50 protein-coding genes and 1 other annotated feature (1 of these 51 running past the window's edge) are annotated in these 53,380 nt (G+C 36.7%); of the genes, 48 read left to right on the forward strand and 2 right to left on the reverse strand.

Annotated features, from left to right (window positions below; genetic code table 11):
• From HNR27_RS14235 to HNR27_RS14385, 31 genes are all read left to right on the forward strand, one after another.
• A protein-coding gene (locus HNR27_RS14235; RefSeq protein ID WP_429340239.1) for a UDP-N-acetylmuramoyl-L-alanyl-D-glutamate--2,6-diaminopimelate ligase crosses the window boundary here: on the forward strand, positions 1 to 137 show its 3' portion. It extends 1,339 nt beyond the left edge of the window; 137 of the gene's 1,476 nt are visible here — the last part of the coding sequence; its start codon lies off the left edge, out of view; its stop codon occupies positions 135 to 137.
• Between the two features lie 2 nt (positions 138 to 139).
• Positions 140 to 1,498, forward strand: a complete 1,359-nt coding sequence (locus tag HNR27_RS14240) for a UDP-N-acetylmuramoyl-tripeptide--D-alanyl-D-alanine ligase (protein WP_429340240.1) — start codon at positions 140 to 142, stop codon at positions 1,496 to 1,498.
• A gap of 88 nt (positions 1,499 to 1,586) precedes the next feature.
• Positions 1,587 to 2,573: a phospho-N-acetylmuramoyl-pentapeptide-transferase gene (gene mraY / locus HNR27_RS14245; RefSeq protein ID WP_373306324.1), complete on the forward strand. Its 987-nt coding sequence runs from the start codon at positions 1,587 to 1,589 to the stop codon at positions 2,571 to 2,573.
• Positions 2,570 to 3,919 (forward strand): UDP-N-acetylmuramoyl-L-alanine--D-glutamate ligase, encoded by a 1,350-nt coding sequence (murD, locus tag HNR27_RS14250; RefSeq protein WP_429340241.1) that lies wholly within the window; start codon positions 2,570 to 2,572, stop codon positions 3,917 to 3,919. The genes mraY and murD overlap by 4 nt, the downstream gene beginning before the upstream one ends.
• Before the next feature lie 71 nt (positions 3,920 to 3,990).
• The gene (spoVE, locus tag HNR27_RS14255; protein WP_429340242.1) at positions 3,991 to 5,103 is read left to right on the forward strand and encodes a stage V sporulation protein E; all 1,113 of its coding nucleotides are present in this window, start codon (positions 3,991 to 3,993) and stop codon (positions 5,101 to 5,103) included.
• A 151-nt stretch (positions 5,104 to 5,254) separates the two neighbouring features.
• Positions 5,255 to 6,043 (forward strand): cell division protein FtsQ/DivIB, encoded by a 789-nt coding sequence (locus HNR27_RS14260; RefSeq protein ID WP_429340243.1) that lies wholly within the window; start codon positions 5,255 to 5,257, stop codon positions 6,041 to 6,043.
• 210 nt (positions 6,044 to 6,253) lie between these two features.
• Complete coding sequence (gene ftsA, locus HNR27_RS14265) at positions 6,254 to 7,537, forward strand: cell division protein FtsA (protein ID WP_212919559.1); 1,284 nt, start codon at positions 6,254 to 6,256, stop codon at positions 7,535 to 7,537.
• Between the two features lie 66 nt (positions 7,538 to 7,603).
• Positions 7,604 to 8,734 carry a cell division protein FtsZ gene (ftsZ, locus tag HNR27_RS14270; protein ID WP_429340244.1) on the forward strand — a complete coding sequence of 377 codons (1,131 nt, stop codon included), beginning with the start codon at positions 7,604 to 7,606 and terminating at the stop codon, positions 8,732 to 8,734.
• A gap of 472 nt (positions 8,735 to 9,206) precedes the next feature.
• Positions 9,207 to 10,127 carry a sigma-E processing peptidase SpoIIGA gene (gene spoIIGA / locus HNR27_RS14275; protein ID WP_429340245.1) on the forward strand — a complete coding sequence of 307 codons (921 nt, stop codon included), beginning with the start codon at positions 9,207 to 9,209 and terminating at the stop codon, positions 10,125 to 10,127.
• A 35-nt stretch (positions 10,128 to 10,162) separates the two neighbouring features.
• The gene (sigE, locus tag HNR27_RS14280; RefSeq protein WP_373306330.1) at positions 10,163 to 10,867 is read left to right on the forward strand and encodes an RNA polymerase sporulation sigma factor SigE; all 705 of its coding nucleotides are present in this window, start codon (positions 10,163 to 10,165) and stop codon (positions 10,865 to 10,867) included.
• A gap of 121 nt (positions 10,868 to 10,988) precedes the next feature.
• Positions 10,989 to 11,771 carry an RNA polymerase sporulation sigma factor SigG gene (gene sigG / locus HNR27_RS14285; protein ID WP_212919563.1) on the forward strand — a complete coding sequence of 261 codons (783 nt, stop codon included), beginning with the start codon at positions 10,989 to 10,991 and terminating at the stop codon, positions 11,769 to 11,771.
• A 579-nt stretch (positions 11,772 to 12,350) separates the two neighbouring features.
• Entirely contained in the window at positions 12,351 to 12,611 is a 261-nt protein-coding gene (locus HNR27_RS14290) for a YlmC/YmxH family sporulation protein (protein ID WP_212919564.1), read from the forward strand.
• A gap of 40 nt (positions 12,612 to 12,651) precedes the next feature.
• A complete protein-coding gene (gene pgeF / locus HNR27_RS14295) occupies positions 12,652 to 13,461 on the forward strand; it encodes a peptidoglycan editing factor PgeF (protein WP_429340246.1) in 810 nt (269 codons plus the stop codon).
• Between the two features lie 26 nt (positions 13,462 to 13,487).
• Complete coding sequence (locus HNR27_RS14300) at positions 13,488 to 14,159, forward strand: YggS family pyridoxal phosphate-dependent enzyme (protein WP_429340247.1); 672 nt, start codon at positions 13,488 to 13,490, stop codon at positions 14,157 to 14,159.
• A gap of 18 nt (positions 14,160 to 14,177) precedes the next feature.
• Entirely contained in the window at positions 14,178 to 14,603 is a 426-nt protein-coding gene (locus HNR27_RS14305) for a cell division protein SepF (RefSeq protein ID WP_212919567.1), read from the forward strand.
• Positions 14,604 to 14,611: 8 nt separating this feature from the next.
• Positions 14,612 to 14,890, forward strand: a complete 279-nt coding sequence (locus tag HNR27_RS14310) for a YggT family protein (RefSeq protein ID WP_212919568.1) — start codon at positions 14,612 to 14,614, stop codon at positions 14,888 to 14,890.
• Positions 14,891 to 14,903: 13 nt separating this feature from the next.
• Complete coding sequence (locus tag HNR27_RS14315; RefSeq protein ID WP_429340248.1) at positions 14,904 to 15,683, forward strand: YlmH family RNA-binding protein; 780 nt, start codon at positions 14,904 to 14,906, stop codon at positions 15,681 to 15,683.
• Between the two features lie 163 nt (positions 15,684 to 15,846).
• Complete coding sequence (locus tag HNR27_RS14320; protein WP_212919570.1) at positions 15,847 to 16,350, forward strand: DivIVA domain-containing protein; 504 nt, start codon at positions 15,847 to 15,849, stop codon at positions 16,348 to 16,350.
• Positions 16,351 to 16,405: 55 nt separating this feature from the next.
• Positions 16,406 to 16,631, forward strand: a binding site (T-box leader).
• Positions 16,632 to 16,694: 63 nt separating this feature from the next.
• Positions 16,695 to 19,451, forward strand: a complete 2,757-nt coding sequence (gene ileS, locus HNR27_RS14325) for an isoleucine--tRNA ligase (protein WP_429340249.1) — start codon at positions 16,695 to 16,697, stop codon at positions 19,449 to 19,451.
• A gap of 160 nt (positions 19,452 to 19,611) precedes the next feature.
• Complete coding sequence (gene lspA, locus HNR27_RS14330) at positions 19,612 to 20,085, forward strand: signal peptidase II (RefSeq protein ID WP_429340250.1); 474 nt, start codon at positions 19,612 to 19,614, stop codon at positions 20,083 to 20,085.
• Positions 20,085 to 20,993 carry an RluA family pseudouridine synthase gene (locus tag HNR27_RS14335; protein WP_212919573.1) on the forward strand — a complete coding sequence of 303 codons (909 nt, stop codon included), beginning with the start codon at positions 20,085 to 20,087 and terminating at the stop codon, positions 20,991 to 20,993. The genes lspA and HNR27_RS14335 overlap by 1 nt, the downstream gene beginning before the upstream one ends.
• A gap of 189 nt (positions 20,994 to 21,182) precedes the next feature.
• Entirely contained in the window at positions 21,183 to 21,755 is a 573-nt protein-coding gene (gene pyrR / locus HNR27_RS14340; RefSeq protein ID WP_244853322.1) for a bifunctional pyr operon transcriptional regulator/uracil phosphoribosyltransferase PyrR, read from the forward strand.
• Positions 21,756 to 21,988: 233 nt separating this feature from the next.
• Complete coding sequence (locus HNR27_RS14345) at positions 21,989 to 22,909, forward strand: aspartate carbamoyltransferase catalytic subunit (RefSeq protein ID WP_212919575.1); 921 nt, start codon at positions 21,989 to 21,991, stop codon at positions 22,907 to 22,909.
• A complete protein-coding gene (locus tag HNR27_RS14350; protein WP_212919576.1) occupies positions 22,869 to 24,158 on the forward strand; it encodes a dihydroorotase in 1,290 nt (429 codons plus the stop codon). The genes HNR27_RS14345 and HNR27_RS14350 overlap by 41 nt, the downstream gene beginning before the upstream one ends.
• Positions 24,151 to 25,251 carry a carbamoyl phosphate synthase small subunit gene (locus tag HNR27_RS14355; protein WP_429340251.1) on the forward strand — a complete coding sequence of 367 codons (1,101 nt, stop codon included), beginning with the start codon at positions 24,151 to 24,153 and terminating at the stop codon, positions 25,249 to 25,251. The genes HNR27_RS14350 and HNR27_RS14355 overlap by 8 nt, the downstream gene beginning before the upstream one ends.
• Positions 25,244 to 28,444 (forward strand): carbamoyl-phosphate synthase large subunit, encoded by a 3,201-nt coding sequence (gene carB / locus HNR27_RS14360; RefSeq protein WP_429340252.1) that lies wholly within the window; start codon positions 25,244 to 25,246, stop codon positions 28,442 to 28,444. The genes HNR27_RS14355 and carB overlap by 8 nt, the downstream gene beginning before the upstream one ends.
• On the forward strand, positions 28,441 to 29,190 hold the full coding sequence (locus tag HNR27_RS14365; RefSeq protein WP_429340253.1) for a dihydroorotate dehydrogenase electron transfer subunit: 750 nt from the start codon (positions 28,441 to 28,443) through the stop codon (positions 29,188 to 29,190). The genes carB and HNR27_RS14365 overlap by 4 nt, the downstream gene beginning before the upstream one ends.
• The gene (locus HNR27_RS14370; RefSeq protein WP_429340254.1) at positions 29,187 to 30,101 is read left to right on the forward strand and encodes a dihydroorotate dehydrogenase; all 915 of its coding nucleotides are present in this window, start codon (positions 29,187 to 29,189) and stop codon (positions 30,099 to 30,101) included. Before HNR27_RS14365 ends, HNR27_RS14370 begins: the two co-directional genes overlap by 4 nt.
• A complete protein-coding gene (gene pyrF, locus HNR27_RS14375) occupies positions 30,098 to 30,799 on the forward strand; it encodes an orotidine-5'-phosphate decarboxylase (protein WP_429340255.1) in 702 nt (233 codons plus the stop codon). Before HNR27_RS14370 ends, pyrF begins: the two co-directional genes overlap by 4 nt.
• Position 30,800: 1 nt before the next feature.
• A complete protein-coding gene (gene pyrE, locus HNR27_RS14380) occupies positions 30,801 to 31,430 on the forward strand; it encodes an orotate phosphoribosyltransferase (RefSeq protein ID WP_212919581.1) in 630 nt (209 codons plus the stop codon).
• Between the two features lie 74 nt (positions 31,431 to 31,504).
• Positions 31,505 to 32,365 carry a LysR family transcriptional regulator gene (locus tag HNR27_RS14385; RefSeq protein ID WP_429340256.1) on the forward strand — a complete coding sequence of 287 codons (861 nt, stop codon included), beginning with the start codon at positions 31,505 to 31,507 and terminating at the stop codon, positions 32,363 to 32,365.
• A gap of 51 nt (positions 32,366 to 32,416) precedes the next feature.
• On the opposite strand, the gene HNR27_RS14390 is transcribed toward HNR27_RS14385, so the two are convergent.
• Positions 32,417 to 34,120 (reverse strand): Rqc2 family fibronectin-binding protein, encoded by a 1,704-nt coding sequence (locus HNR27_RS14390; protein ID WP_429340257.1) that lies wholly within the window; start codon positions 34,118 to 34,120, stop codon positions 32,417 to 32,419.
• Between the two features lie 77 nt (positions 34,121 to 34,197).
• Between HNR27_RS14390 and HNR27_RS14395 the strand changes: the two genes are divergently transcribed.
• The 15 genes from HNR27_RS14395 (at position 34,198) to spoVM (ending at position 50,388) form a co-directional block, all read left to right on the forward strand.
• The gene (locus HNR27_RS14395; RefSeq protein ID WP_429340258.1) at positions 34,198 to 36,894 is read left to right on the forward strand and encodes a calcium-translocating P-type ATPase, SERCA-type; all 2,697 of its coding nucleotides are present in this window, start codon (positions 34,198 to 34,200) and stop codon (positions 36,892 to 36,894) included.
• A 154-nt stretch (positions 36,895 to 37,048) separates the two neighbouring features.
• The gene (locus tag HNR27_RS14400; RefSeq protein WP_429340259.1) at positions 37,049 to 37,930 is read left to right on the forward strand and encodes a YicC/YloC family endoribonuclease; all 882 of its coding nucleotides are present in this window, start codon (positions 37,049 to 37,051) and stop codon (positions 37,928 to 37,930) included.
• Between the two features lie 123 nt (positions 37,931 to 38,053).
• Positions 38,054 to 38,314, forward strand: coding sequence for an extracellular matrix/biofilm regulator RemA (remA, locus tag HNR27_RS14405; RefSeq protein ID WP_212919586.1), 261 nt, complete (start codon positions 38,054 to 38,056; stop codon positions 38,312 to 38,314).
• A gap of 27 nt (positions 38,315 to 38,341) precedes the next feature.
• Complete coding sequence (gene gmk, locus HNR27_RS14410; protein ID WP_212919587.1) at positions 38,342 to 38,959, forward strand: guanylate kinase; 618 nt, start codon at positions 38,342 to 38,344, stop codon at positions 38,957 to 38,959.
• Positions 38,959 to 39,156, forward strand: coding sequence for a DNA-directed RNA polymerase subunit omega (gene rpoZ / locus HNR27_RS14415; protein ID WP_212919588.1), 198 nt, complete (start codon positions 38,959 to 38,961; stop codon positions 39,154 to 39,156). The genes gmk and rpoZ overlap by 1 nt, the downstream gene beginning before the upstream one ends.
• Positions 39,157 to 39,264: 108 nt before the next feature.
• On the forward strand, positions 39,265 to 40,470 hold the full coding sequence (gene coaBC, locus HNR27_RS14420) for a bifunctional phosphopantothenoylcysteine decarboxylase/phosphopantothenate--cysteine ligase CoaBC (protein WP_429340260.1): 1,206 nt from the start codon (positions 39,265 to 39,267) through the stop codon (positions 40,468 to 40,470).
• The gene (gene priA, locus HNR27_RS14425) at positions 40,467 to 42,875 is read left to right on the forward strand and encodes a primosomal protein N' (protein ID WP_429340261.1); all 2,409 of its coding nucleotides are present in this window, start codon (positions 40,467 to 40,469) and stop codon (positions 42,873 to 42,875) included. Before coaBC ends, priA begins: the two co-directional genes overlap by 4 nt.
• A gap of 14 nt (positions 42,876 to 42,889) precedes the next feature.
• Positions 42,890 to 43,834: a methionyl-tRNA formyltransferase gene (gene fmt, locus HNR27_RS14430; RefSeq protein WP_429340262.1), complete on the forward strand. Its 945-nt coding sequence runs from the start codon at positions 42,890 to 42,892 to the stop codon at positions 43,832 to 43,834.
• A 1-nt stretch (position 43,835) separates the two neighbouring features.
• Entirely contained in the window at positions 43,836 to 45,185 is a 1,350-nt protein-coding gene (gene rsmB, locus HNR27_RS14435; protein WP_429340263.1) for a 16S rRNA (cytosine(967)-C(5))-methyltransferase RsmB, read from the forward strand.
• Between the two features lie 103 nt (positions 45,186 to 45,288).
• Entirely contained in the window at positions 45,289 to 46,050 is a 762-nt protein-coding gene (locus HNR27_RS14440) for a Stp1/IreP family PP2C-type Ser/Thr phosphatase (protein ID WP_429340264.1), read from the forward strand.
• Entirely contained in the window at positions 46,044 to 48,062 is a 2,019-nt protein-coding gene (gene pknB / locus HNR27_RS14445; RefSeq protein WP_429340265.1) for a Stk1 family PASTA domain-containing Ser/Thr kinase, read from the forward strand. Before HNR27_RS14440 ends, pknB begins: the two co-directional genes overlap by 7 nt.
• Positions 48,063 to 48,944: a ribosome small subunit-dependent GTPase A gene (rsgA, locus tag HNR27_RS14450; RefSeq protein WP_429340266.1), complete on the forward strand. Its 882-nt coding sequence runs from the start codon at positions 48,063 to 48,065 to the stop codon at positions 48,942 to 48,944.
• A gap of 1 nt (position 48,945) precedes the next feature.
• Positions 48,946 to 49,602 (forward strand): ribulose-phosphate 3-epimerase, encoded by a 657-nt coding sequence (rpe, locus tag HNR27_RS14455; RefSeq protein ID WP_429340267.1) that lies wholly within the window; start codon positions 48,946 to 48,948, stop codon positions 49,600 to 49,602.
• Between the two features lie 10 nt (positions 49,603 to 49,612).
• Positions 49,613 to 50,257: a thiamine diphosphokinase gene (locus tag HNR27_RS14460; RefSeq protein ID WP_429340268.1), complete on the forward strand. Its 645-nt coding sequence runs from the start codon at positions 49,613 to 49,615 to the stop codon at positions 50,255 to 50,257.
• Between the two features lie 47 nt (positions 50,258 to 50,304).
• The gene (gene spoVM / locus HNR27_RS14465) at positions 50,305 to 50,388 is read left to right on the forward strand and encodes a stage V sporulation protein SpoVM (RefSeq protein ID WP_212920039.1); all 84 of its coding nucleotides are present in this window, start codon (positions 50,305 to 50,307) and stop codon (positions 50,386 to 50,388) included.
• Between the two features lie 334 nt (positions 50,389 to 50,722).
• Here spoVM and rpmB read toward each other — a convergent pair whose 3' ends face one another.
• The gene (gene rpmB, locus HNR27_RS14470; RefSeq protein ID WP_212919598.1) at positions 50,723 to 50,911 is read right to left on the reverse strand and encodes a 50S ribosomal protein L28; all 189 of its coding nucleotides are present in this window, start codon (positions 50,909 to 50,911) and stop codon (positions 50,723 to 50,725) included.
• Between the two features lie 279 nt (positions 50,912 to 51,190).
• On the opposite strand from rpmB, the gene HNR27_RS14475 reads away from it, so the two are divergent.
• Positions 51,191 to 51,553, forward strand: a complete 363-nt coding sequence (locus HNR27_RS14475; protein ID WP_212919599.1) for an Asp23/Gls24 family envelope stress response protein — start codon at positions 51,191 to 51,193, stop codon at positions 51,551 to 51,553.
• 32 nt (positions 51,554 to 51,585) lie between these two features.
• On the forward strand, positions 51,586 to 53,247 hold the full coding sequence (locus HNR27_RS14480; protein ID WP_429340269.1) for a DAK2 domain-containing protein: 1,662 nt from the start codon (positions 51,586 to 51,588) through the stop codon (positions 53,245 to 53,247).
• Positions 53,248 to 53,380: the final 133 nt, after the last annotated feature.

A 53,380-nucleotide genomic window follows, 5' to 3' on the forward strand; every position in this document is an offset into this window, starting at 1 on the left:
TCCAGCAAGCGAAAGAGGACGATGTAATTCTAATTGCTGGAAAGGGACATGAAACATATCAACTGGTTGGGCATACGAAGTATCATTTTGATGATCGAGAAGTTGCCAAAGAAGCATTGATAGCTAAGGAGACATGAAGATGTTATTTACTTTGAATTGGCTTCAGACAATTTTTCCGAATACGAATGGAGAAATTACTGGACATACAGAAATAAAACAAGTTATTACAAATAGCAGAATCGAAACAAGTGATGCATTATTTATACCAATAATAGGTGAGCATTTTGACGGACACGATTTCATTTTACAAGCCTATGAAAATGGTATTACTGCAGCATTATGGGACATGAAAAAGTCTGTACCAGATCAATTACCTAAGGATTTTCCTATTTTTTATGTTGAGGATACTACAAAAGCATTACAGCATTTGGCAAGTTGTTACCGTGATGAAGTAAATCCAATTGTTATTGGTATAACAGGATCCAATGGTAAGACAACAACGAAAGACATTGTATCTTCTATTACGAAAGAGAAATATAAAACACATTTTACAAATGGTAATTTCAATAATGAGTTTGGTGTACCTTTTACGATCCTTTCTATGGACAGAGATACGGAAGTTCTAGTATTAGAGATGGGGATGAGTAGTTTTGGTGAAATTGAATTGCTTTCCAAAATAACGAAACCAGACTATGCCATTATCACTAATATCGGGGAATCCCATATTGAACATTTAGGATCACGTGAAGGGATTGCGAAGGCGAAATTAGAGATTACTAGTGGTCTTAAACCAACTGGAAAGTTAATCATTGACGGAGATGAGGCGTTACTCTCTCATGTCCATGCCAATTCCAATGTTAAAAAGGTAGGATTTAGTGAGGATAATGAGTTTGTTATCACTAATATTCAGCTGCACCATCATCAAACTACCTTTTCAGCATCTGATGAGAATTCTTATACGGTTTCATTACTTGGTAAGCACAATGCCAAAAATGCTTCATATGGTATTGTACTAGGGAAACTATTAGACATTAGCGTAGAACAGATACAGCATGCATTATCATCCCTTACTGTAACAGGCATGCGTTTTGAAATGTTAACAGGGGAGAATGGCGTATCTATTATTAATGATGCCTATAATGCATCTCCTACTTCCATGATAGCTGCAATTCAAGTAGTAAAGGAAATGAGTGGTTTTCAACATAAAGTATTAGTGTTAGGTGATATTTATGAGTTAGGGAAAGACTCTCGCACTCTTCATAAAACTGTCGCAGAAGTAATTGATGACAGTCCTACAGCTGTATATACGGTTGGTGAGGATTCTTCAGTGATATCCGAAATAGTTCGAAAAAAATATCCTAATCTAACGGTGAAACATTTCCATCAAAAAGAGGACATTCTACCTGAGCTGAAATGTTTTTTAAGCAAGGATTCACTTATATTATTTAAAGCTTCCAGAGGAATGGAGCTAGAATCAATAATTGACAAAATAAAGTAGTGCATCAATGGGAATTACAACACGACGATCCATAGAATAGATACAGTTTTTTTTGGTTGGACGGTTGGTAATATAAGGAGGAAGAATTGTGGATATAATTGTACTAATCATAACATTAGCGATAGCGTTTTTAATTGCCGTCCTATTGTCTCCAATTTTAATTCCGTTTTTAAGGCGTTTAAAGTTTGGACAAAGCATACGGGAAGAGGGACCAAAGTCTCACATGAAGAAAAAAGGTACTCCTACAATGGGAGGTATCATGATTGTTCTAAGTATAATAGCTACATCGCTAATTATGGGTTATAAATATGGTCAAGGAGATATAGGTTATGAAATAGGGCTTCTCCTATTTGTCCTTATAGGATATGGGCTATTAGGCTTTTTAGATGATTATATAAAGGTTGCCCTGAAAAGAAATCTAGGTCTAACTTCTAGGCAAAAATTAATAGGACAACTGATAATCGCAATAATCTTTTATATTATTTTAAAGAAAAACGAGTTTCCAACCTATATACAAATACCTGGAACTGATATTCAATGGGATTTAGGAATTGGTTATGCATTATTAATTATTTTTATGCTAGTTGGAGCTTCTAATGCCGTCAATCTAACTGACGGTTTGGATGGGCTATTAGCAGGTACAGCAGCAATTGCATTTGGTGCATTTGGTATACTAGCTTGGTACATTAATTCGCAAAGTGAAGTCTCTATCTTTGCATTAGCTGTTGTTGGCGCATTATTAGGTTTTCTTGTATTTAATGCACATCCTGCTAAGGTCTTTATGGGAGATACAGGTTCTCTAGCTTTAGGTGGAGCAATTGCAGCAGTTGCTATTTTAACAAAACTTGAGATTCTATTGGTTATTATTGGTGGAGTCTTTGTTATGGAAACTCTATCGGTAATTATCCAAGTAATTTCTTTTAAAACTACCGGAAAAAGGGTATTTAAAATGAGTCCACTACATCACCACTATGAACTTGTTGGTTGGTCTGAATGGAGAGTTGTAACAACGTTCTGGTTCATGGGGCTTGTTTTTGCTGCTCTAGGTATATACATCGAGGTGTGGTTAGGTTGAACAAATTAATTGATTTTCCTTATCGTCATGTTCTTGTTTTAGGACTAGCCAAAAGTGGAACAGCAGCAGCAACTGTACTGCTTGAGAGTGGCATTAAGGTTCGAGTGAATGATTATAAGGCAAGTGCGCATGATGAAGCAGTAATCCACTTACAAGCAATGGGAGCAGAAGTAATTGTCGGGTCCCATCCACTGTCAGTACTAGAAGGTATTGATTTAGTAATTAAAAATCCAGGAATACCTTATGAAAATGTTATCTTATCTGAAGCAGAAAAAAGAGCTATTCCGATAATTACAGAAATTGAATTAGCTGGAATGTTAGCAGAAGGAACCATTATTGGAATAACTGGCTCTAATGGAAAAACAACAACAACAACATTATTATATGAGATGCTAAAAGCAAGTAACGAAAAAGTTAAAGTTGCGGGAAATATTGGAATTGTTGCAACAGACGTAGCTAGAGAATTAGCAACAGATGAAAAAATGGTACTGGAGCTTTCCTCTTTTCAGCTCTTGGGCATAAGGAAGTTCCGTCCGAAAATTGCTGTGCTTTTAAATATTTATGAAGCACATTTAGACTATCACAAAACGTTTTCGAATTATAAAGAGGCAAAGGCGAATATATTTATCAATCAAACCGAAGATGATTTTCTCGTATATAATGCTGATGATTCGAACGTACTAGAAGTCAGTAAGGATATTAAATCTGTAAAAGTGCCATTTTCCATTTCACAGAAGTTAGTTGATGGGGCATGGACGGATGAAGTATTCATTTATTTTCAAGAGGAAAAGATAATTGCTATTGAAGATCTTGTATTAGTAGGTGCACACAATCTAGAAAATATTCTAGCAGCTATAAGTGCAGCGAAGCTTGCCGGAGCAACAAATGAAGGGATCTATGAGGTGTTGACGACATTTTCTGGTGTTCACCACCGTCTTCAATATGTGGATAAGATTAATGAACGGATTTTCTATAATGATTCAAAAGCCACAAATATTCTTGCCACTCAAAAGGCCTTATCAGCTTTTCAACAGCCAATTGTTCTTTTAGCAGGTGGTCTAGATCGAGGGAATGGCTTTGATGAATTAATTCCTTACTTAAGTAATGTGAAGGCAATGGTTGTCTTTGGTCAGACAGCTGACAAGGTAAAAGCATCTGCAGAAAAAGCAGGAGTAGCCATAATAGAACATGCAAACGATATGCAAGACGCTGTGCACAAAGCCTATGCCCTTTCGGAAAAGGGTGATGTAATATTATTATCTCCAGCATGTGCTAGCTGGGATCAATATAAGACATTTGAAGAAAGAGGAGACATGTTTATACAAGCCGTGCATACAATTAAGTAGGGGCTTGTATATATAACATAAAAGAATATTTTACGCTCGCCCCTAGACAAACAAAGTTAGGGGTGTTTTTTTTGTTTGAAAAGCAATTATCGGTAAAGGACAAGCCGGATTACTTTTTATTAACCATCATTCTACTATTGCTTCTGATCGGAATAGTAATGGTATATAGCTCTTCTTATGTTTGGGCAGAATATAAATATGCAGATTCCATGTACTTTGTAAAAAGACAGCTATTATTTGCTGGTGTGGGAATAGCAGGCATGTTTTTCTTTATGACCATTCCATATAATAATTGGGCAAAGTATGCTAGAGTAATCTTGCTAGTGTGCTTTGGTCTGTTATTGCTAGTACTTATTCCAGGTGTAGGGCTTGTTCGAGGGGGAGCACAGAGCTGGATTGGAGTAGGTGCATTTAGTATACAGCCTTCTGAATTTATGAAACTGGGCTTAATTATTTTTTTATCTGTCTATTTATCTACGAATCAAAAATACATCACCTCGTTTAAAAAAGGATTTCTGCCATCATTGATCCTGGTCTTTACTGCATTTGGGTTAATTATGTTACAACCAGACCTTGGAACTGGTATGGTACTTGTATTAACCTGCATGATTATGATTTTTGTTTCTGGTGCACGGATACTTCACTTTATTGGATTAGGGCTGTTAGGTTTAGGAGGCTTCGCACTTTTAATCTTATCTGCTCCGTATCGAATCAGTAGAATTACCGCCTATCTTAATCCATGGGAAGATCCACTTGGAGATGGATTCCAAATTATTCAGTCCTTATACGCAATTGGTCCGGGGGGATTAATGGGAGTAGGTTTAGGGAATAGTTTACAAAAATATTTCTATTTGCCAGAGCCACAAACAGATTTTATCTTTGCTATTTTAGGAGAAGAATTAGGTTTTATCGGCGGCTCTATATTACTCCTATTGTTTATTCTTCTGTTCTGGAGAGGTGTTCGGGTATCTATAGAAGCACCGGATTCATTTGGGAGATTTTTAGCACTAGGAATTGTATCAATGCTAACTGTTCAAGTTATGATTAATATCAGTGTTGTTATTGGCCTCATACCTGTTACAGGAATTACACTCCCATTTCTTAGCTATGGTGGTTCTTCTTTGACACTTACTTTATGTTCTGTCGGAATATTATTAAACATTAGTAGAAATGCAAGAGTGTAATTGAAGAGCTGTTCATATTTTTATACTAATTCTTGTGTAAGTCTACTATTTGTTTTTATCTATTGTATGATATAATCAAAATAACGCAGGGGATAAACGGCATCACGTATGCCGTTTTCATGTGTTAATTTTTCAAAAAGGAAAGAATAGAATGACGAAAGAAAAAATTGTTTCGATAGAGGATCGTATTCCAAAATTGAAGCAAGCTCGTAAAAAGAAGGCTAATAGACGCCTTGTATTTTACTTAACTATTTTTTTCTTCTTAATATCTATCATTGTCTACCTACAATCTCCACTCAGCGATGTTAAAACAATAAACGTCTCAGGAAATTCATTTTTGCCTGATAAAGAAATTATTGAACAGAGTGGAATTAAAAAGGATACCAATATTTGGACAATTGATAAAGAGGATATTATACATAAATTGAGAAGAAATCCTTTGATTAATACTGTTTCAGTGGAGACAAAACTTCCATGGACTGTTGAGATTCAAGTTGTCGAGCATAAGCGAATAGGCTACATAAAGAAGGACAATCAATATCATCCAATTCTATCAAACGGATTGGTATTCTCTGACAGTAAAAAAGATATGGCAGGAGATGCTCCATTATTAGTTGGTTTTCAAGATGAAAAGGCACTTGTGGAGATGTCTAAGGAATTAAGTAAGCTACCAGTCAATATTTTTAACCTTATTTCCGAATTACACTGGACACCATCTGACAAAAACAAAAACGCGATTACGCTTTATATGACAGACGGATTTATGGTGGAGTCATCAATTCGTAATTTTGCTGAGAAAATGTCTGTATATCCTTCGATTGTTACCCAGCTTGATCCAACTGTGGAAGGAATTATTCACATCGGTGTTGGGGCTTATTTTGAGCCGTTTAACAAGGAATTAACCGATGATGAGAAGTTAATGAATGAAAATGTTGAATAGAGATTATTTAAATCGTTTTATTCAATTATATTACTATTCTATTAAAATATGATTAGTTTTTAGGTAAATGCTAGATATATGTTTCTTTTTTATACAAAATCCTTTAAAATAATAGATTATAGCAAGTTAATCTATTATTTAAGTTATTATCATGGTTTTTATGAATACAGATTATTTTTTTTGGAGCTTTTGAACTAGGAGGTGCCTTTGTTGAACAACAATGACATACTTGTCAGTCTTGATATAGGTACAACAAAAATTAAAGTAATAATTGGCGAAGTTTTAAATGATTCCCTAAACATTATTGGCGTAGGTACTGCAAAATCAAATGGTATGAAAAAAGGTGCAATTGTTGATATTGATCAAACCGTTCACTCTATTCGGAGTGCGGTTGAGCAGGCAGAGCGTATGGTTGGCATGCATATTGACAGTGTTGTAGTTGGAATAAGTGGTAATCATATTCAATTACTGCCTTGCCATGGGGTAGTTGCTGTACAAAGTGAAAATCGTGAAATTACAGATGAAGATGTGAAACGCGTCATTGATGGTGCTCAAGTTATTTCTATTCCACCAGAAAGAGAAATTATTGATGTTATTCCAAAACAATTTATAGTTGATGGACTAGATGAAATCACTGATCCTAGAGGTATGATTGGTGTGCGTTTGGAAATGGAAGGTACGATTATTACTTGCTCAAAGACTATTTTACATAATATTTTAAAATGTGTTGAGCGAGCAAATCTAAGAGTTGCAGATATTTCCCTTCAGCCATTAGCTGCAGGTACAATTGCACTATCAAAAGATGAGAAAAATCTTGGTGTTGCTCTTATCGATGTAGGTGGAGGTTGTACTACGGTTTCTGTATTTGAAAATGACCATATTGCTGCAACTAGTGTGATACCTCTTGGTGGAGATAATATAACGAAAGATCTATCCATTGGGCTTCGCACTACCACTGAGGAAGCAGAGGATATTAAGCTAAATCATGGTCATGCTTTTTATAATGATGCACAAGAAGACGAAGTGTTTGAAGCATCTATTATTGGTAGTAATACAAGACAGTCCTTTAATCAATTACAAATCGCAGATATGATTGAGGCAAGACTAGAAGAAATATATGCTTTTGCCGAAAGAGAAATTCGTCGTATGGGCTATAGAGAGCTTCCAGGGGGTTATGTTTTAACTGGAGGTACGATGAAAATGCCTGGTGCTTTAGAATTGGCTAGTGATTGTTTCCAAGCGAATGTTCGCATTGCAATCCCAGATTACATAGGCGTAAGAGAAGCACAATTCACAGCTGGTGTTGGTATCTTACAATTTGCATATCATAATGCAAAAATTCAGGGAAAACAATTATTCCCGGCTATCACACAAGCAATAGAAGAACCTAAAGTAAAACGAATGAAAAAACAACCGATTAAAACGACTAATTCAGGTGAGAGCGAGAAAAAAGAATCTGGAATTGCTAATTTGTTTAAGTATTTCTTCGATTAATCGGCGTTCCCAAACTAAAAATTAGCTTCTAGAAATCTTGTAATTTGCATATTAGGAGGAACGAAAATGTTAGAGTTTGATACAAGTATTGATCAATTAGCGACGATTAAGGTTATCGGTGTCGGTGGAGGCGGAAATAACGCAGTAAACCGTATGATTGACCATGGCGTAGAAGGTGTGGAATTTATTGCTGCTAATACAGATGCACAGGCCTTGAACCTTTCCAAAGCAGAGACGAAGATTCAAATCGGCGGAAAGCTAACTAGAGGTCTTGGGGCAGGAGCCAATCCAGAGGTTGGTAAGAAAGCAGCTGAAGAAAGTAGAGAACAACTTGAAGAGATACTTCAAGGTGCTGATATGATTTTTGTAACTGCAGGAATGGGTGGAGGTACTGGAACCGGTGCTGCCCCTGTCATTGCTCAAATAGCTAAAGACTTAGGTGCTCTAACTGTAGGCGTTGTGACTCGTCCGTTCTCTTTTGAAGGACGTAGAAGATCTACACAAGCTATCTCAGGAATTGAAGCATTAAAGAATAATGTAGATACACTTATAGTTATTCCAAATGACCGTTTACTTGAGATTGTTGATAAAAATACTCCAATGCTTGAAGCATTTAGAGAAGCAGACAATGTTTTACGTCAAGGTGTACAAGGTATTTCTGATTTGATTGCAAAACCAGGTTTAATTAATGTTGACTTTGCTGACGTTAAAACAATTATGTTCAACAAAGGTTCTGCATTAATGGGAATAGGCATCGCAACTGGTGAGAACCGTGCAACAGAAGCAGCTAAAAAAGCTATTTCTTCTCCATTACTAGAGACTTCTATTGATGGTGCACATGGAATTTTAATGAATATAACAGGTGGTACGAATTTAAGTCTTTATGAGGTTCAAGAAGCTGCAGATTTAGTCACAAATGCTGCAGATGAAGAAGTAAATGTTATTTTTGGCTCTGTAATTAACGAGGACTTAAAAGATGAGATAATCGTGACGGTAATTGCAACAGGGTTTGACGAAAACAAAAAAGTAGAACCTCAAGTAAGACAGCGTCCTGCAACTAATCAGACACATCAACATGCTGCTACAAGAGAAAGTCAAGAATTTGTGAGGGATACTAGAGAACAACCATCTCGTCCTCAAGTTGAAGATGACTTAGATGTTCCTACATTTTTACGAAATAGAAATAGAAATCGCTAAATGAAAAACGAGAAAACGTATAACTGATTAAGTTATACGTTTTTTTGTTGTATTTTAAAACGTAATAATCAACCTGCTACTCCAAAATTTTCCTCGACATAACTAGTTGAAATTAGCACAAATTTTCACACAGGATGTGACAGACTTCGCTGATTCACTAGTTTATACTTCACTTTATAGCTTATCTTAAAAATTACTCTCTACTGGCAACTTTCTCTTGGTAGATTAGACAAAAAAATAGATACTCCTTCATATGTAAAATGGCGTTCCTAGTACCTGCAAGTATTAAAGGAAGTAGTACAATTGCAAAGTTGCAGGTAGTACCTTATTTGGAAGTATCCTTCTATCTATAGGGATAAGCGATAGCGTTTCTATTAGGAATCAGTTTTTACCGAGGATCTGAGGTCAGTATAATCACAGTCATTAATGAAATATTTATGTGAGTTCTTTGTTCTAGAAAGGAAGAAAATGCATGACCATCTACCTGGATGCCGTTTGGGTGCTTAATCTTCTGCTAGATTTAATGCTGTTAATGCTAACACAGGCACTAAGTAGAGTGTACACACCGAAAAGGAGACTGGTTATTGGTGCCATAGTTGCATCCTTAATTGTACCAGCAACTATTTATTATCCAAGTGCTTTTCTGAATACGGTATATGGTAAGTTACTTTATTCTATTCTAATCATCTTGGTAACATTCCAGTTTACAACCATAAGGCTATTCCTAAAACAACTGCTACTGTTCTATTTTGTTACATTTTCCATCGGAGGTGGGCTATTTGCTGCACATTATTTGCTACAAAACCCAGTAGCCTTATCCGTAAACGGTATATTAACCTTTAGCAGTGGTTTAGGAGACCCGGTAAGCTGGATATTTATCATCATAGGATTTCCAATTGCATTTTGGTTTACGAAAAGCCGTATGGACAAGCACGTCGTTGATAAAATCCGATATGATCAGATTTATGATGTTACACTTCAAATCAAAGGGATACGTTTTTCCACTACTGGATATGTAGATAGTGGAAATCAATTAGTAGATCCTCTAACCAAAAAACCAGTCATTATCTGTGATGAATCATTTTTACAGCAATGGTTTCAGGAGGATGATTGGATAAAGTTAAAAGGGGCATTTGAAAATTTTGATATCGAAAAGATTCCGGTAAGTTGGGAGAGGTATGTTCAAATAGTTCCATTTCATGGTGTAGAAGGAAAGAGTAACTTTTTATTTGCTCTAAAACCAGAAGAATTATCCATAAGGTATGGTGAACAAAAAATTATAGCAACAAAATTATTAGTGGGAATCCAATTTTCAACTCTAACAAAGGATCAGAGCTATCACTGCCTACTTCACCCACAAATTATAAAACTGGCAACTATTCATTCAGCATAAAGTAAAAAGGAGCGATATCTGTGGTAAAACATAAAATGAAGATGCGGATTTGGTGGTATAAATTATTAAGAAAGCTAGGAATAAAGTCTGAGGAGATTTATTATATTGGAGGAAGTGAAGCATTACCCCCACCCCTTTCTAAGGAAGAGGAAAGCGAATTACTTGTCTTATTAACGAAGGGAGATTCTACCGCACGTTCTATTCTAATAGAGCGTAATCTCAGGCTAGTGGTATATATTGCACGTAAGTTTGAAAATACTGGAATTAACATAGAGGATTTAATTAGTATTGGAACTATCGGATTAATAAAAGCTGTGAATACATTTAATCCAGAAAAAAAGATTAAGCTTGCTACATATGCCTCAAGATGTATAGAAAATGAGATTTTAATGTATTTACGAAGAAATAATAAGATAAAATCTGAAATCTCTTTTGATGAGCCTTTAAATATAGACTGGGACGGTAATGAACTTCTACTATCTGATGTTTTAGGTACAGATGATGATATCATTACGAAGAATTTAGAAACAAAGGTTGATAAGCACTTACTTCAAAATGCCCTGGCTCAATTAAATGCTAGAGAAAAGCAAATTATGGAATTGAGGTTTGGTTTGGTTGGTGAAGAGGAAAAAACACAAAAAGACGTAGCAGATATGTTAGGAATATCTCAGTCCTATATCTCACGTTTAGAGAAGAAAATTATTCGACGCTTAAAAAAAGAATTTAATAAAATGGTATAGCCTTGGTAGCACTACATTTGCTAGGTTATAGCACTCTTTTTTAGCAATTTTCCCCTGCATAAATTTCCCTTCTAGGGGAGATACTGTCCATGAACAGCATCTCCAACTGGGAGGGTACAGAATGACTAGACATAAAGTTGTAATATGTGGTGTTGATACATCGAAACTACCTGTTCTAACAAATGAAGAAATGCGAAAGCTGTTTGTTAAAATGCAGGAAGGGGATTTACTTGCAAGAGAGGAATTAGTGAATGGAAACTTACGTCTTGTTCTAAGTGTTATTCAACGATTTAATAATCGTGGAGAATATGTTGACGATTTGTTTCAGGTTGGTTGTATTGGGTTAATGAAATCAATTGATAATTTTGACTTAAGTCATAATGTTAGATTCTCAACCTATGCAGTTCCAATGATTATTGGTGAAATCCGTAGATATTTACGAGATAATAATCCAATCCGTGTTTCAAGATCATTACGTGATATTGCTTATAAAGCATTACAAGTAAGAGAAAAGCTTATAAACAAAACCTCGAAAGAACCAACCCCTGCAGAAATAGCTGAGGAGATGGGTGTTCCCCATTCAGATGTTGTCTTTGCTATGGATGCGATACAAGATCCAGTATCATTGTTTGAACCAATTTACAATGATGGTGGGGATCCAATTTATGTTGTGGATCAAATAAAAGATGATAAGGATAAGGATGATACTTGGGTTGACAAGCTTTCTTTAAAAGAGGGCATGGTTCAATTAAATGAACGTGAAAAAATGATTCTAAACAAGCGCTTTTTCCAGGGCAAAACACAGATGGAGGTTGCAGAAGAAATCGGGATTTCACAGGCACAAGTCTCACGTCTAGAAAAAGCTGCAATTAGTCAAATGAATAAACAGATGTTTGAATTATAATGTGATGTGGTCAAAAGAGCAGACAATGACGTCTGTTCTTTTTACTTTTTATCCTTAGATTGAAAGTTACTGCTGCTTAACTAGGGAGTTATAAACGAGGTAAACAAGTTTTTTGTTGATGGTTGATATTACTGCCGAATTTACGAGATTCACTAGAGAAACGGTCACCAAAGAAGCTATTGCTTACCGAAAAAAGCAAATCGCAAGCTGAACGGTCACCAAAGAAGCTATTGCTTCCCGAAAAAAGTAAAACCCAAGCTAAACGGTAAGCAAAGGAGCTATTGTGTCCCGAAAAAAGCAAATCGCAAGCTAAACGGTCACCAAAGAAGCTATTGCTTACCGAAAAAAGTTAATCTCTTCCTTTAATCACGCACCATAACAGCAATTACCTCACAAAAACACATAAACTCAGCAAGAAAGTTAAGCATTTGTTTTACTTGTAATGTGATAATCAACCCCATACTCCCCAGATTTTTTGATAGAAATAGAAAGAATAGCTTCCTGCTTCCTCTTTCTTTCTTAACTGAATGAAGTAACCGCCTAGTGCATATACATTTTCTAAAAGGTGGGGTGTATTCGATGATTAAGTTGTCAGAGCTTCAAGTGAAAGAAGTGATTGTTGTTAATGACGGAAGAAGACTAGGTCATATTTCTGATTTAGAAATTGATCCAGACCGTGGTAGAATAATAGCATTAGTCATTTACTTGCGTGAGAAAAAAGGTGGTTTTTTTGGAAAGCCAGACGAATTAATGATATATTGGGAACAAATCGTCACGATAGGTTCTGATGTTATACTCGTAAAGGATATTGATGGGCCTAAGCTTTACCTAGAGGAATAATACTACGAATCATTTCATTCGTTCTTAGGGGGATTACAAGATGGAAGATATTTTTGAGTATGACGGAAAGTCATTATTACATATTAGAAAATGGTCAGACATGGCACCAGCACTTCAAGTTGGATTTACATCTCGAAATGGTGGAGTTAGTAAGGCCCAGTTTGAAAGTAATAATTTTGGGTTACATGTTTCTGATCAATACGAGGATGTTTTAACGAATAGACTTAATCTTGCTTCCTCCCTTCATATACCAGTTGAAAACTGGATTGCGGCGGAACAAGTTCACCAAGGAGCTGTTCATGTTGTAGATAAAGAGGATGCTGGTAAAGGTTCAACCTCCTTAGATACTGCTCTTAAAGGAATAGATGGATTAATTACGAATGAAAAGGGACTTTTATGTACAGCATTTTTTGCGGATTGCGTACCTATATTTTTCTTTGATTCAAAAACTGGATATGTTGGAATTGCTCATGCTGGCTGGAAAGGGACTGTTGCCAGAATTGCTGAGGTCATGACGAATAAGTTAGTAGACTTGGGTGTTGATTTAAAAAGCTTATTCGTAGCAGTCGGTCCATGTATTTCAAAGGATAATTATGAGGTAGACAGCTATGTAAAAGAACGGATACCAGTGGAATTTCAAGATAAAGTTCTAACACCAGTTGGGAATGAGAATTATTTATTGGATCTAAAGCAATTAAATGTAGAAATTCTTGTGCAATCTGGAGTATTTCGTAATAATATAGATGTATCAAAATATTGCACATTTCGTGATGAAGATTTATTTTTTTCTCATCGTCGCGATAATGGGAAAACAGGTCGAATGTTAGGATATATCGGATACAGTAAATAAAATAATATAGGGAGGACCAGGTAGTTATGGATGTCACACAAAATTTACAGCAGATACAAACTGAGATGAAAGCTGCCTGTCAAAAAAGCAATCGAAATTTTGAAGAAATAACCATCATAGGCGTTACGAAATATGTTACAATAGAAAGAACGAGGGAAGCGCTTCAGTCTGGAATCATAAACCTTGGCGAAAATCGTCTAGAGGGCTTTCGTGAAAAATACCAGCATTTTGGTAATGAAGCGACTTGGCATTTTATTGGAAGTTTACAAACGAGAAAAGTAAAAGATATTATTGAAAAGATTGATTATCTTCATTCTTTGGACAGGCTATCATTAGCAGAAGAAATTGAAAAAAGAGCACAGAAGCCTGTAAAATGCTTTGTTCAGGTAAATGTGAGTGGAGAGGAATCGAAGCATGGCTTGAAGCCAAATGAAGTAATGTCATTTATTAATGACATTGCACATCTTACGAAAATAAGTGTCGTTGGTTTAATGACAATGGCACCAAATACAGATGACAAAGAATTATTACATAATGTTTTCCGAGAGCTTCGTATATTACGTGATAAGGTAAAAGAGAGTAAGCTGCAACACGCACCTTGTGAATTTTTGTCAATGGGAATGAGTAATGATTATCCAATTGCCATTGAGGAAGGCGCAACCCATGTAAGAATCGGCTCAAAATTGGTTGGATCTTAAATAAGTGAGGTGGAGACCATGAGTATAAAAAATAAGATTAAAACATTTTTTACGATGGACGATGAGTATGAATATGAATATATTGAAGAAGAAGTAACTTCTACTCAACCAAATCAAATCAGACAAACATCTTCCAATGTGATTGATTTAAAAAGTGTTAAAGCTTCCGCTACTAAAATGGTTCTATATGAACCAAGGACATTCGATGAGGCACAGCAAATAGCTGATAATATTGTGAGTAAGCGTGCAGTTGTAATCAATTTGCAACGTGTGAATCATCAGGATGCAAAAAGAATCATAGACTTTTTAAGTGGGACGATATATGCAGTTAACGGTGTAATACAACGAATAGGTGCACAAACGTTCCTATGTGCCCCTGATAATATGGATATCACTGGATCAATTTCTGAAACATTGGAAGAGGACTTTAATAAAGGATGGTAAGATAATATATGTGGCTTGTATATGTATACAATTTTCTTGCAACTGCTTTACAAGTGTATAGCATAGGGTTGATTATTTATATTTTTATGTCGTGGTTTCCAGGAGCACGAGATACATCGTTTGGAAATTTTCTTGCGAAGATTTGTGAACCTTATTTAGAGCCGTTCCGTCGATTTATACCAACAATTGGTATGATTGACTTTTCTCCGGTAGTTGCTATTTTAGTTCTACAGCTCGCTGGAAGAGGTTTAGTTGCACTTTTTTCCATGCTTCTAAACTGGATCTAAACAGGTGCTTACAATGGATATTTATCAACATTTTCGTAAGGAAGAACAAGGCTTTATCGACCAAGCATTATCGTGGATTGAACAGGTGGAACGTACGTATCAACCTAGGTTGACTGATTTTCTTGATCCACGAGAACAACAAATCATGGAGATGTTGATCGGAACTAGCAGAGAAGATCTTACCTTAACCTTCTATGGTGGTGGAAACTATTCCGAGAGAAAAAGGGCAATCATCGCACCATATTATGAAGAAATTACAAATGCATCGTTTCAATTAATATTACTAGAAGCCTCTTTTCATGAAAAGTTTATATCTATATCACATCGTGATGTGTTAGGAGCATTTTTGTCTTTAGGAATTAAGCGGCAAAAAGCAGGCGATATTGTTGTGGAATCTGGTAAAATACAAATCATTATTGATCAAGAAATATCGCCTTTTGTTTTAATGAACTTAACAGGAATTAAACGTGCAACAATAAAATTTGCAGAGGTTCCTTTTTCAAACCTACTCGAAAAAGAATCCATATGGCTGAATATGGAACGAACGGTTTCATCATTACGGCTTGATACCATTTTGAAGGAAATTTACTCTGTCTCACGTACTGCAGCACAGGACTTTATTCACAAGGGTCTAGTAAAAGTAAACTTTCGAACAGTAGATGACAGTAAATTTGTACTACAAGAAGGTGATATGATTTCTTTACGCGGTAAAGGGAGAAGTAAGTTGGTCGGTATTAATGGACAAACCAAAAAGGATAAATATAAGATCACAGCTGCCCGGCTAGAGATATAGAAAAGGAACTACTTTCTGATATATAATGGGTATCAAGGAGTAGTTCTTTTGGTACAAATAAAAATTATCAGAAATTGCAGGAAATCCTTACTTTTTGTCGAATATTATTGTTATACTTAAATTGCACTTATAAGATACATATAAACTAGGGAGGTTGACTATCATGCCACTAACGCCACTTGATATTCACAACAAAGAATTTACAAGGAGTTTTCGCGGATACGATGAAGATGAGGTCAATGAATTTTTAGATCAAGTTATCAAGGACTATGAAATTGTTATTAGAGAAAAGAAGGAATTAAAGGAAAAGCTTGATCAAATGAAAGAAAAATTAAACCACTTTACTAATATTGAAGAGACATTGAATAAATCAATCTTAATTGCACAAGAAACCGCAGAAGAATTAAAGGGAAATGCTACTAAAGAATCGAAGCTAATCATTAAAGAAGCAGAGAAGAATGCTGATCGGATTATTAACGAGGCATTAAATAAGTCCCGTAAAATTTCTATCGAGGTGGAAGAATTAAAGAAACAATCAAAGGTATTTCGCACTCGACTCAGAATGCTAGTTGAAGCGCAATTAGATATGATAGGCTCCGATGATTGGGAAGATTTATTTGATCTTGAAATGGGGAAAGAGCTAGAGCTAACCAACCACGAGTCATAAACCTTGACCTTTTTAAAAAAGTTACATATAATGCTTACACAATAGGATAAAATATGAAAATACGATGACAGAGACAGTATAAAAGCGGAATGCTGTTAAAGCGAGCTAGGGCTGGTGAAAGCCTAGCACAGCAGGTTTTTAGAAAATCACTCTTGAGTATCCATTCGAATCATTATTAGTAGACATGGACGGCTTATTCACGTTACGAATACCGAGTGAATTTGACATGATTTTCGTGTTGAATTTTTAAGGGTGGTACCGCGAGTCTTCTCGTCCCTTTTGGGATTGAGAGGATTTTTTATTTTTTATTGCTAATTAGTAGTAGCACATAAGGAGGAACTAAAGTGGATTATAAAGAAACATTATTAATGCCGAAGACGGAATTTCCTATGCGTGGGAATTTACCAAATAAGGAACCAGAGCGTCAGGAAAAATGGGAAGAATCTCATCTATATGAAAAATCTTTACAAAGAACAAAAGGTAGGCCTCTTTTTATTCTACATGATGGACCACCATATGCTAACGGAGACATTCATATTGGACATGCGATGAATAAAATTCTAAAGGATTTTATTACTCGTTACAAGTCAATGTCAGGATACCATGCGCCATATATACCTGGTTGGGATACTCATGGACTTCCAATTGAAACTGCTTTGACGAAAAATAAAAAAGTAGACCGTAAAAAGCTATCTGTAGCAGAATTTAGACAATTATGTGCAGAATATGCGATGGGGCAAATTGATAATCAACGTATTCAATTTAAGCAGCTAGGTGTTCGAGGGGATTGGGATAACCCATATATTACATTAACTAAAGATTATGAGGCAGAACAAATTAAAGTTTTTGGTGAAATGGCTAAAAAAGGCTATATTTACAAAGGCTTAAAACCAGTTTATTGGTCACCTTCTTCAGAATCTGCACTTGCTGAAGCAGAAATCGAGTATTATGATAAGCGATCTGCGTCCATCTACGTTGCTTTTGAAGTACAAGATGGTAAAGGTGTATTGGATATGGGAGACAAAATTATTATTTGGACAACAACACCTTGGACAATCCCAGCAAACTTAGGTATTAGTGTTCATCCAGAGTTTAATTATGTAGTAGTTGAAGTAAAAGGTGACAAATTTGTAGTAGCAGAAGATTTATTGGAGCCGGTCTCCCAAGAATTAGAATGGGAGAATCCTACAGTTGTAAAGACATTTAAAGGTAAAGCTATTGATCGTGTAATTGCAAAGCATCCATTCTATGATCGTGAATCATTAGTAATGCTTGGTGAACATGTTACAACAGATGCTGGTACAGGTTGTGTTCACACAGCACCAGGTCATGGGGAAGACGATTTTTATGTATCGAAAGGTTATGGAATTGAGGCATTTTGCCCAGTGGATGAAAAAGGCGTATTCACGAGTGAAGCCCCAGGATTTGAAGGCATGTTTTATGATGATGCAAACAAAGCGATTACAGAAAAGCTAGAAGAAGTAGGCGCATTATTAAAATTAACCTTCATTACTCACTCTTATCCACATGATTGGAGAACGAAGAAGCCTACCATTTTCCGTGCGACAGCACAGTGGTTTGCATCTATTAAGGATTTTCGTGAAAATATTCTAGAAGAAATTAAACAAGTGAAATGGTATCCTTCATGGGGAGAAACAAGACTATATAATATGGTTCGTGATCGTGAGGATTGGTGTATCTCTCGTCAGCGTGCATGGGGAGTTCCTATTCCTGTTTTCTATGGAGAAGATGGAACTGCAATAATTACCGATGAAACGATTGAACATGTCGCAAATTTATTTGCTGAGTTTGGTTCCAATGTTTGGTTTGAACGAGAGGCAAAAGATTTATTACCTGAAGGATTTACATCAGAGCATAGTCCAAATGGTATCTTCACAAAAGAAACAGATATTATGGATGTTTGGTTTGACTCTGGTTCATCACATGCTGGTGTATTACTTCGTCGTGAAGACCATAGAAGGCCTGCTGATGTTTATATAGAAGGAAGTGACCAGTATCGTGGATGGTTTAATTCTTCCTTATCAACTGCTGTCGCAGTAACAGGGAAAGCACCTTATAAAACTATCATTAGCCATGGATTTACCTTGGATGGAAATGGTCGTAAAATGAGTAAATCATTAGGTAATGTTATTGTACCTAGTAAGGTTCTAAAGCAATTAGGTGCAGATATTTTACGTCTATGGGTAGCATCGGTTGACTACCAAGCAGATGTAAGAATTTCGGATGATATATTAAAACAAACATCAGAAGCATACCGTAAGATCCGAAACACATTCCGTTTTATGCTTGCTAACCTTGCAGATTTTAACCCTAATACCGATCGTGTGCCAGAAGCACAGATGGAGGAAGTAGACCGCTTTATGCTTCATCGCTTACAAGAGTTAGTAAAGGAAGTAAGGGAAAGCTATGAGCGATATGAATTTTCACCAGTATTCCATCGCATTCATAATTTCTGTGCGGATGATCTAAGTTCATTCTATTTAGATTTTGCAAAAGATATATTGTATATCGAAGCAGCAGATAATCACCGCAGAAGAAGTATCCAAACAGGCTATTATGAAATTTTAACGACCTTGGTACAGCTATTAACACCAATCATTCCACATACAGCGGATGAGGTATGGGAATATATTCCTGGTGTACAATCAGAGAGTCCACAGCTTACAGATATTCCAGAGCAAAGAGTTATCGAAGGCTTTAAAGGACTAGAAGATAAGTGGAATCACTTTATGGCTATCAGGGATGACGTATTAAAAGCCTTAGAGGAAGCAAGAAATGAGAAGGTTATCGGTAAATCATTAGAAGCAAAGATTACCCTAATACCAAAGGACAACAATACGAGTGAAGTACTAGCTTCAATCGAGCATTTACATCAGTTCTTAATCGTTTCTGAGGCAGATGTGGTAGAGCATAATGAAAATGCAACTGCATATAAATTTGTGGATGTGCTTGTAGAAAAACATCCTGCTGAGAAATGTGAACGTTGTTGGGTGGCATCTGATACAGTAGGTCAAAATGAGAAACATCCAACTCTATGTTCTCGTTGTGCAGATGTTGTAGAGAATCATTACCATGTATAATTAATTATTAAATGTTGGGGGACAAATTAGTTAATGAATTTGTCCTCCTTTTCTTATCATCTCCTGTAAATCATTGAAATTTGCTATAATAAAGTATAAGATAAACTAAGGATTTTCAAAAAACACGTAGATAAAAATCGTATACATCGGAGGATGGGGAATGTATCGTTATTACATACTTGCGGTAATAGTTATTGCCGTAGATCAATTTACTAAATATCTAGTTGTCAAAAACATGGAACTATATGAACAAATTCCAATAATTGATGGATTTTTCTCGTTAACCTCACACCGTAATAGTGGTGCTGCATGGGGCATGCTTCAAGGGAAAATGGGCTTCTTTTATGCGATTACAATCCTTGTCATTGTGGGAGTAATCTATTATTTACATAAGTTTGGAAAAGAAAATAGGCTATTTGCTTTTGCCCTAGCATTAATCCTTGGCGGGGCAATTGGTAATTTTATTGATCGACTACTTCATCAAGAGGTTGTAGATTTCTTTGACTTTACTATTTTCGGGTATGATTTCCCAATTTTTAATATTGCTGATTCGGCACTGACAGTTGGGGTAATCCTAGTAATCATTGCAACGATCATCGAAGAGAAGAAACAGAAAGGGAAGAATAAGTCATAATGTCATTCCAACATACTGTAACAGATACTGAAAATAAAATGCGTATTGATAAGCTGATGGCCGAAATCAATCCAGAGCAATCCAGATCGCAAGTTCAAGGCTGGATTACGAAAGGACTTGTTTCAGTTAATGATGAAATTGTGAAAGCAAATTATAAATGTCAAACTGGTGATGTGATAACCTGGGAAATTCCAGAAGTAGAGGCACTTCATATTGAGCCAGAGAACATCCCAATCTCTATCCTATATGAAGATAAGGATTTATTAGTGGTGAATAAGCCAAAGGGTATGGTTGTCCATCCCTCAGCAGGACATCAATCTGGCACACTAGTTAATGCATTATTATATCATTGTAACGATCTTTCGGGCATAAATGGAGTGGAGCGGCCTGGTATCGTTCATCGAATTGATAAAGATACCAGTGGATTATTAGTAGTGGCTAAGAATGATAAGGCACATTCCAGTTTAGCAGGGCAGTTGGCTAATAAAGATGTAGAGAGAAAATATGAGGCTATAGTTCATGGAGTCATAAATCATGATTCTGGTATGGTTGATGCACCTATTGGCAGAGATCCAAATGATAGGCAGAGAATGGCTGTCGTAGATAATGGGAAACATGCAGTTACCCATTTTCATGTTTTGGAGCGTTTCAAGGAATATACCTATGTTGAATGTCGGTTAGAAACAGGAAGAACACATCAAATTCGTGTTCATATGCGTTATATTGGATATCCATTAGTAGGTGATCCAAAATATGGTCCAAGAAAAACGTTTGATATAGGAGGACAAGCATTACATGCCAAAGTATTAGGTTTTACGCATCCTACAACTGGGGAATGGTTACATTTTGAAGTGGATGCTCCACCGTATTTTCAAGAGCTATTAACAAAGCTTGAAAAAATATATTGACAGTAAGAGGGAAGTTTGAAATAATAAAACAGATGAATAGAACCTTTAAACATGTCCAGAGAGGCAAGAAGGTAGCGGATATTATTGTAGCTATATGTCTACATAAAAACCTTTTTTCCTCATGGAGAAAAGGTTTTTTTATGGGAAAAATAGTAACTACCAGGCAAGCCACTCTCATAGCTAATGCATATGATAAAACGATGTAAGGGTGGGAATGAAGTGAATAAAAAGACAGACTTACTAGACGAGCAAGCAATAAATCGAGCATTAACCCGCATTGCTCATGAAATCCTTGAAAAAAATAAGGGTGGCGATGATCTTGTCATCGTTGGAATAAAGACAAGAGGCGCACCACTAGCTAAGCGATTACAGGAAAAAATCAAGAAAATTGAAGGAGTCACGATCCCTATAGGTGAATTAGATATAACGTTATATCGAGATGATTTGCAAATGGCGGTAGAAAATGATGAGCCTGAAATTCTTGGTGCAAATATCCCTGTTGATATTTCGAATAAGAAAGTTATTTTAATTGATGACGTACTCTATACTGGGAGAACGGTTCGAGCAGCCATGGATGCCGTAATGGATGTAGGAAGACCTTCTTTAATCCAGTTAGCAGTACTTGTCGATCGCGGTCATCGGGAGTTGCCGATTCGTGCAGATTATGTTGGAAAAAATATACCGACATCGGAAAAGGAGATTATTGTTGTTCAGTTAAATGAAGTAGATCAAGCGGATCTAGTTTCGATTTATGAAAAGTAAAAAGTAGGACCTTTAATTAAATCCAGAGAGATTTACAAGGTTGCTTTGTTTACGTGTGTTTTTTTGCAGAAGGGAAAGTATAAAAGCTTTCTCGTCTGTTAAGGAAATCAAACACATTCGCAAAAGTGATGAGCGGATGTTGGATCTTCTAAACCACACGTTTACCTCTTTGCGACCATTTGCAAAGAGGTTTTTTTATGCCTAAAAATAGAAAAATATAAGGAGAGAGTAACATGAAGCATTTTATTTCCATGAAGCAGTTGACAAATGACACCATTTTTCATTTGATCGAGACTGCAGAATTATGTAAATCCTTAGATGTGAAAATTCCTAATCAATTGTTTTCTGCGAACTTATTCTTTGAACCTAGTACGAGAACAAAAATGAGTTTTACCGTAGCTGAAAGAAGGCTAGGACTTGAAATGTTAGATTTTCACACGGAAACATCGAGCCTTAAAAAAGGTGAATCCTTATATGACACAGTGAAAACACTTGAATCTATTGGGGCAAATATTGCAATTATCAGGCATGAATCGGATGACTGGATGACCGAATTGGATACAGGTATTAATATTCCAATTATTAATGCCGGTGCTGGAAAGGCGGAGCATCCAACACAATGCATGTTAGATTTAATGACCATATATCAGGAATTTGGAAGATTTATTGGCTTGAATATCGGGATTGTGGGGGATATCAAGCATAGTCGTGTTGCAAAATCTAATGCTTATGCGCTGCATAATCTAGGTGCTAACGTCTTTTTATGTTCACCACCAGGATATGAGGACCATACATTGGGTTTTCCTTGTATCACCATTGATGAAGCAGTTGAAAATTTAGATGTCTTAATGCTTTTAAGAATCCAGCATGAAAGACATCAAAGAGAATTGAAGACAGAAGGTTATTTGGAATATTTTGGTTTGACAAAAGAACGGGAAGGAAGAATGAAGGAACAAGCAATTATTCTTCACCCAGCGCCGATAAATAGGGGAATCGAGATCGATAGTGACCTTGTTGAGTGTGGTCGGTCGCGAATCTTTAAACAAATGTCAAATGGTGTTTATATGCGGATGGCAATTATCGTTCATATGTTAACAGAATGGGGGATTATCAATGGGAATTTTATTAAAAAATGCGAAACAATTAGCGGATAATGGCCAGTTGATAGATTGTGAGGTGCTTATCCAACAAGGAATAATAAGTGAAATCAATACAAAAATAGAAGCTGCTAATCAAGTTGATAGAATAATCGATTGCCGGGGAAAATTGTTAACCCCAGGATTTATTGATGTCCATATACATTTACGCGAGCCAGGTGGTGAGCATAAAGAAACGATAAAAACCGGAACAAAAGCAGCAGCTAGAGGTGGTTACACAACTGTATGTGCAATGCCAAATACGAATCCGGTTCCAGATTGTGAAACTGCTATTACCAGCTTGTTAAAGAAAATTGAACAAGATGCTGTTGTTAGAGTATTACCATATGCCTCGATAACAAAAGGTTTAAAAGGGGAAGAACTAACAAATATTGAACAACTATCTAAGCTTCCTATTTTTGCATTTACCGATGATGGGGTGGGAATCCAAACAGCAGATGCAATGCTCCAAGCAATGAAAACTGCAGCAAAAAATGGGAAGGCAATTGTTGCCCATTGTGAGGATAATACCATTGTTTATGGTGGTGTTGTACATGATGGAGATGTTAGTAAGCGATTAAAACTACCAGGAATACCATCCATAACGGAATCTGTACAAATTGCTCGAGATGTTTTATTAGCGGAAGCTACAGGTTGTCACTATCATGTTTGCCATGTCAGTACAAAGGAATCTGTACGAATAATTCGTGATGCAAAAAAGGCAGGTATACCAGTGTCTGCCGAGGTGACTCCACATCATCTATTACTCAATGAAGATACAGTACTAGAGGATGATACAAATTATAAAATGAATCCACCACTTCGAAGTAAAGAGGATCAGGAAGCACTATTAGAAGGATTACTAGACGGCACAATTGATTTTGTTGCTACAGATCATGCTCCACATAGTGAAGATGAAAAGAATCAAGGAATGCTAAAAGCACCATTTGGAATTGTTGGTTTAGAAACAGCTTTTCCATTACTTTATAGCAAACTAGTTAAATCAGGCAAAATTACACTTAAACAGTTAATCGATTGGTTAACAATTAAACCAGCAAATGTTTTTAATTTACCTTATGGAAGATTGGAAGAACAAGCATTTGCAGATCTAACCTTAATAGATTTAGAGAGAGAAATAAAAATTGACAAACATTCCTTCTATTCAAAAGGACGAAACACTCCATTTCATGAATGGTCAGTAATGGGTACACCAGTATTAACGATTTGTAATGGGAGTATAGTTTACGAGGAGGATACAGATGTTTAAGAGAAAATTAGTTTTAGAGGATGGGAGTGTTTTTTCTGGAGAAGGATTTGGAAGTCAACGTGAGATTAGCGGTGAGGTAGTCTTTAATACTAGTATGACTGGTTACCAAGAGATTCTTACTGACCCATCCTATTATGGACAAATCGTTTCCTTCACTTATCCACTAATTGGTAATTATGGTATTAATCGCGAAGATTTTGAAGCGGTAGCACCATTTATCAACGGTTTAATTGTAAAGGAATATTGTAAACATCCGTCTAATTTTAGAAGTGATGAAGCTATTGATAGCTTTTTAAAAATACATGATATACCAGGTATAGCAGGAATTGATACACGAAAGCTTACGAAGCATATTCGCAAGGCAGGCACACTTAGAGGATATATTGCAGATGAATCATTAGAGAATGGAGAAGTACTCCGTAAACTACATGCAATAAAAGAATGCCATAATCAAGTTAAGCTATCATCGACAACTAGACCTTATATCGTACCAGGTCGGGGGCATCGTGTCGTACTTATTGATTTTGGGATGAAGCATAATATTTTAAGAGAATTAACGAAACGAAATTGCCATGTTACGGTTGTACCATATAGTTATTCAGCTGAAAATATTATACGTTTAAAGCCAGATGGTATCATTCTATCAAATGGACCTGGAGATCCAAAGGATGTACCAGAAGCCATTGAAATGATCCGAAAGATATTACCTTGCATTCCCCTCCTCGGGATATGTTTAGGACACCAATTGCTTGCTCTTGCGTGTGGTGCTGACACGGAAAAAATGAAGTTTGGCCATCGTGGAGGAAATCATCCTGTAAAAGATCTCAAGACAGGAAACGTATTTTTAACCTCACAAAATCATGGATATGCAGTGAATAAACGTTCCTTAGATCATACTAATTTAGTGCTAACACAAATTGATTTAAATGATCATTCAGTGGAGGGAATACAGCACAAATTATATCCAGCATTTTCTGTACAATATCATCCTGAAAGTTCACCTGGACCAGAGGATGCTAATTATATATTTGATGTCTTTTTGGAAGAGGTTCATAAGCATGTTTTACGACAGGGGGACACGATTTATGCCTAAAAATACAACTATCAAAAAGATTCTTGTTATTGGATCTGGACCTATTGTGATAGGTCAGGCAGCAGAATTTGACTATTCTGGTACACAGGCTTGTCAGGCATTACGAGAAGAGGGATATACAGTTATTTTGGCTAATTCTAATCCCGCTACCATAATGACGGATGAAACTATTGCAGATAAGGTTTATATGGAGCCACTTACAGTAGAATTTTTAACGAAAATAATACGAAAAGAGCAACCAGATGCATTATTACCGACATTAGGAGGACAAACAGGGCTAAATCTTGCAGTTGCTTTAAACAATACTGGTATATTAGACCAGTATAATGTGACATTACTCGGTACATCACTGGAAGCAATTCAAAAAGCAGAAGACAGAGAAATGTTTCGTAACTTGATGAAGGAAATAAATGAACCGATACCTGAGAGTAAAATTGTTCACACTGTTGAGGAAGCAATTGCTTTTGCAGAGGAAATCGGATATCCCTTAATTGTTAGACCTGCTTATACGTTGGGCGGAACAGGTGGTGGCATGAGCTATAATGAACGCGAATTGCGAGAAATAACCCGTAATGGACTATCATTATCACCAGTTCACCAATGCTTAATTGAACGCAATATTGCTGGTTATAAGGAAATTGAATATGAGGTAATGCGAGACAAAAAAGACCAAGCTATTGTTGTATGTAATATGGAAAATATAGATCCGGTAGGTATCCATACAGGAGATTCAATTGTCGTCGCCCCTTCCCAAACATTGAGTGACCGCGAATACCAGTTATTACGAAATGCATCCTTAAAAATTATTCGTGCTTTAGGAATTGAGGGTGGATGTAATGTGCAATTAGCTTTAGATCCAAACAGTTTCAACTACTATGTAATCGAAGTCAACCCAAGGGTTAGTCGCTCCTCTGCACTGGCCTCTAAAGCAACAGGCTACCCTATAGCAAAAATGGCGGCTAAAATTGCGGTTGGGCTGACACTGGATGAAATTAGTAATCCGGTAACGGGAACAACCTATGCATTATTTGAACCGGCATTAGATTATGTGGTGACAAAACTGCCAAGGTTTCCCTTTGATAAATTTGTCTCTGGGGATCGCAAGCTAGGTACACAAATGAAAGCCACAGGAGAAATCATGGCAATTGGAAGAAACTTTGAAGAGTCGCTTCTAAAAGGAATTAGATCAATGGATAATGGCACTGAGGAATTGTGGTTAGAATCGTTAGCGGATATATCAGATGATACTATTCAAACACGATTAGAGAAAGCTGACGATGAACGGATTTATGTCATTGCAGAGGCATTTTGTAGGGGGTATTCTGTCAGACAACTGCATCAATATACGAAAATAGACCCGTTTTTCCTTCAAAAATTGGCAGATATTGTTCAATTCGAAGTACTACTTAGGGAAAATATAAATCAGGTGGAAATTTTACGCAAGGCAAAGGAAAAAGGGATCTCAGACAAACAAATTGCTAGATTATGGGAAATGACAGAAGATGAAGTGTTTCATTATAGGATGAATACCGATATTCAGCCAGTGTATAAAATGGTTGATACCTGTGCGGCAGAATTTGAATCACAAACACCATACTTTTATAGTACCTATGAAGAAGAAAATGAATCTGTTTCAACATTAAATCGTAAAGTATTGGTTTTAGGTTCTGGGCCAATTCGTATTGGGCAGGGAATTGAGTTCGACTATGCGACAGTTCACTCGGTATTGGCGATTAAAGAAATGGGTTACGAGGCGATTATCATGAACAGTAACCCAGAGACTGTCTCAACAGATTTCAGCATCTCAGACAAATTGTATTTCGAACCGCTAACCTTAGAAGATGTTATGCATGTTGTGAATTTAGAAAAACCAGAAGGGGTTATTGTCCAATTCGGTGGACAAACTGCAATTAATTTAGCAGATGGATTATCCCGGCGTGGAGTAACTATTCTCGGAACAAGCTTAACAGCAATTGATAAAGCGGAAGATAGAGATAAGTTCGAATTATTATTAGCTGAATTAGACTTACTTCGTCCAAAGGGTAAGGCGGTTAAACGGATGGAGGATGCAATTAATGTTGCTGAATCTATTGGCTACCCAGTTCTCGTTCGACCATCCTATGTAATTGGTGGAAGCCGGATGGAAATTGTTTACAACAGAGACGAACTGCTAAAGTATTTAAGTAAATCGGGAAAGCTGAACGATCGTCATCCCATTTTAATTGACAAATATATCACTGGTATAGAGGTAGAGGTTGATGCCATTAGTGATGGCCTAACGACCATTGTTCCTGGCATCATGGAGCATATTGAACGTTCTGGGGTACACTCTGGAGACTCTATTGCAGTCTATCCACCACAACGCCTTTCTAGTTTAGTCAAAGAGAAATGCTTTGAAGCCACGTTAAAAATTTCAAAAGCTCTTGATGTAAAGGGACTTATTAATATCCAGTTTATCGTTTGTGATGATGATGTATATGTATTAGAAGTTAATCCAAGGGCAAGCAGGACAATCCCATTTTTAAGTAAAATAACAGGAGTTACCATGGCAAACCTTGCTACTAGAAGTATTCTAGGTGAGAAGCTGGCAGATTTGGGCTTTAAAACTGGAATACTGCCAGAAAAGAAACAGGTCTCTGTTAAAATTCCTGTCTTTTCATTTGAAAAGCTTCGTAGTGTTGACACGATTCTTGGTCCTGAAATGAAATCAACAGGTGAAGCAATCGGTTATGATAAAACGATGGAAAAGGCACTATATAAGGGGTTACTTGCAGCGGGAATATCAATTCCGACAGAAGGGGCAGTACTAATTACTGTTGCAGATAAAGATAAGCTAGAAATGTTAGGTATTGCAGAACGCTTTCATCAATTGGGCTTCCAGCTATATGCTACTACTGGCACAGCATCCTTCTTACGTGGAGCAAACCTACCGGTTGTAGAGGTTGATAAGGTTGGAGAGAAGGATCCAAATGTACTATCTATTATTGAGCAAGGAAAGGTGCAATTTGTCATTAATACATTAACATCTGGACAACAAACACGCTCCGATGGTTTTATGATTAGAAGGGTATCGGTAGAAAGAGGGATAGCATGTCTAACTAGTTTAGATACGGTGAATGCAATCTTACATGTAATTGATTCTACTACCTTCAGTGCAAGCCCATTATTTGCTAAAGAGGTAAAAAGTCTATGATTAGAAAAGTAGGAATGAAAATAATATCGATTCGGTGTATTGCACAAGATACATTTGAAATGATTTTAGAAAATAATTTTATAAGCAACAATGCTGTTCCAGGACAATTTTTGCATCTTCAAGTGGGAGAGCATTCGTTAAGAAGGCCAATCTCAATTACAGATTGTGATCCAAGTCGAGGTACTGTGACAATAATATTTAAGATAAATGGCCAGGGAACGAGAGAATTATCTGCCTATCAGGTAGGACAGTACCTAAATGTACTTGGTCCAATGGGTAACGAATTTCCACTACATGCTAATTCTACCGCTCTATTAATCGGCGGAGGAATTGGGGTACCTCCATTATATTATCTTGGAAAAACACTAAAAGAGATGGGATGTACGATTATATCTGTTTTAGGTTTCCAAGATAAGAACCATGTATTCTATGAAAACGAATTTAAAAATTTAGGTAAAAATTTTATCGTAACGAATAATGGTTCGTATGGAGAAAGAGGGCTCGTGACAGACGTAATAAATCATGTTCATCACTTTGACTATTACTATAGCTGTGGACCAATTCCAATGCTTCGTGCAGTGAGTCAAGAGTTAAAAGAAAGACGTGGGTATATTTCCATTGAAGAGCGGATGGGCTGTGGTGTTGGGGCTTGCTATGCCTGTGTAGTACCAACAAAAGATGGTACTAATTATAAAAAAATATGTAAAGATGGTCCAGTATTTGTAGCAGGGGAGGTCAAGCTATGACAAGATTAACCACTGAGTTACCTGGTCTAGCATTAAAAAACCCAATCATGCCAGCTTCTGGTTGCTTTGGATTTGGTCGTGAATATAGTGATTTCTATGACCTTGGTAAACTAGGAGCTGTTATCATGAAGGCAGCAACAGGAAATGAACGACTTGGGAATCCTACACCCAGGGTTGCGGAGACATCGTCCGGTATGCTTAACGCGATTGGCCTGCAAAATCCAGGGGTAGATAAAATAATTGCTAATGAGGTTCCTTATTTAGCACAATTTGATACGAAAATTATTGCAAATATTGCAGGAAGTACACTAGAAGAGTATGAATATGTAGCACAAGCCTTTAACCAAACGAATAAGGTTCATGCATTGGAATTAAATATATCTTGCCCAAATGTAAAAGAAGGCGGTATTCAATTTGGTACTGATCCAACTATGGCTTCGCGTGTAACGGAAGTTGTGAAGAAAGCTAGTAATCTGCCAGTATATGTAAAGCTTTCTCCAAATGTGACAGATATTGTATCGATTGCTAAGGCGGTAGAAGCGGCTGGGGCAGATGGTCTCAGCATGATAAATACCCTAACTGGAATGCAAATTCACCTTCCAAGTAGAAGACCGATAATAGCGAATAAAACAGGGGGACTATCAGGTCCAGCTATAAAACCTGTTGCAGTTCGAATGATTTATGAGGTAAGTAAACAGGTTCAAATACCAATTATTGGCATGGGCGGAATTAAAAATGCTGAAGATGTATTAGAGTTTCTTCTTGCAGGTGCCAGTGCAGTAGCAGTAGGTACTGCTAATTTTCAAAATCCGTTTGTTTGCTCCGAAATAATTAATGAACTGCCTCAGGTTTTAGATAAGTATGGATTTAACTCTGTACAGGATGCGATTGGAAAGGGGATAGTTGCATGACAGAATCAATCTATTTGGCACTTGATTTTCCTAGCTGGGAACTTACCGAATCATTTTTAATTAGGAATGATTTACAAGGAATTCCTGTGAAAATAGGGATGGAACTTTATTACCGTGAGGGACCATCAATAATCGAAAAACTAAGAAAAAACAATCATACTATCTTTCTCGATTTAAAGCTCCATGATATTCCAACTACAGTAATGAGAGCTATGAAAATATTATCAAGCCTTGAAGTCGATATGGTAAATGTTCACGCATTAGGTGGTAGTGAGATGATTCATTACGCAAAAGAGGGGTTAATTAGTGGTAATTCTACGAATCATCCAAAATTAATTGCAGTAACAGTGGTCACTTCAATGGATAATAGGCAATTAAATAAAGAACTATTAATACCTGGCGACCTTACGAACATGACAATTCATTTAGCTGGATTGGCGAAGGAGAATGGTGCGGATGGTGTAGTCTGTTCGGTACATGAGGCAAAACAAATCAAGGAAGATTGTGGCGACTTATTTTTAACTGTTACTCCAGGAATACGTCTTCACCAAACAAATACAGATGATCAAAAGAGAATTGCTACTCCCAGCTATGCTCGGGAAAATGGTGCTGACTATTTAGTAATAGGACGAAGTGTGACTAATGCAAAAAATCCAAGACTAGCATATGACCAAGCTGTAAAAGAATGGGGGAAGTAAAATGAAATTAAGCCAAGCAGTAGTAAGCGATTTATTAAGAATAAAGGCAGTACAGATTGAAACGAATCCGAATGATTATTTTACATGGGCATCAGGCATCAAATCACCCATCTATTGTGATAATCGAATTACAATGTCCTACCCAGAGGTTCGACAAAAAATTACCAAAGCTTTTGTAGAAAAGGTACAGCAAATGAAAACAATGCCTGACGTTATCGCTGGCTGTGCAACAGCAGGTATTCCCCACGCAGCTTGGTTAGCAGATCAATTAAATCTTCCCATGGTTTATGTCCGTTCTAAACCGAAGGAACATGGAAGGGGAAACCAAATAGAAGGGGAAAATGTTCAAGGGAAGAAAGTATTAGTTATTGAAGATTTAATCTCAACAGGCGGTTCATCACTTGCAGTTGTGGATGCTTTAAAGCATGCTGGAGCTGAAATACTTGAAGTAATGGCTATCTTTACATATGGATTAACGAAAGCAACAGCTAATTTTGAACAGGCTGGTGTTAACTATCAAACGATTACATCCTATGAAGATCTCATTCAAACTTTGGTAGTTAATGAGGCTATCGGAAATGAAGAAAAAGCCCAATTACTAGAATGGCGTAGTTCTATGGAGTCTAGATAGGGTAATGCAATAAGTAGAGTTTTATTATATAATCAATTTGTATAATAAAATATTATCAAATTGAGGTTTCTATTATGAAGATAGAAGATTACGAGCTACTATTAAAATTGAATGAAATAGGTACTATTCGAGGTACAGCAAAAGCTATACTTATTTCTCAGCCAGCTGTTACACAAAGACTAAAGTATATTGAGGATTATTTTGGTGAAATTATTTTTATTCGTACACCAAAAAACTTAGTCTTAACACCTTGTGGAGAAATTATTCTAGAGCATGCAAAAAGAGTAATAGAGGAAGAGGAGGTTCTAAAAAATAAATTGTCTCAATCAAGTGATGAAGTACTTGGTACACTTTCAATTGCCTGTTCATCCTTAATTAGCCAACGTTTTCTTCCTAAAATTCTCGGAAAATATACGAATAAATTTCCAAAGGTAACGATTGATTTAGTAACAGGAATTAGTGAGGATATACGAAGGAATCATAAGGATTACCATGTATGTATTATTCGAGGTGAACAATTAAAAGAGAGCACCTCCATTCACTTGTTTGATGATCCTTTATATATTTTTGATACGGAGCCATTTCCAAAAGATATAATTAAGGAACGACCTCTAATTTCCTTTAAAAGTGATGATAGTATGCATGAATTAGTCGATAATTGGTTGTACTACCATCAACAACAAATTAAACCACTTCGAACCATGACAGTGGATCAAATCGAAACATGTAAACAATTTATGAAACAGGGAATAGGCATGGCAGTTCTACCAAAAAGCGTATCGGATTCTATGATGGATGAGTTTCCACATATAGCATTAGAACTTGACGGGAAGCCAGTTACACGCTATACATGGCTCTCCTATCAGGAAGGAATCCGTGAGCTCCCTCAGGTTGATGAATTTATTAAAATGCTTACTAATGAAACTTTTATGTAATCACTGTAAATATTCTTAAAGAAATAATAGGAGATGGGAATCCATCTCCTATTATTTCTTTAATTTATCTACCTTCATTTTTTCTGGAGTAACATAAATTGTCTTTTGATTATCATAAATCACAAATCCAGGCTTGGATCCGTTTGGCTTTTTTACATATCTTACTCTTGTGTAGTCCACCGGCACAGCTGATGAATTTTGTGATTTACTAAAGTACGCCGCAAGCTGGGCAGCTTCCTTGATTGTCTCTTCACTCGGTTCTTTGGACCGAATAATCACATGTGACCCCGGAATATCCTTCGTGTGTAACCAAATTTCATCTCGGTGTGCCAACTTCATCGTCAAAAATTCATTTTGTTTATTGTTCTTTCCAACTAAAATGGACGTACCATCTGTAGCAATATATTCCTCTGGTTTTGGAGCTACTTGTTTATTTTTACGTTTCCCAGATTTTTGCTTTTTAATATAACCCTCTTCACGAAGCTCTTCTCGTATTTCTTCAATATCTTCTACACCAGCAACATCTATTTGCTGTAGTAATTGTTCAAGATAGGCTGTTTCCTTTAACGTTTTCTCTATTTCTTCCTCGACTTTTGCCTTGGAGGTTTTCAATTTTTGATAGGTCTTAAATAAGCTCTGGGCATTTTCGCTTGGTGTTTTATGTGGGTTTAAATCAATGGTAATTTCATTTTGCTCGGGATCATAATAATCCACTACTGAAACAGATGTATCTCCTTGTTTTACCACATGCATATTGGCAGTTAACAATTCACCTAATCGTTGGTACCTTTCTGCTTTCTGTGCTTTTTCTAATGTACGCTCATGTTTTTTTAGTTTACGATCATTTTTATCCTTTTCATTTTGAATAAAACGGTATAAATCCTTCGCTTGCTGTTTTACTCTATCCCGTTCTGCTTTACCTGAATAAAATTGATCTAGTAATTGATTTATAGTCGGAAACGTTTTCTTGTCTCCTTTAAAATCAACTAATTCTAATACGTGAAAATCTTCTTTCTTCCCTTGATAAATCGCAGGATGAAAACGGTGGTGAAGAATTTTTTCTTGCATTTCAATGAATGTATCCTTATATACCTCCTGCGTACCGAGTCTCGCACGATTGACAAGCTCATTCGCAATAAATGGGGAAAAACCAGTAAATAGATTAACAATTTGTGTTTCTAGCTTACCCGCATTAAAATCTAGTTTTTTAATAAACGTCTCTCCATCTATCTCAAGAGGATTCAGTTTATCCTGCATTGGTGGATGAATATATTCCACACCTGGTAAAACTGTTCGATAACGGTTCTGTGCCATTGATACATGCTTTAAACTATCGATGATATGACCTTTATCTGTTTCAACTAAAATTAAATTACTATGTTTTCCCATCAATTCAAGTACTAGCGTTTTCACTGAAATATCGCCAATCTCATTTCTTGTTTTTATTCGGAAGTTGATTATTCGTTCCATTCCATCTTGTACCACTGATTCAATGATGGCACCTGATAGATGCTTCCTAAGCACCATACAAAACATTGGGGCATCAGCGGGGTTAAGAAAGCTTTCTTCTGTTAAATGTATCCTTGAATAAGATGGATGAATTGACAACAAAAGGGTATGATTTTTACCCTGGCTTCTTATGGTCATAATTATTTCAGTATCTGTTGGTTGATGAATTTTTGTGATTTTTCCTGGTAGCAACATGTCCGATAATTCCTTTGTCACTGCTCTTGTTACAATTCCGTCAAATGGCATTTCGACTCACCTCTCTAATTAAATTATAGCATTATTTAGGACAAGTCTGCATAGATATCACTAAGAACACACTAGAGATGATTTTATGCTCTCGAATAAGCGTGGAGGAATGCAACGTGAAAAAGTGGTATCAATTAGATGTCGAACAAGTAGAACAAAAACTGCAAGTAACAGTAAGTAGGGGATTAACCTCAAAGCAGGTCAGTGAAAGACAGAGGCAATATGGCTTCAATGTGTTAGAAACAAATAAACAAACTCCTAGATGGATTATTTTTTTAAAGCAATTTCAGGATTTCATGGTACTAGTGTTACTTGCTGCCACCCTGATTGCAGGAATGTTAGGTGAATTTGTTGACGCAATAGCGATTATGGTCATTGTCCTAGTTAATGGCTGTATTGGTTACTTCCAAGAGCAGAAAGCTGAAAAATCTCTTGAAAAGCTAAAAGAGCTATCAGCCCCGATGGCGAATGTTTTTCGTGATAAGAAGTGGGAAAAGGTAGCTTCTAAAGAATTGGTTATTGGTGATATTGTAAGGTTAAATACTGGTGACAGGGTACCAGCCGATATACGCATTGTAAAATCAGTAAGCCTTGAAACGGAAGAATCGGCATTAACCGGGGAATCACTACCTGTTATGAAGCATGCAGCTGCTATCTCAAGAGGCGATCTGGACGCACAGGATCAAGTTAATATGGGCTTTAAAGGCACGATGGTTTCTCGTGGCTCTGGTATAGGTATTGTTGTTGGTACAGGAATGAATACGGTAATGGGGCAAATTGCTTCCTTAATGTCAAGTACGAAGAAAATACCAACCCCTTTAGAGAGGAAACTGGCAGAGTTAGGCAAAATCTTAATCGTGGTAGCCATTCTTTTGACTATTTTGGTAGTAGTTCTTGGTGTTATACAAGGGCACCCGATATATAATATGTTTCTTGCCGGTGTTTCGTTAGCAGTAGCTGCAATACCTGAGGGATTACCAGCAATAGTTACTGTTGCATTATCATTAGGTGTACAGCGGATGATTCGAAAAAGAGCTATCGTAAGAAAATTATCAGCAGTTGAGACATTGGGCTGTGCATCTGTTATTTGTTCCGATAAAACAGGTACGATGACAGAAAATGAGATGACTGTTAAAGAAATATACTTAAATGGTGAAACTATTACGGTTACTGGAGATGGGTTTGACGTTGAAGGGGACTTTTTAATTGGAAACAAGAAAATTAAACAAGATCATCCTAATTTAGAAAACATGCTCTTATATGGACAGCTTTGTAATAATTCAGAACTACAAATTAAAAAAGGGAAGTATATAGTAAATGGAGATCCAACTGATGGTGCATTATTAGTTGCAGCCCGAAAAATAGGATTATCCCCATTAAGTGGACAAAACGTTGAAATTGTAAAAGAAATTCCTTTTGACTCGGATCGAAAACGGATGAGTGTAATTATAGAAGATGATAATGGTAGACGCTTCCTTATTACAAAAGGAGCCCCTGATGTATTACTACCAAGATGTAATTATGTAGTAGACCAAGAAGGAAGAAAACTATTAAAGAAACATGATAAGGAATTAATTGAACAAGCTATTGATCAGATGGCAGATAAGGCATTAAGGACGATTGCTATAAGTATGCGGCCTTTATCGAAAGACGTTTCACTAGACTCCGCATTTCTTGAAAAGGACTTAACCTTTATTGGATTATATGGGATGATTGATCCACCTCGTAAGGAAGTGAAAGCAGCAATTGCTGAATGTCGTGAAGCAGGAATTAAAACGGTAATGATTACAGGCGACCATGTTAAAACAGCAAGGGCCATTGCAAAGGATTTGAATTTATTACCAGATAATGGGCTAGTTCTAGAGGGTAGTGAATTAAATAAAATGTCTGTAGAAGAGCTTGAAAATATTATTGAAGATGTCTATGTTTTTGCTCGAGTAACACCAGAGCATAAACTAAAAATTGTTAAAGCATTCCAAGCTAGGGGGCATATTGTTGCAATGACAGGAGATGGTGTCAATGATGCCCCAGCGATTAAGGCTAGTGATATAGGTATTAGTATGGGTATAAGTGGAACCGACGTTACAAAGGAAGCATCATCATTGGTATTAATGGATGATAACTTTGCAACGATTAAGTCAGCAATTCAAGAAGGCCGTAATATCTATGAAAATATTAGGAAATTTATTCGTTATCTTTTAGCATCAAATGTAGGAGAAATTTTGGTCATGCTATTTGCAGTTTTACTGGGAATGCCGCTACCATTAGTTCCCGTTCAAATCTTATGGGTGAATTTGGTAACAGATGGCTTGCCAGCTATGGCTTTAGGACTGGATAAACCAGAAGCTGATGTTATGAAACATGGACCACGCAGTCCAAAAGAAGGTGTATTTGCCCGAGGTTTAGGCTTTAAGATTATTACTAGAGGTATTCTAATCGGAATTGTCACCTTAATTGCCTTTATGGTTACTTACCAGAACAATCCGGAAAATCTAGTGTATGGTCAAACAGTAGCATTTACGACATTGGTGATGGCACAGCTTATTCATGTATTTGATTGTCGTAGTGAAAAATCCGTTTTTGAACGCAACCCGTTTGAAAATATATACCTTGTTTTCGCTGTTATCTCCTCCATATTATTGTTATTAGTAGTTATATATTGGGAACCACTACAGCCAATCTTTCACACAATTTCCTTAGGACTACGAGATTGGATGCTTATTCTTGGCTTAGCAGCAATTCCTACTGTATTATTTGGCTTTACAAAAAGATAAAAGCTAAAGACCCTTTCACAATAAATAGTGGAAGGGTCTTCATTTTTCAAGATAGTACTGTAGCTAACGAATATCAACTTAAAAAGCCAACATTATGAAGAAACAGTATTTCATATGCTATAATGATGAAAGAAAATTAAAGTAGGTGTTGGTAGTGGCAAAAAGCATGACAGGCTATGGTTTAAGTACTACTCAGTTCGAAAATACAACAATTACAGTAGAAATTCGTTCAGTTAATCACCGTTTTCTTGATATCATACCGAAATATCCTCGAACATTTTTATTCCTTGAAGATAAGATAAAAATGTTAGTTAAGAATTTTTTTAGCAGAGGCCGTGTGGAATTACATATAAATATAGAAGGAGAAGGATTTGTTCAAAAATCAATTTCTACCGATTGGAAATTATTGGATCAATTTATACAACAATTGAAGGTTGCTAAAGAGCGCTATGGCTTACAGGGTGAAATACCTTTTTCCGTTCTTACACAACTCCCTGACTTAATTACGATTCAAGAGAATGAAGAAAAACCAGATAACTTACAGGAAAATATATTAGCATGTATAGAGGATGCCTGTTTGCAGGTTCTTGAAATGCGCATAGAAGAAGGCAAAAATTTGTTAGATGATATTTTGGAACGGGCTACGATTATTAGGAATATAGTAAGGTCAATAGAAAGTAGAAGAGAAAATGTTATCGATGAGTACCGTACTAGAATTAAACAACGAATGGAAGAGTATATAGAGGATCCAATCACTGTCGATTCTAGTAGACTACACCAAGAGATTGCCCTTTTAGCAGAAAAAGGGGATATAGCGGAGGAAATCACACGATTACATAGTCATTTGGATCAGTTAGAGGAATGGAGTAAGCTAGAGGAGCCAATTGGCCGAAAGCTTGATTTTATCCTGCAAGAGATGAACCGAGAAGCGAATACGGTCGGATCGAAATCAACAGATACAAAAATTAGTGAATGGACTGTTGCAATGAAAAGTGAAATTGAGAGAATAAAGGAACAGGTTCAAAATATAGAGTAATTCCTTTTTTATTGAATATGTTATGTCCTATAAAGTGGATAGGACTAATTTTCTAATATTCTTGTACTTTTAATTTGTTACAAAAGCCTTTATAATAGGTAAGAATGATAAGGGGGAAGTGAAGTGGGACTACAACTAATTAATATTGGGTTTGGTAATGTTGTTTCTGCTAATCGAGTCATTTCCATTGTCTCGCCAGAATCAGCACCTATCAAACGAATTATCTCCGTCGCTCGTGATAATAATAAATTAGTAGATGCTACATATGGACGTAGAACAAGAGCTGTTATTATTACTGATAGTGATCATGTCGTATTATCAGCAGTTCAGCCCGAGACAGTTGGACAGCGAGTACTTAGTCACGAAGAAATGTCTGATGAATGATTTGGTTTATATATAGGAGGAAGCAACTTGATTGATGAGAAAGGAATTTTATTTATTCTCTCTGGGCCATCCGGTGTAGGCAAGGGAACTGTACGTAAGGAATTATTCAAACGAAAGACTGAATTAAAGTATTCAATTTCTATTACGACTAGAGAACAGCGTCCAGGTGAAGTAGATGGTATTGATTATTTCTTCAAAACAAATGAGGAATTTGAATCTTTAATAAAACAAAATAAACTTTTAGAGCATGCAAAGTTTGTTAATAATTATTATGGAACTCCAAGAGAGTATGTAGAGAAAACACTAGCAGAAGGCTACGATGTATTCCTTGAAATTGAGGTTCAAGGCGCGATGCAAGTAAAGCATAATTTTCCTGAGGGTGTTTTTATCTTCTTATTTCCACCGAGCTTAGAGGAATTAAAAAATAGAATAGTTGGTCGTGGTACGGAGACAGAGGATTTAATACTAAATCGATTAAAAGAAGCCCGTAATGAGATTGAAATGATGGATGCTTATGATTATGTAGTTGTCAATGATGATGTTGACAAAGCAGTTAATAAGATTCAATCGATTATTCAGAGTGAACATTGTAAGAGAGAACGTATAGCTGCACAATACAAAAAGATATTGGAGGATGAGTTATAATGATGTTAGAACCGTCTATTGATGCTTTACAAGAAAAGATTAAATCAAAGTATTCTCTTGTAACCTTGTCTGCTAAGAGAGCTAGACAATTACGTGAACTAAAAAATTTACGAATTGAAAGTCCTAAGTCTCATAAATATGTAGGAATGGCACTAGAGGAAATAGCAGCAGAAAAGCTTAAAATAGAAGATGAATAATAATAATGTATATGAATCCCTTACATCTGGTATGTAAGGGATTATTTATTTATTAAATTATGGTATAACTAGACTAGAAGATAATTTTGACCGGGAAAGGTGTTAAGAATGATTAATAAAAATATTTTACTTGGAGTTACTGGAGGAATTGCAGCATATAAGGCATGTGCTCTGACTAGTAAATTACAGCAACAGGGTGCAAATGTGAAAGTAATCATGACAGATAATGCAACAAAGTTTGTATCCCCACTTACATTCCAAGCCTTATCACGGAATCCAGTATACACGGACACATTTGATGAAAAGGATCCTAAAAAAATAGCACATATTGATTTAGCAGATTGGGCAGATATTATCATCTTAGCTCCGGCAACAGCAAATATTATTGGGAAATTAGCAACTGGTATTGCGGATGATATGATTTCCACCACTGTCTTAGCAACAAAAGCTCCTGTCTATATTGCTCCAGCTATGAATGTGAATATGTATAACCATCCATCCGTAATCAATAATATGAAAACTTTATCGGAATATGGTTATCATTTTATTGAACCTGGGTCAGGGTATTTAGCTTGTGGCTGGGTTGGTAAAGGAAGACTGGAGGAACCTGAAACCATTATCCAGGTAATTCAATCACATCAAAGCAATGGTAATTTACTAGCTGGAAAAAAGGTACTAATCTCTGCCGGGCCAACTAGGGAGAAAATTGATCCTGTTCGTTATTTTTCCAATCGTTCTACAGGGAAAATGGGGTTTTCTCTAGCTGAAGCAGCTGCTGAATACGGTGCAGAGGTTACACTCGTTACTGGTCCAGTATTTTTAGAGACTTCACATAAAAACATTAAACGAATCAATGTTACGACAGCTGAAGAAATGTATCAAGCAATGCTGCGTGAATTTCCTTGCAACGACATTGTAATAAAATCTGCTGCCGTAGCTGATTATCGACCTAAGGTAGTCTTTGATGACAAAATAAAAAAACAAGCTGGTAGTATTAAATTTGAAATGGAAAGAACGAAAGATATTCTAGCAGAACTAGGAAGCCAAAAAACACATCAATTCCTAGTGGGGTTTGCTGCCGAAACCCAAAACGTTCTTGAATATGGAAAGGAAAAATTACACCGGAAGCGCTTAGATGCTATCGTGATAAACAATGTGAGTCAAGAGGGCGCAGGATTTGAAAGTGAGACGAATATTGTGACCTATGTCAATCGTAACCATGAAGAATATCAGATTCCTGTCGCTTTAAAAAGTGAGGTCGCCCGACAATTACTACAATTTATATGGAGAGATATGAAGGATGAGGAAGCGTGAATATAGCAAAGGTTATCGTTGATGTCCAAGCGAAGGCCATCAATCAGACATTTGATTATTTAATTCCTGAAAAATTTCGTGATATCCTCTCTGAGGGGATGCGGGTTATCGTGCCTTTTGGACCTAGGAAAATAACCGGTTTTGTTGTTGGGAAAAAGGAAGAGTCAGAATTTAATCAGCTAAAGGAAATAATTGACGTATTGGACATCAATCCCGTTTTAACAGAGGAATTATTAGAACTAGGAAAATGGGTAGCAGAAGACACATTGACCTTATATATTACTGCATACCAGGCAATGCTACCACAGGTGCTGAAAGCGCAATATAAAAAAGAGTTAATTCGCAATACAGATGAAGAATTAGCCCATGAATTAGAGTTTTTATTTGCAGGTCGGGATGTAATTCGTTATGAGGAATTTGTTCAATCGACCGTTCCTTATACAACGCTTAGGAATGCTATCCAAGATGGAGCTATTTCAATTAATTATCTAGTTAAATCGAAGGTAACGAAGAAAGTTATTACGTTTATAGAGCCTAACAAGGAAGCACATCTACTGGAAGAGGCATTTATGGATTTATCATCCTCTGCAAAGAAACAACGACATGTACTTTCCTTTTTTCTAGAGTTTCCAGAGCCTGTTGAGCAACAAAAGTTATATAGCTTAACTAATACGAATCGGGCAGTTATAAAAGCGTTGGTTGACAAGGGTATCTTAAGGGAATACAAAAAAGAGGTATATCGGAATCCGTATGACGACACTTCATTTGAGAAGACATTACCACTACCATTGACGAAACAACAGGAAATGGCTTTGCATCCTATCATAGAGAAGATTCATAATCATAAGCATGATGTGTTTTTAGTTCATGGAGTTACTGGGAGTGGTAAGACAGAAATCTATTTGCAGGCGATTCAAGAAGTAATAAAGCAAGGTAAAGAAGCAATTGTTCTTGTACCCGAAATTTCGCTCACACCACAAATGGTCAAAAGGTTTAAAGGTCGTTTTGGAAGTGATGTTGCTGTCATGCATAGTGCGCTTTCTAATGGAGAGAAGTACGATGAATGGAGAAAAATACATGCGAAGGAAGTAAAAGTAGTGGTTGGTGCAAGATCCGCTATTTTCGCGCCTTTTGAGAATTTAGGAATTATAATAATTGATGAAGAGCATGAAACAACTTATAAACAAGAGGATCAACCAAGGTATCATGCTAGAGATGTGGCAATAAAACGCGGTCAATATCATGAGTGTCCAGTAGTGCTTGGAAGTGCGACACCAACCTTGGAGTCTTATGCACGTGCCAAAAAAGGAGTATATCAGTTAGCAACCCTTGATAAACGGACAAATAATCAGGCTTTGCCCAAGGTCGAAATTGTTGATATGCGTAATGAGCTGCACGAAGGGAATCGTTCGATGTTTTCTATCGCTTTAAAAAGGGAGATGGAGAGTGCGATAGAACGTGGTGAACAGATAGTATTACTATTAAATCGTAGAGGATATTCAACATTTGTAATGTGTCGTGATTGTGGTCACGTAAAACGATGTCCACATTGCGATATAGCCTTAACGTATCATAAAAATAGTAATCAATTAAAATGCCACTATTGTGGATATGAGGAGAGAATGCCCCATCTTTGTCCAGAATGTAATAGCGAGTCTATTCGGTATTTCGGAACTGGTACACAACGGGTAGAAGAAGCACTAAACCAATTAATGCCACATGCTAGAGTCATTCGAATGGATGTAGATACAACAAGGAAAAAAGGGGCCCATGAAAAATTATTAAAGCGGTTTGCCAATAAAGAAGCTGATATTTTACTTGGAACCCAGATGATAGCAAAAGGTCTTGATTTTGCTAATGTCACTTTAGTTGGTGTTTTAACTTCTGATTCGATGCTCCATCTGCCAGACTTTCGATCTAGTGAAAAAACATTTCAGTTACTAACTCAAGTCAGTGGCCGTGCCGGTCGACATGAGTTACCTGGAAAGGTTATTGTTCAATCATACACACCTGACCATTACAGTATCCAATTAGCAAGTGAGTACGATTTCGAAAAGTTTTTCCTGTATGAAATGCAAATTCGAAAGAAATTTAGATATCCACCTTATGTGTATTTAGCATTAATAACAGTATCCCATCAAAACCACGTAAAAGCTGTCCAAATTACTAGTCGTATCGCACAGCTTCTTTTAAAAGTTGTGGGAAAGGATACAATTGTATTAGGCCCAACACCTTCTCCAATTGCAAGGATGAAGGATAGATATCGCTACCAATGCATGATAAAATACAAAAATGAACCGGAGCTAAGATCAACTATTAAAAAAGTGATGGATTTATATGCAGACGAAATGCGGAAAGAGGATCTATCCATCACTGTTGATATGCAGCCTTATCACCTAATGTAGAAAGAGGTATGATGATGAAACGAATTGCTTTTATGGGAACACCGGATTTTTCAGTTCCAATTTTAAATTCACTTATACATTCAGAGTATGAAGTTGTTTTAGTGGTAACACAGCCAGATAGACCAAAAGGAAGAAAAAAGGTTATCACATCACCACCAGTTAAAGTAGAAGCTGAAAAACATGGAATTCCAGTCTTTCAGCCGGAAAAAATACGTCATGAATATGAGCAGATTCTATCCTATAAGCCCGATATTATTGTTACAGCGGCATTTGGGCAAATATTACCTAAAGAACTTTTGGAAGGACCTAAGTTTGGCTGTGTTAATGTTCATGCATCCCTTCTTCCAGAGCTTAGAGGTGGGGCTCCGATACATTACGCGATAATGGAAGGTAAGAAGGAAACGGGAATCACGATTATGTATATGGCAGAGAAATTAGATGCTGGAGATATTTTGACGCAACGAAGTATCCGAATAGAGGTTAATGATCATGTTGGATCGATGCATGATAAGCTCTCTATTGTTGGTGCAGAGCTCTTAATGGAAACTTTACCGAAGCTATTTGCCGGGGAGATTACGGCTGTAAAGCAGGATGAGGAAAAGGCTACCTTTGCTGCCAATATTAAGCGAGAGCAGGAAGAAATAGACTGGAATAAAGCCAATAATGAAATTTATAATCATATTCGAGGGTTACATCCATGGCCGGTCGCTTTTACAACTTATGCTGGTCAAACAATGAAAATTTGGTGGGGGGAGCCTATTGATAAGCAGTACAGTGGAACCCCTGGTATGATTGTAGAAAAAGAGCCTACCAATGAAGCATTTATCGTAATATGTGGTAATAATAAGGGAATTCGCATTACCGAAATACAACCTGCAGGAAAAAAGCGAATGTCTGTTAAGGATTATTTGCAAGGATCCGGTGACCGGATAAAAGTAGGAATGAAATTGGGAGAATAACATGGATAAATACTTGCTAAGAAATACTGCAATTGACTTATTACTCCGTATTGAACAAGACAATGGATATAGCCACTTACTCATTAGTCATGAAATGAAGTCTAAGCATATAGCACCCAAGGATGAGGGATTATTAACCGAAATTGTATACGGAACTACAGCACGAAAGATAACTTTGGATTATTATATTAATAATTTTATTAGTCAAAAGAAAAAACTGAAGCCATGGGTACATACATTGCTTCGTATGTCCGTTTATCAAATGATTTATTTGGATAAAGTTCCAGACCATGCAATCATTCATGAAGCAGTTGAAATTGCTAAACAAAGGGGTCATAAAGGAATCGCATCTTTGGTGAATGCTGTCCTTCGAAGTATTCAACGAAGTGGGGTACCAGATACCAATACAATCACAGATGATGTGAAGCGATTATCGGTGGAAACCAGCCACCCAGAATGGTTAATCAAACGATGGATGAGTCATTATGGCTATGAAACAACGAGAGAAATGTGTCTAGCAAATCTACACCATAAACCGATTTCAATTCGTATCCAACCGATGAAAATAACTAGGGAACAGGCCATAGACATTTTAAGAAAAGAAGGATATGAAGTATCTGAATCTATGTTTTCTCCGCAAGGAATTATTATTGAAAAAGGAAACATTCTAAAGTCCTCCCTCTTTAATGAAGGCATAGTTACTATTCAGGATCAAAGCTCGATGCTTGTAGGGGAAATGATTTCTGTAAAGCCAGGTCAGACGGTATTGGATGCATGTAGTGCTCCAGGTGGAAAGGCAACACATATTGCTGAGAAAATGGAAGACAAAGGCGTCATCTATGCACATGACTTACATGAAAAGAAAATCAAGCTCATTCAAAATAAGGCGAAGGAGCTCAATATTACCATTATTAATGCTAAAGCTTGGGATGCTAGAAAATTACAGGAATGCTATGAACCGAATACATTTGATCGAATTTTAGTGGATGCTCCATGCTCTGGATTGGGAGTCATGAGAGGAAAGCCCGATATAAAATATAACAAAAAAGAGTCAGATATTGAAAAACTAGCTGAAATACAGCAGCATATCTTAGCTAACGTTTCCCCGTTGTTGAAGATAGGTGGCTTGTTACTATATAGCACATGTACGGTTGACTCAATGGAAAATGAAGATGTTGTCAATAAATTTTTGAAGTCACACAAGAACTTTGAAATTGATAAACACTTTTTTTCTGAACTACCTAATGAGTTACGTCATTCGTTAGGGGTTTCCGAATACGGATTGCAGCTTTTTCCACAAACCTTTCAAACCGATGGATTTTTCTTAACAAGATTGAAGCGTATTAAATAGTTATTTTCGTAATAAAAGTTATAGAAAAAAATATTCTTATTTGGCAATTTGTGTAATACTTATATACAAATATTAGGTGTTGCTAGATTTAAGGGGTGGAACAATGGAAGGACACTTTTGGACCGACAGAGGTCAGGTCAGAAGTCATAATGAGGATGCAGGTGGAATATACCAAAATAATTTAGGTCAGTATCTTGCCCTTATTGCTGACGGTATGGGGGGACATCAAGCCGGTGATGTTGCTAGTGGGATGGCTACTACTATACTTGAAAAAAAGTGGTTAGACAGTGAGGGGATCTCCTCGCCTGAGGAAGCGGAAGAATGGTTAAAGCATGCCTTACAAGAAGCTAATACTGCCATCTTCCACCATTCCTTAGAGAAGGAAGAATGTCAAGGTATGGGAACTACTATCGTTGTCGCAATATGTACATCAGAATTTATCACTGTGGCCCATATTGGGGATAGTCGTTGTTACTTATATAATGAATATAGTTTTAAACAAATAACAGAGGACCATTCTTTAGTCAATGCACTTGTTCAATCCGGACAGATTTCAAAAGATGATGCACTTGTTCATCCACGGAAAAATGTTGTCCTTAAGGCCCTTGGAACTGGTGAAACCGTAGAACCCGACATCCAAACCATTAGCTGGGAGGCTTGCGATAGAATTTTACTTTGTTCCGATGGCTTAACCGACAAGGTACGAGACCAAGAACTAGCAGAATTTATGAAGTCTTCTAATAAGCTAGCTGATGTTGGCACACGACTTGTAAATTTAGCGAACGAGCGTGGTGGTGAGGATAATGTTTCAATAGTTATTCTACAGCATGATTCCACCGAGGAGGAAGGTGAAACATCATGTTAAAAGGTCACTTACTGGATGAACGTTACCGAATAATTGAAAAAATAGGTGGAGGCGGGATGGCAGATGTCTACCTGGCTGATGATACTATTTTAGATCGTAAAGTAGCGATAAAGGTATTACGATTAGAATATGCAAATGATGAAGAGTTTATTGCAAGATTTGATCGAGAAGCTCAATCTGCTACAAGTCTTTCCCACCCAAACATTGTTTCGATTTTTGATGTTGGAGAAGAAGACCAGATCCTTTATATGGTAATGGAATATGTTGACGGAATGACACTTAAGGAATTTATTCAAAAGTATGGTCCACTTGATGTTACTGAGGCTATTAATATCATGAAACAAATTACTGCTGCGATTACCCATGCCCATGAAAATGGTATTGTTCATCGTGACATAAAGCCGCAAAATATTTTAATTGATACATATGGTCATATAAAGGTAACGGATTTTGGTATTGCTATAGCATTAAGTGCTACATCTCTTACACAAACAAATTCAATATTAGGCTCTGTACATTACTTGTCCCCTGAACAGGCAAGGGGAGGGCTGGCAACTAAAAAGTCAGATATATATTCTTTAGGAATTGTATTATTTGAAATGCTAACCGGCAGATTACCATTTTCTGGACAATCGCCTGTCTCTATTGCTTTAAAACATTTACAAAGTGAAACACCATCAGTACGTAATTATAGTCCAGATGTTCCACAGAGTGTGGAAAATATAGTATTAAAGGCCACCGCAAAGGATCCTTTCCATCGGTATAATACAGTTTATGATATGGAAGAAAGTTTAGAAGTAGCTCTTTTACCTGAAAATTTAAATGAACCTAAATATGTTCCTCCAGAGGAAGTAGGAGAGGAAACAAAAGCAATCCCAATAATAACTGAGAGTAATTTAGCTAATCTTCACCAAGACACGATTGTTCATCAAACAAATGGTGAGACGAAAAAAGTTACACCTGGACAGGCTCCAGATGGGGGCATTAAAAAGAAAATTAAAAAGAAAAAGAAACGAAATAAAAAATGGCTTATTATTTCCATTGTATTGTTTGCCTTATTAGCCATTCTATTGGTGACTGCTCTTGTAATTTCTGCTACAAAGCCTAAGGATGTAAAAATTCCTGATGTAATAGGCTGGGAGTTTAGTGAAGCAGAGGAAGAATTAGAATTAAATAAATTAAAGGTAGCGAAAGAAGAGGTTATTTCGAATGATGTGGAGGAAGGGTTAGTTGTAAGAACCGACCCAAGGCCAGGTAGAACCGTTAAAGAGGATTCCACAATTACTGTTTTTGTAAGTAAAGGAAAAGAAAAAATAGAATTTGGTAATTATGTTGGACAACAAATTGAAGACGTAAAGAGAATTCTTGATGCGAAAAAGTATAAGGCCGTCATTGTATATGAAGAATTTTCTGATCGTCCTGTAGGAGAAATTTTAAAGCAGATTGAGCCTGAGCCAGGGGAAGAGGTAATCCCTGAAGAAACATCGGTGATCTTCGAAGTGAGTAAAGGAAAAGAGCCAATTAAGTTAAATAATTTAGAAGGATTAACTGAGGCTGAAGCTCGTGAATATCTCGAGTCTAATGGTCTTACAGTAAGTGTGAAAAAGGAAAATTCCGAATCAGTTCCTATGGGCCACGTTATTAGACAAGATCCTAATGCAAATTCAGAGGTAAATGAGGGAGACACTGTAGTTGTTTATATCTCAATAGGACCTAAGGAACTACCCCCTAGGTCTCATACGGTACAGCTATTTATAAAATATACCGGAGATGACAATAACAATGAAGAAGATCACGAAAATAAACAACCAAGTCCACAAAAGGTAAGAATATATATAGAAGATATGGTACACAAGGATATTGCTGTCGTTTATGAAGAATTTACAATTACTGATGATGTGCAGCGAACAATTGATTTAAAGGTAGCTCCTAAAAGTACAGCAAGGTACCGTGTCTTACGAGACGATGAAGTAATTTATGACGAAACGATTCCATATGAAGAAGGTGAATAAATGCCAGAAGGCAGAATAATTAAAGCTTTAAGTGGATTCTATTACGTACAATCAGATGAAGGAATTTTTCAGTGCAAAGGTAGAGGAGTATTCAGAAAGAAGAATATAACACCACTTGTTGGAGATTTTGTCTCATTCGATATTCGAGAGGAAAGTGAAGGGTATATTACAGAAATAGAGCCTAGGACGAATGAATTAATTCGTCCCCCTATTTCGAATATCACACAGGCATTTATTGTTAGTTCTGCAGTAATGCCAGATTTTAGTACAACTCTACTTGATCGATTCCTTGTCCATATAGAAGCAAAAGGAATAAAACCAATTATTTTCATTACTAAAATAGACTTATTGACAGAAAAACAGTTGAAAATGATAGAAGCGTACAAAAAGGATTACGAAAACATCGGATACCAGGTTGAGTTGTTCTCATCAAAGGAACCACAAACAGTTGAAAATGTAACGAAATATTTATCCAATCATGTTACTGTAATAGCAGGTCAATCTGGTGTTGGTAAATCTTCTTTAATAAATTCACTTCGTCCGGATTTATTATTACAAACTGCAGATATTTCTAAAAGCTTAGGACGTGGAAAACATACGACAAGACATGTTGAATTAATTGAGATCTATCGAGGGTTAGTTGCAGACACTCCTGGATTCAGTGCTTTAGATTTTGAACATATAGAGGCTATCGAATTGTCCGATTGTTTTCCTGAAATTAGAGAGCTTCATGACCAGTGTAAATTTAGAGGATGTCTGCACGCAAAGGAACCGAAATGTGCAGTAAAAGCTGCAGTAGAAGAACATAGAATTCCAAGCTATCGCTATGAGCATTACATTAGTTTTTTGGAAGAAATACATTCAAGAAAGCCGAGGTATTAACATGGTAAAAATAGCACCTTCAATCTTATCAGCAAACTTCGCTAAGCTTGGCGATGAAATAATAGACGTAGATAAAGGAGGAGCAGACTACATACATGTAGATGTAATGGATGGAAATTTTGTACCGAATATTACCATTGGACCATTAATTGTGGAAGCTATTAAACCAATAACAAGTCTTCCACTTGATGTTCATTTAATGATTGATAATCCAGATTTATATATTCCAGTATTCGCAAATGCTGGTGCATCCATTATTACTGTTCATCAAGAAGCAACGGTGCACTTACACCGGACGATTCAGTTAATAAAAAGTAACGGAGTAAAAGCGGGAGTTGCACTAAATCCAGGAACACCAGTTGAAATGATTAAGGATGTATTAGGTGAAATAGATCTAGTTCTTATCATGACAGTAAATCCTGGCTTTGGTGGACAATCCTTTATACCATTTACAATTGATAAAATTAAGCAAATTGCCGAGTGGCGGGATCAATATGGCTTTGATTTTGAAATCGAAGTAGATGGTGGTGTTAATACGACTACTGCTAAGAGCTGTGCACAAGCTGGAGCAGATGTATTAGTAGCAGGTAGTGCAGTCTATAATCAAAATGATAGAGAACAAGCAATCCTACAGATTCGCCAAGCTGTAGAAAAGTAGGGAAAAGTGTATGAATACGGTAGCAATCGTTGGAAATGGACCTCTTGAAAATATACCTGACTTAGCTCTCTATCGGGATGCGGTTAATATATGGATAGGTGCTGACAGAGGTGCATTAACTATTTTGGAGCATAAGCTTCAACTCGATTATGCACATGGAGACTTTGACTCTGTTTCTGATATAGATAAAGAACGGATAAAAAACAGTGCGAACTATTTTCAAGAATATCCTATCGAAAAGGATAAGACGGATCTAGAGATTGCACTTGAACATGCTTTATCCCTTCAGCCAGATAGAATCTATATTTTTGGGGCGACAGGTGGTCGTCTAGATCATATGCTAATTAATGTGCAATTACTAAACATTGTTGTGAAACAACAGATTAACGCTATTATTATTGATAAACAAAACAAAATCGAATGGACATGTCCCGGAACTTATACAATCGAAAAAGACGAAGAATATGAAATGATTTCGTTTCTTTCGATGACAGAGGAAGTTCGAGGATTGACCCTGACAGGGTTTTACTATCCATTAACAAATCATACTATTAAAATGGGCTCAACTCTTTCCATATCTAATCACTTGATTTCAAATTATGGTACTTTTTCGTACGATAAAGGCATAGTATTAGTTGTAAGGAGTCGTGGTTAAAAATACGACTCATGGTAAGCGTGTTGGATATGGAGGAGGGCGAACTCATGAAATTTTATACAATTAAGCTCCCTAGAGTAGTCGGAGGATTTGTACGTGTAGTAATTGGAATTTTTAAAAGAGAGAAGTAATCAACCCTTTGCTTTTGTCGTTATTAGGCAGAAGCAATTTTTTTGGAAAAAGTACAGGCATAAAAATTTTATACGAAGTACACGGATCCGATGTTACTCTAAACTAAAAAATAAGGATTAGGAGCGCGGTAGCTTGGTAAAACCTTGCATTGTTTTCTTCGTCTGTTGGGTCTTTTCCTTCTAGAGCTAACATTCTTGGGATATTAGCCTTTTTACCAATCACAGTCCGAAAAATATTGTAGTTTCTCCTCTTGAGCTATTAAAATAGTGAATAAACGAAAAAAGCACCCGGTTTAAAAGGGTGCTTTTGGCTAATAACTAATGTAACAGTATATTATACGCGTTCTACTTTACCTGATTTAAGAGCGCGTGCAGATACATAAACACGTTTAGGTTTTCCATCTACCATAATACGAACTTTTTGCACATTAGCTTTCCATTTACGCTTGTTGGAATTCATAGCGTGAGAGCGTTGGTTTCCACTGCTAGTTTTACGACCAGTTACAACACATTTTCTTGCCATGGTAATCCCTCCTACTCTAACAAATGTCTTTGAATACTTATACAATTTACCACAAGTAAGAGATTATTGCAATAAGTATATAAAGAAATATCACTTGACAGAATTAATGGAATCGTTCATTGTAATAAGAGGCGAAAACGTTCGCCCTATCCATTTCTTGCTAAATTTTATAGCCATAATTAGGAAAGTATATAAAGAGATTCAACGACCGTAAAGTGCAAAAATGTATCGCTTGTAGTAAAATATCCTTAAGATCAAGGAACCTAAAGGAGGATAATTATGTCCATTGAGTTGAATACAAAAGACGGTCATGTAACCATTACAAATGACGTAATTGCAACGATAGCTGGAGGAACCGCAGTCGAGTGCTATGGTATTGTCGGAATGGCTTCTAAAAGCCAAATTAAGGACGGTATAGCGGAAATACTGCGAAAAGAAAACTATTCACGAGGAATTGTGGTTAGACAGGAAGATAACGCACTACATATTGATATGTATATCATCGTTAGCTATGGAACGAAAATATCTGAGGTTGCGCATAATGTTCAGTCACAGGTTAAATATACATTGAGTAAAACACTTGGACTAGAAATCGATTCTGTCAATATTTACATACAAGGAGTACGTGTAGCAAAAGACTAATTTTGCTCACCGGTTTAAAGGGAGGAACTATTGTGGCAGTACAAAAGCTAGATGGCAAATTATTTTCCCAAATGGTACTCGCTGGAGCACACCATTTAACGAATAATGCCAAGAAAATTGATGCGCTAAATGTATTCCCTGTACCAGATGGTGATACAGGTACGAATATGAATTTATCCATGACCTCAGGCGCAAATGAGGTAAAGAAACAAAAGTCTGAAAATATCTCTGAGGTTGCTGGAGCCTTTTCAAAGGGTCTATTAATGGGTGCTAGAGGAAACTCAGGTGTTATTCTTTCACAGATTTTTAGAGGCTTTGCAAAGGGAATGGATAATAAAGCTACATTAACAACACATGATTTAGCGGTTGCTTTCGATTCAGGTGTCCAAACTGCATATAAGGCTGTAATGAAACCAGTTGAGGGAACTATTCTAACCGTCGCAAAGGATGCCGCAAAGAAAGCTGTAGAAGTAGCAAGAAATGAAGATGATGTCATTACACTAATGGAAATGGTACTCAAAGAAGCAAAAGCATCATTAAAGCGCACACCAGATTTACTTCCAGTCTTAAAGGAAGTAGGAGTGGTGGATTCAGGTGGTCAAGGACTTGTTACAGTATATGAGGGCTTCTTAGCAGCGCTAAAAGGTGAAGAGCTTCCGGAAGAATCTGATATAGTTGAAATGGATGATTTAGTAAGTGCAGAACATCATCGTTCTGCACAGGACTTTATGAATACAGCTGATATTGAATTCGGTTATTGTACGGAATTTATGGTTAAGTTTGAAGAAGAAAAATTAAAAGAACATCCTTTTGATGAAACAGCTTTTCGTAACGAGTTAAGTGAACATGGTGATTCTTTACTCGTTGTTTCGGATGATGAAATTGTTAAAGTGCACGTTCATACAGAATATCCAGGTAATGTGCTAACAATAGGACAGCGTCACGGTAGCTTGATTAACATGAAAATTGAGAATATGCGTGAACAGCATACTGCTATTGTCGGTGAACAAAAAGCAGCTACAAAGCCAAAGGAAAAAGCAGAATTTGGGATCGTAACAGTTGCAATGGGTTCAGGATTGAAGACCCTTTTTGAAAGTCTTGGTGCCACTGTGGTTATTGAAGGTGGACAAACTATGAATCCTAGTACACAGGACATTGCAACCGCTATTGAAAAAGCATATGCAAAGAATGTCGTTGTATTACCAAATAATAAAAACATTGTTATGGCTGCAGAACAAGCAGCTGATGTAGTAGATGTAAATGTTGCAGTGGTTGCAACAAAAACAATCCCACAAGGAATTAGTGCGTTATTAGCTTTCCACCCAGAAGAGGACTTGGAGGCCAATAAAAATAATATGACTGAAGCAAGTTCTCATGTTAAGACCGGCCAAATCACGTATGCAGTAAGGGATACGCAAATTGATGGAATTCATATTGAGAATGGTAACTTCATGGGAATTAATGATGGAAAAATTGTTACCTCCCATAAAGATCGATTTGAAGCAGTAAAAGAGCTCTTCAAAGATCTGATTACGGAGGATGACGAGATTTTAACTATTCTGTATGGGGAAGATGTTGACGAAGCGGAAGTGAATCAGCTTGTAAGCTTTGTCGAAGAAAATTACGAGGAAGTTGAAATCGAAGTTCATGACGGTAAGCAACCAATTTATTCGTATATTTTTTCAGTGGAATAAGGAAAAATAGCGTAACTACCTATAGAGTTATGCTTGACAATAATTATCCGCCCGTAAAACGGGCGGTTTTAGTTTCGCCCTATAAGGGCACTTTACCAACGTGGCCCCTAAAGGGGCTTTTTGAATTGACCGT

The organism is Ornithinibacillus bavariensis, assembly GCF_050433565.1.
In the GTDB taxonomy this organism is placed as follows: Bacteria; Bacillota; Bacilli; order Bacillales; family Amphibacillaceae; genus Ornithinibacillus; species Ornithinibacillus bavariensis.

Bases quoted from the DNA above. Each gene is read 5' to 3' on its own strand.
- pgeF (WP_429340246.1), top strand. From the start codon at position 12,652: ATGGAAGATATTTTTGAGTATGACGGAAAGTCATTATTACATATTAGA.
- HNR27_RS14300 (WP_429340247.1), top strand. From the start codon at position 13,488: ATGGATGTCACACAAAATTTACAGCAGATACAAACTGAGATGAAAGCT.
- lspA (WP_429340250.1), top strand. From the start codon at position 19,612: ATGTATCGTTATTACATACTTGCGGTAATAGTTATTGCCGTAGATCAA.
- carB (WP_429340252.1), top strand. From the start codon at position 25,244: ATGCCTAAAAATACAACTATCAAAAAGATTCTTGTTATTGGATCTGGA.
- HNR27_RS14260 (WP_429340243.1), top strand. From the start codon at position 5,255: ATGACGAAAGAAAAAATTGTTTCGATAGAGGATCGTATTCCAAAATTG.
- HNR27_RS14310 (WP_212919568.1), top strand. From the start codon at position 14,612: ATGTGGCTTGTATATGTATACAATTTTCTTGCAACTGCTTTACAAGTG.
- pknB (WP_429340265.1), top strand. From the start codon at position 46,044: ATGTTAAAAGGTCACTTACTGGATGAACGTTACCGAATAATTGAAAAA.
- HNR27_RS14475 (WP_212919599.1), top strand. From the start codon at position 51,191: ATGTCCATTGAGTTGAATACAAAAGACGGTCATGTAACCATTACAAAT.
- pyrF (WP_429340255.1), top strand. From the start codon at position 30,098: ATGACAGAATCAATCTATTTGGCACTTGATTTTCCTAGCTGGGAACTT.
- HNR27_RS14395 (WP_429340258.1), top strand. From the start codon at position 34,198: ATGATTTTATGCTCTCGAATAAGCGTGGAGGAATGCAACGTGAAAAAG.
- sigG (WP_212919563.1), top strand. From the start codon at position 10,989: ATGACTAGACATAAAGTTGTAATATGTGGTGTTGATACATCGAAACTA.
- pyrR (WP_244853322.1), top strand. From the start codon at position 21,183: ATGATAAAACGATGTAAGGGTGGGAATGAAGTGAATAAAAAGACAGAC.
- spoVM (WP_212920039.1), top strand. From the start codon at position 50,305: ATGAAATTTTATACAATTAAGCTCCCTAGAGTAGTCGGAGGATTTGTA.
- HNR27_RS14390 (WP_429340257.1), bottom strand. From the start codon at position 34,120: ATGCCATTTGACGGAATTGTAACAAGAGCAGTGACAAAGGAATTATCG.
- fmt (WP_429340262.1), top strand. From the start codon at position 42,890: ATGAAACGAATTGCTTTTATGGGAACACCGGATTTTTCAGTTCCAATT.
- HNR27_RS14460 (WP_429340268.1), top strand. From the start codon at position 49,613: ATGAATACGGTAGCAATCGTTGGAAATGGACCTCTTGAAAATATACCT.
- spoIIGA (WP_429340245.1), top strand. From the start codon at position 9,207: ATGACCATCTACCTGGATGCCGTTTGGGTGCTTAATCTTCTGCTAGAT.
- HNR27_RS14315 (WP_429340248.1), top strand. From the start codon at position 14,904: ATGGATATTTATCAACATTTTCGTAAGGAAGAACAAGGCTTTATCGAC.
- ftsZ (WP_429340244.1), top strand. From the start codon at position 7,604: ATGTTAGAGTTTGATACAAGTATTGATCAATTAGCGACGATTAAGGTT.
- HNR27_RS14345 (WP_212919575.1), top strand. From the start codon at position 21,989: ATGAAGCATTTTATTTCCATGAAGCAGTTGACAAATGACACCATTTTT.
- rpoZ (WP_212919588.1), top strand. From the start codon at position 38,959: ATGATGTTAGAACCGTCTATTGATGCTTTACAAGAAAAGATTAAATCA.
- HNR27_RS14320 (WP_212919570.1), top strand. From the start codon at position 15,847: ATGCCACTAACGCCACTTGATATTCACAACAAAGAATTTACAAGGAGT.
- HNR27_RS14335 (WP_212919573.1), top strand. From the start codon at position 20,085: ATGTCATTCCAACATACTGTAACAGATACTGAAAATAAAATGCGTATT.
- HNR27_RS14385 (WP_429340256.1), top strand. From the start codon at position 31,505: ATGAAGATAGAAGATTACGAGCTACTATTAAAATTGAATGAAATAGGT.
- sigE (WP_373306330.1), top strand. From the start codon at position 10,163: ATGAAGATGCGGATTTGGTGGTATAAATTATTAAGAAAGCTAGGAATA.
- HNR27_RS14440 (WP_429340264.1), top strand. From the start codon at position 45,289: ATGGAAGGACACTTTTGGACCGACAGAGGTCAGGTCAGAAGTCATAAT.
- rpe (WP_429340267.1), top strand. From the start codon at position 48,946: ATGGTAAAAATAGCACCTTCAATCTTATCAGCAAACTTCGCTAAGCTT.
- HNR27_RS14370 (WP_429340254.1), top strand. From the start codon at position 29,187: ATGACAAGATTAACCACTGAGTTACCTGGTCTAGCATTAAAAAACCCA.
- pyrE (WP_212919581.1), top strand. From the start codon at position 30,801: ATGAAATTAAGCCAAGCAGTAGTAAGCGATTTATTAAGAATAAAGGCA.
- HNR27_RS14365 (WP_429340253.1), top strand. From the start codon at position 28,441: ATGATTAGAAAAGTAGGAATGAAAATAATATCGATTCGGTGTATTGCA.
- HNR27_RS14355 (WP_429340251.1), top strand. From the start codon at position 24,151: ATGTTTAAGAGAAAATTAGTTTTAGAGGATGGGAGTGTTTTTTCTGGA.
- rpmB (WP_212919598.1), bottom strand. From the start codon at position 50,911: ATGGCAAGAAAATGTGTTGTAACTGGTCGTAAAACTAGCAGTGGAAAC.
- rsmB (WP_429340263.1), top strand. From the start codon at position 43,836: ATGGATAAATACTTGCTAAGAAATACTGCAATTGACTTATTACTCCGT.
- HNR27_RS14350 (WP_212919576.1), top strand. From the start codon at position 22,869: ATGGGAATTTTATTAAAAAATGCGAAACAATTAGCGGATAATGGCCAG.
- rsgA (WP_429340266.1), top strand. From the start codon at position 48,063: ATGCCAGAAGGCAGAATAATTAAAGCTTTAAGTGGATTCTATTACGTA.
- HNR27_RS14305 (WP_212919567.1), top strand. From the start codon at position 14,178: ATGAGTATAAAAAATAAGATTAAAACATTTTTTACGATGGACGATGAG.
- HNR27_RS14240 (WP_429340240.1), top strand. From the start codon at position 140: ATGTTATTTACTTTGAATTGGCTTCAGACAATTTTTCCGAATACGAAT.
- HNR27_RS14290 (WP_212919564.1), top strand. From the start codon at position 12,351: ATGATTAAGTTGTCAGAGCTTCAAGTGAAAGAAGTGATTGTTGTTAAT.
- coaBC (WP_429340260.1), top strand. From the start codon at position 39,265: ATGATTAATAAAAATATTTTACTTGGAGTTACTGGAGGAATTGCAGCA.